This is a genomic window from Micromonospora sp. NPDC047738 (assembly GCF_040642675.1).
Lineage (GTDB): Bacteria > Actinomycetota > Actinomycetes > Mycobacteriales > Micromonosporaceae > Micromonospora.
Genome location: NZ_JBEYSO010000002.1, coordinates 56354 through 112723 on the forward strand (window position 1 = coordinate 56354; position 56370 = coordinate 112723).

The window sequence follows — 56370 nt, forward strand, 5'->3', positions numbered from 1 at the left end:
ACGCGACCTGGCCGCCGTGCTGCTCGCGGTGCTGGCCGCCCTGCTCGGGCCGTTGCAGATCGCGGTGCTTGCCGCCGTCCGCCGGGCCGACTGGGACCAGTTGACCGGGACGGCCCGGATCGTCGGTTGGACCCCGTTCGGGGCGCCGTGGACCGCCGGGATCGACGTGGCCGAGGGCCGGGCCTGGGCCGCCGGGCTGAAGCTGCTGATCACCGCGCTGGCCATCGGCGCGCTGCTGCTCTGGTGGTCGCGCTCGCTGGAGTCGGCGATGGTCGGCGCGGTGAGCGCCGGGCCGTCCCGGGACCGGCGCGGCACGGTCGGCGCGGCGGTCGCCCAACTCTTCCCGCGGGCGGCCGGCTGGGCCCGGCGGGACCGGTTCGGCGCCCTGGTCGCCCGGGAGGCCCGGTACTGGTGGCGGGACGCCCGGCGGCGGGCCAACCTGATCACCATCGCGGTGGTCGGCATCTTCGTGCCGGTGATGGTCAACGTGGGCGGCGCCCGGTTGGCCGTGGAGGGCGGGCAGGCGTTCGGCGAGGTGACCGCGGACTCGTCGCCGGTGCTGGTCAGCCTCTCGCTGGTCTTCGTCGGGGTTGTCGCGTCGCTCACCGTGGCAAACCAGTTCGGCTTCGACGGCAGCGCGTACGCGGCCAACGTGGTGGCCGGCGTGCCGGGGCGGCTGGAACTGCGCGCCCGGATGACCGCGTTCGCGATCTACGTGGTGCCGCTGCTCGTGGTGGTCGCGGTCATCCTCGCCGCGCTGCTGCGACACCCGGGTTGGCTGGGCGTGATGGCCGGCGCGCTGTTCGCCGCGTACGGCAGCGGGCTCGCGATCAACGCGTTCGTCTCGGTGCTCGGCGCGTACGCGCTGCCGGAGACGAGCAACCCGTTCGCCATGAACACCGGCGCCGGGGTGGCGAAGAGCTTCCTTGCCCTGCTGTCCATGATCGCCTCGACCGCCGCGGCGGTGCCGATGGTGGTGGCGGCGGCACTGTTCGGTGACCTCTGGCTCTGGCTGGCCCTGCCGATCGGCCTGGCGTACGGGTTGGGGGCCGCGCTGCTCGGCTCCTACCTGGCCGGGGACGTGCTGGACCGCCGCCTGCCGGAACTGCTCGCGGCGGTCACGCCCCGCCGCTGACCGTACTCGCCGCCCGAAGATCGCGCTCGAACCGGGAAGTAGTGGCCTCCCACGCCGTCCAAGGCCACTGTTTCCTGGTTCGGGCGCGATCTTCGGCCAGTCAGTTCGGGTGGCCGGTCCGGAGAGCGGCGACGAGGGAGCGCCAGGCGTCGGGGGAGAAGGAGAGAGTCGGGCCGGACGGGTCCTTGCTGTCCCGGACCAGCACCACCCCGGGCAGATTGTCCGCCACCTCGACACAGTTGCCGCCGGAGTCGGTCGAACGGGACGACTTGCGCCAGCAAGGCTCGGCGATGGTCATGGCGTCACCTTCAACTTCCGGATCAGATCCAGCGAGGCTCCCGTGGACAGCGCTTCGCCGAGGAGGCTATCCCACTTCCGCTCGATCAAGCCGATCGTCTCGGGGTCGTCGACGACGTGGCCCCGGGCAGCATTCTCCAGGTAGAGCACCTGGTCAGCGTCCGGCAACTCGGCCAGCACGAAGCCGCCACCGAGCCCCGCGTGCTCGCCCACGGCCAACGGAATGACGTGCAGGCGCACAGACGGAAGCTCGGCCACCTCCAGTAGCCGCCCCAGTTGAGCGTCGAGCACCGGCGGTCCGCCCACCGGCCGCCGCACGGCGGTCTCGTCCAGCAGGAAGACGAAATGCGGCGGCTGGTCACGGTGCAGCAACTGTTGACGCTCCATCCGGACAGCCACCAGTTCGTCCACCATGGCCGGTGGATGGAGGCCACCGGTGGAGATGACCGCCCTCGCGTAATTCTCGGTCTGGAGCAGACCGGGCACCACGCACGCCTCGAAGGCTCGCAACCGCGTCGCCTGCTGCTCGTAACCCCGCCAGGGCACAAACCACGACGGCCCACGCTCCTGGTCGGCGGCTTTGAGCAGTTCGGCGAGGAGGCCGCCGGTGCCGAGGGCCTGGTCGGCGGCGACAGCGAACTCCATGGTCGGCCGTCGACGGCCGGTCTCGATCGCGGCGATCGTGGACGGACTCCACTTGATCAGGGCGGCCAGCCCTTCCTGGGAGACGTCCGCACCGGCCCGGGCGGCCTTGAGCGCCCGGATCCACATCTCGATGTTCATCCTTACCTCTCCGGTAAGTACGTGACCGCGCTGCGTAGTAAGCCCTGGCATCCTCCCCTGCCGACGCTGCCGAGTCCAGGGTGGAGACACGCGGCCCGGCTGGTGGAGGCGACGACCCGGCGGCCGGTCCTGCGCCGGTCGCCCCGGCCATTCCCCCGGCCGGGGCGACCTCGTCCGACCAGAGGAGGCACCCGATGTTCGCCCTGTTCCGCCGCTGCCGGAACGCCGCCGCGCACGCGTACCGGAAAGTCCTGCCGCCACCCCCGGCCGCCACCCGGCCGTACCCAGCGGTCTCGCCACCCCCGGCGGCGGCCTCGGCCCGGCCGAACGCCGCGCCGGCCTGGGCGTCCCAGCCGACGGTGGCCTTCCCGCGACCGGGCCGGGCCGGCTGGCTCACCCCGGCGCAGACGTGGCGGGCGAACGGCGGCCGCTGGTGATCATCAAGCAGATCTTGGTAGGGAATGGCCCCTGGAGGGGCCGGTTTCGTCCAAGATCTGCCGGAGCACTCGGGCGTGGACTGCGCGAGGATCGCCGCGACCGGGAAGGTTGAGTGGCGGTGAGGCCGGGGCATTTGCCGATGCGGCCGCTGTGGCGGTGTCGGGCGTGTGGCGCGCACTGGCCGTGCCAGCCGGCCCGGCTCGCCCTGCTGGTCGAGTACCGGCACGACCGGACGGCGTTGCTGGTGTATCTGGGTGGGCTGATGGCCGAGGCCGGCGAGCAGCTCTCCCGGCTGAACGGTCACGACCACCCTGGCGACCTGCACGAGCGCTTCCTCGGTTGGGCGCGGGCCCGGGGCGGCACAATGTTTCACGTGAATCCTGAGCCGGGTGCCGAGATCCACCACACCGACCCGTTCGCCGTGCCGGCCGGGCAGCGTTCCCCGGCCCGCCGGCTGCGGGGTCGGCTGGCCGCCCCGGTCACGCTCTGGACGGCATCCGGGCCGGCAGGACTGACGGTCTCGTCCACCCTGGTCGCCGAGGGGGAGCCGGACCGGCTGCTCGGGCTGATCGACCCGGAGTCCGACCTGTGGGCGGCCGCGGAGGCGGCGGGGCGGTTCGCGGTCGCGCCGCTGGGTCCGCCGCACCGGCAGCTCGCCGACCGCTTCGCCGGCCTCTTCCCGTCCCCTGGCGGCCTCTTCGCCATCGGCTCCTGGATCGACACTCCGTACGGACCGGTCCCGGCCGACGCGGGCGCGTGGGCCGGCTGCCAGCTCGACAGCTCCCGAGAGTACGGCTGGGGGCTGCTGGTCGAGGCCACCATCGAAACGGTCGAGCTGGCCGAGGAGACAGCCCCCCTGCTTCATTACCGGGGCCGCTACCACGAGCTGGGCTGACCGGGACGCGCCTGCTCGCCGACGTGGCGGCGTCCAGGCACCCGCGATACCGCCAGATCCCCGACCCGACGATCTCCGGCCGCCAAGCGCACCAGGACGCCGACGTGGCGGTGTCCGGGCGCCCGGGATGCCGCCGGATCGGCGAGCCGGAGTCGATCAAGCGGCCTGCGGACCTGGAGTCGATCAAGGCGCCCGGGTCGGAGATCAGGCGACAGCCGGTGACCGGAGTGACCTGAGTCACTCGGCGCAGGGGGGCGACCGTTCGGCGCAGCGGGTGACCGGGGTCGGTCTGCGCCTTCCCCGGTTGGGAGCGCGCTCTCTACCGTGCGCGAAACTCCCCCACGCCTGCGAAGGTGGTGATCCACAGATGTCCACGGACACACCCGCGTCCGCACCGGCCGAGTCCCCGGCGGAGCGGTATCTCGCCGTACAGCGGTCGGACGAGTTCGCCGGGTTGCGGCGCGCGCTGCGCGGCTTCGTCTTCCCAATGACCGTCGCGTTCTTCCTGTGGTACGCGCTCTACGTCATCCTCTCCGCGTACGCGCGGGGCTTCATGGGCACGAAGCTCTTCGGGAACGTCAACGTCGCCCTGGTCTTCGGCCTGCTCCAGTTCGTCTCGACGTTCGTCATCGCGTGGCTCTACGCCCGGTTCGCCGACCTGCGGATCGACCCGGTCGCCGACCGGATCCGCGCCGAGATCGGGGAGGTGACCCGTGACGACTCTCCTCGCGGCTGAGGCGGGCAGCACCACCGCCCGCAACCTCACCATCACCCTCTTCCTGGTCTTCGTGGCGATCACGCTGGCGATCACCGTCTGGGCCAGCCGGCAGACGAAGACCGCCACCGACTTCTACGCCGGCGGCCGGTCCTTCTCCGGCTTCCAGAACGGCATGGCGATCGGCGGCGACTACATGTCGGCGGCGTCGTTCCTCGGCATCGCCGGCATCATCGCCCTGTACGGCTACGACGGCTTCCTCTACTCGATCGGCTTCCTGGTCGCCTGGCTGGTGGCGCTGCTGCTCGTCGCCGAACTGCTGCGCAACTCCGGCCGCTACACCATGGCCGACGTGCTGGCGTTCCGGATGCGCCAGCGCCCGGTGCGGACGGCGGCGGCGGTCTCCACGATCACCGTCTCGATCTTCTACCTGCTGGCCCAGATGGTCGGCGCGGGCGCGCTGGTCGCGCTGCTGCTCGGCATCAAGCCGGGCACCACCTTCCTCGGCATGGACGCCGACACCGCGAAGGTCGCCACCATCATCCTGGTCGGCGCCCTGATGATCATCTACGTCACCGTGGGCGGCATGAAGGGCACCACGTACGTGCAGATCGTCAAGGCGTTCCTGCTCATGAGCGGCGCCATCGTGATGACCCTGCTGGTGCTGGCGCACTACAAGTTCAACCTGTCGTCGCTGCTGGGCGACGCCGCCGCCGCCTCCGGCAAGGGAGACGCCTTCCTCGAACCGGGCCTGCGGTACGGCGTCGAGAAGGCCGGCGACGCGACGCAGACCTTCTACAACAAGATGGACCTGCTGTCGCTCGGCATCGCGCTGGTGCTCGGCACGGCCGGCCTGCCGCACATCCTGATCCGCTTCTACACGGTGCCGACGGCGAAGGCGGCCCGCAAGAGCGTGCTCTGGGCGATCGGCATCATCGGCACCTTCTACCTGCTCACCCTGGCCCTGGGCTTCGGCGCGGCGGCGATGGTGGGCGGCCAGGCGATCACCGCGCAGGACAAGGCCGGCAACACCGCGGCGCCACAGCTCGCCGAGGCGCTGGGGATCAAGTTCCTCGGCGGCGACCTGGGCGGCGCGACCCTGCTGGCGATCATCGCGGCGGTCGCGTTCGCCACCATCCTGGCCGTGGTCGCCGGGCTCACCCTGGCCTCGTCGTCCAGCCTGGCGCACGACTTCTACGCCAACGTGGTCAAGGACGGCCAGGCGTCCGAGCGGCAGGAGGTGAACGTCGCCCGGATCTCCGCCCTGGTGATCGGCGCGATCTCGATCGTCCTATCGATCTTCGCGCAGAGCCTGAACGTGGCCTTCCTGGTGGCGCTGGCCTTCGCGGTGGCCGCCTCGGGCAACCTGCCGGCAATCCTCTACAGCCTGTTCTGGAGGCGGTTCAACACCTCCGGCGCGGTCTGGGCGATCTACGGCGGCCTGCTCGCCGCCGTGGTACTGGTCTTCTTCTCCCCGGTGGTCTCCGGGGCGCCGACGGCCATGTTCCCGGACCACGACTGGCACTGGTTCCCGCTGTCCAACCCGGGCATCCTCTCGATCCCGTTCGGGTTCCTCTGCGGCTGGATCGGCACCCTGCTGTCGAAGGAGCACGACGAGGAGAAGTACGCGGAACTGGAGGTTCGTTCCCTCACCGGAGCGGGCGCGCACTGACGCCACAACCGCGGGTGGGCCGGAGCCGCCGTCGGCTCCGGCCCATTCGCTTGAGTAGGCTGGCCGGCATGAAGGTTGCTCCCCGTTTCGGCCCCGGACACCGCATCCTCGTCACCGGCGGCGCCGGCTTCGTGCCGTCGCACCTGGTCGATCGGCTCATCGAGCGCGGCTGCACGGTCGTGGTGCTGGACAACTTCGTCACCGGGTCCAAGGACAACATCTCCCACCTGCTGGAGAAGCCGACCTTCACACTGATCGAGGCGGACGTCTCCGAGGGGCTGCCGACCCACCACCCGGCCATGGCCGAGCGGTTCGACGCGATCCTGCACATGGCCTCCCCGGCCAGCCCCACCGACTTCGAGAAGCTGCCGGTGGAGATCCTGCGGGTCGGCTCGGTCGCCACCCTGGCGCTGCTGGAGCGGGCCACCGCCGACGGCGCCCGGTTCCTGATGGCCTCCACGTCCGAGGCGTACGGGGACCCGAAGGAGCACCCGCAGCGCGAGACCTACTGGGGCAACGTCAACCCGGTCGGCATCCGGAGCGTCTACGACGAGGCGAAGCGCTTCTCGGAGGCGGCCACCATGGCGTACCACCGCAGCCGGGGCACCGACACCGCGATCGTCCGGATCTTCAACACGTACGGCCCGCGGATGCGGCCGGACGACGGCCGGGCCATCCCGACCTTCATCTCCCAGGCGCTGCGCGGCGAGCCGATCACCGTGCACGGCACCGGCAACCAGACCCGGTCGATCTGCTACGTCGACGATCTGGTGCGGGGCATCCTGCTGCTGCTCGACTCGACCGAGACCGGACCGATCAACTGCGGCACCGAACACGAGATGTCGATGCGGCAGCTGGCGGAGACGATCGTGTCGCTGATCGGAAGCAGGTCCGAAGTGAGCTACATCACTCGCGCCGCCGACGACCCGGAGATGCGCCGCCCGGATCTCACCCTCGCCCGTGAGCTGTTGGGGTACGAACCGACCGTGGCGCCCGAAGACGGCCTCCGGCGCACCATCGACTACTTTCGCGGTCGGCTAGGGTACTGACCCCGGCTGGGAGGAGGCTGACACCCCGGTCGCCCTTGACGGCGGCACTGGCGCCACCGACCTACCCTCGGTACATGTCAGCGACCACGTCTGCCGACGATCCCTTCCCGTACGTCAGTCGGAGCGCGGGGCGCGCCCAGGTGCCCGGCCCCGGTCGGAGCACCACCGGGCGCGCCCGCCCGACCGACGCCAGCCGGCACCCGTCGTACGACGAGGAGCAGCCTCGCTCCGGCGGACCCGGCAGCCCCGGTGGACCCGCCGGGCCGGGCGGCCCGGGCGGTCCCGGCGCTCCGCGCCGGCCCGGCCCGCGCCCGCGCTGGGGGCGCATCGGCCTGGTGGCGGGCGTCGCGGTGCTGGTGCTGGCGCTGCTCGGCGGCGCGGGTGCCTGGCTCTACGCGCGCAACCTCGACAACGATCTGGCCCGCACCGACCCCTTCTCGGCGATCACCGGCGGACGACCCGCCAAGAAGGTCGACGGGGCCCTCAACATCCTGATGGCCGGCACCGACTCCCGGGATCCGGACGCGCCGATGGACAAGGCCGGCGAGTGGCGCGCGGACACCATGATCCTCATGCACATCCCGGCCGACCACAAGACGGCCTACCTGGTCTCCATCCCCCGCGACCTGTACGTGCCGATCCCACAGAACGCGGGCGCGTCCTGCGACTCCGGCCAGCGCAACAAGGTGAACGCCGCGTTCGCGTTCGGCGGCCTGCCGCTCGCGGTGAAGACCGTGGAGTGCTTCACCGACGTGCGGATCGACCACGTCATGGCGATCGACTTCGCCGGGTTCAAGGAGGTCACCGACGCCCTCGGCGGGGTCGACCTGAAGGTGGAGCGGACGATCACCTCGATCCACAAGCCGTACCGGAAGTTCACCAAGGGCATGAACCACATGAACGGCGCCGAGGCCCTCGACTGGGTGCGGCAGCGCAAGCAGTTCCCCGAGGGTGACTTCGCCCGGATGCGCCACCAGCAGGAGTTCCTCAAGGCGCTGATGGACAAGGCGGCCAGCACCGGCACCCTGACCAACCCGAAGAAGCTGAACGACTTCCTCAAGGCGGTGACTGCTGCAGTCACCGTCGACCAGGGTTTCTCGTTGACCGACATGGCGTTGGAGTTCCGGAACCTGCGAGGCGAGAACCTGACCTTCATCACCAGCCCGAACCTCGGCGGCCAGACCATCGACGGCCAGTCGGTGGTGGTCTCCGACCGGGAGAAGGCGCTGGCCATGTACCAGGCCATCGCGTCGGACACGATGACGGAGTGGGTGAAGGCCAACCAGCCGGGCGACACCACCGGCAACTGATCCCGCTCGGGCGCACCGCGCCGATCGGCGGCCGAGCTCACCACCGTGAGCCAACCGCCGATCGGCTGATCTCAATTGGCCGTTCGGGCAATCTGCCTGGTCGAGTGCCGGGATGTGTGGAGATAGCCCGGACACGAGGTCGCGGGAACGGGTACTGATACGTACAGTGGTCCCGCCCCCGATCATCGAGCTGGAGCACGCATGCCGGTTCAGACCAGCCGTCGCCCTCCGTCACTGGATCCCGGCGCACCCGGGCGGATGCCGCCAAATATCCCCACCCAGCCCGGTCCGAGCGGTCGGGGTCCCGGCAACCGGAAGAAGCGGACCAAGCGCAAGGACCCGCTCTGGGCCCGACTCACGCTGATCTTCGGCGCGGTGCTGATGATGACCAGCGGCGTCGCGATCGTCGGCAGCAAGGCGGTGATCGGTCAGGCCACCAGCAGCATCCAGCAGGGCAGCCTGCTCGGCGATGCGGGCAAGAGCGAGGCCGAGGGCGGCAAGAACCTGGACGGGCCGATCGACATGCTGCTGCTCGGCGTCGACGCCCGAGCGAGTTGGGCCGCCGACGACGTGCGGTCGGACAGCATCATCATCCTGCACATCCCGGCCAGCCACGACCAGGCGTACCTGATCTCCATCCCCCGGGACACCGAGGCGGAAATCCCGGGGCACGGCACCGAGAAGATCAACGCAGCCTTCCAATTCGGCGCGCAGAACGGTGGCGGCTGGGAGGGCGGCGCGCAGATGATGGCCAAGACCATCAAGCAGATGACCGGAATCAGCTTCGACGGCGCGGCGATCATCAACTTCGGCGGCTTCAAGAAGGTCATCGACTCTCTCGGCACCGTCCGGATCTGCGTCAGCCAGGAGGTCAAGTCGAAGCACATGTCGTACGTCGACGGCAAGCCGAGGTGGAACTCGGACGCCGAGAAGCTGGGCAAGCCGATGACGCCGGTGGTGCACAAGAAGGGCTGCAAGGAGATGGAGGGCTGGGAGGCCCTCGACTTCGCCCGCCAGCGCTACGGCGTGGAGGGCGGCGACTACGGCCGCCAGCAGAACCAGCAGCAACTGATCAAGGCGATGGCGAAAAAGGCCAGCGACAGCGGCATGCTGACCAACCCGATCAAGCTGAACCAGATCATCAAGGCGGCCGGCGAGTCGCTCATGCTGGACACCGGCGGCGTGAAGGTCGAAGACTTCGTCTTCACCCTCAAGGGCCTCAGCGGCAACGACCTGGTCACCCTGCGTACCAATGGCGGCACGTACGCCACCAACAGCAGCGGCCGGGAATCCCTCAACGACCTGAGCAGGCAGATGTTCAAGGCGGTCAAGGAGGACAAGCTCGCCGACTTCGTCGCCGCGAACCCGGAGGTCCTCTCCACCCGGAAGTGAGCCTGACCCGCGGTGGCTGCGGCGAAAGCGGCCACCGCCGGGGCTCCGGCCCCGTAGCCTGAGGTGAGCGGGTCTCACGTCAGGGCTGCGGGGGAGGGCTGTCACGTTCAGGCCGGGACGGACCAGGCGCGGGCGGGGTCGACCCGTCCGCTGGCCCCGGTTCCTCCTCGGCGCCGGCCTCGCCCTGGTGCTGCTCGCCACGCTCGGCGTGGCGGGGCTGCACTGGCTCACCAACCGGTACGACCACACGGTGGAAAAGCAGCAACTGCTCGCCCCGGCCGTCCGGCAGCCGCGTACCGACCTGTCCCGCGGGCTCAACTACCTGCTGATCGGCTCCGACCACCGGCCCGGTGCCAATCCCGAGGACCAGCGCTCGGACAGCATCCTGATCGTGCACGTCCCGGCCGGGATGCGGCAGGCGTACCTGATCTCCATCCCGCGCGACCTGCTGGTCGCCATCCCGGCGGCGCCCGGCTACGGCGGCGGCCAGGACAAGGTCAACGCGGCGTACGAGCACGGCGGCGGCGGTGAGGCCGGCGCCCGACTGCTCTCCGCCACCCTGGGCCAGCTCACCGGCCTGCGCTTCGACGGCGCCGCGCTGGTCGACTTCTCCGGTTTCAAGCAGGTCATCGACCTGCTCGGCGGGATCCGGATGTGCGTCGACACCGAGGTCCGCTCGATCCACACCAAGACCCTGTTCACCCCCGGCTGCCAGCAGATGGACGGCGCCCGGACCCTGGACTACGTCCGCCAGCGCTACGACCTGCCCGACGGCGACTACGACCGGCAGCGCCACCAGCAGCAGATGCTCCGCGCGGTGCTCGACAAGGCCGGCGAGACGCACCTGCGCAACGACCCGGTGCAGCTGGATCGGGTGATCCGGGCGGTCGGCGGCGCGCTGACCGTGGACACGAACGGCGTACCGCTGGAGGACCTGCTCTTCGCGCTCCGGTCGCTGCCCCCGGACGCGCTGCACGGCGTGCAGGTGCCCTCGTATCCGCAGACCATCGGCGAGGTCTCCTACGTGGTGCTGGACAACGGCGGCAACGGCCTCTTCGACGCGGTGCGGGACACCCGGATGCCGGAATGGGCCGGGGCGAATCCTCGTTGGGTCAACCGGCTCTGAGCGGAATCGCCGTCTAGGCTAGGTAGCCGTGTTCGGACCCCAGGTTCCCAGCGTGCCCGCGTCGGCCGTGCCCGACGACACCTACCTGCTCGACGTCCGGGAGGACGACGAGTGGGCCGCCGGCCACGCGCCCGCCGCCCACCACCTGCCGATGACCGAGCTGCCCGGCCGGCTGACCGAAGTGCCGGACGACCGCGAGGTGGCGGTGATCTGCCGCTCCGGCGGGAGGTCCGCGCAGGTCGTCGCGTACCTCCTGCGCAACGGTTGGGACCAGGTGCGCAACGTCGAGGGCGGGATGGGCGACTGGGCCGCCGCTGGCCGCCCGGTGGTCACCGACGACGGGCAGCCGGGCCGGGTCGCCTGAGGAGTCGGGAGGCATGACCACGCCCCTGGTGTTCGCGCACCGCGGGTCCTCGTACGACCTGCCCGAGCACACCCTCGCCGCGTACCTGCGCGCGCTCGACGAGGGCGCCGACGGGCTGGAGTGCGACGTCCGGCTGACCCGGGACGGCCATCTGGTCTGCGTGCACGATCGCCGGCTGGACCGGACCAGCAACGGTCACGGGCTGGTCAGCGCGCGTACGCTCGCCGAGCTGGAGCTGCTGGACTTCGGTTCCTGGCATCCCGGTGGGATGGCGGTCGAAGGGGACGAACCGCTCGACGAGTCGCACACCCGGCTGCTCACCCTGGAACGGCTGCTCGACGCCGTGCTGGCCGCCGGCCGGCCGGTCCGGCTGCTGATCGAGACCAAGCACCCCTCCCGGTACGGCGGGGACGTGGAACGCCGGCTGGTCGGCCTGCTGCGCCGGTACGGCCTGGCCGACCCGGGGCCGGACGATCGGGTCCGGGTCACCGTGATGTCCTTCTCGGCGCTCGCCGTACGCCGGATCCGCGACCTCGCGCCCGGCCTGCCCACCGTGCTGCTGCTGGAGGTGCTCCCGCGCTGGCTGCGGCTGGGTCGGCTGCCGTTCGGCACCCGGATCGCCGGCCCGGGGATCGGCCTGGTCCGAGCCCGGCCACAGCTCGTCCCCGCGCTGCGGGCCGCCGGCAACCAGGTCTACGTCTGGACGGTGAACGAGCCTGCGGACCTGGAACTCGTGCTGTCCGCCGGGGTGGACGGCGTGATCACCGACCGGCCCGCCCGGGCGCTGGCCCGGCTGGGCCGTTGAGCCGGGTCGCGCCGCCCCACCGCCGATCCCGCCCGCCCGGGCGAGGGGTGTTCCCGGACCGGTCGGCGCGGCACACTCGGGACATGCCGGAGCGAACCGACTACGCCGCCCTCATCGCCGGCCACGACAGCGTGCTCAAGATGATCAACTCGGGTCAGTCCGGCCTGCCGGTGCTCACCCGGCTGCTCGGGGTGGTCCAGCCCGCCGTCGGCGCGGCCAGCCTGGCCTTCGTGGAGTTCGCCCCCGCCGGCGGCCGGGTGATCGCGGCGACCGGCACCGCAGAGTCGCTCATCGGCCGCCCGCTGCCGGCCACCGACCCGGCCACCGTCTGCCTCCTCACCGGCCCCCCGGTACGCGAGGTCCGCGTCGACCGGATCCCGAGCGCGCTCGCCGACGAGGTGGCCGGGCGGGGCCTGCGCCGGATGATCGCGGCGCGGGCCGAGGTCGGCGGCCACACCGTGGGCAGCCTGCACGCCCTCTACCCGGCCGACGCCGCGCTCGACGACTCCCACCACGCCGTCCTCGGCTACATCGCCTCCTGCATCGCCCACATGTACGGAGACCAGACCGGCCTGCCGGTGCACGGCGACGGCCCGGTGGTGGCGGCGCTCGCCGACGGCCTGGCCGTGGTGGACCGGGAACACCACGTACGGCTCTGGAACCCGGCGGCCGCCCAGGTGACGGGCCACCCGCCCGCCGACGCGCTGAACCGTCCGCTCCCGTTCCCGCTCCCCCCGCCCGGGCAGGTGCTCGACCACCGGATGCCGGACGGCCGCTGGCTGCGGATCACCTCCGGGGAGCTGCCCGGCCCCGGCACGCTGCGGGTGGTCACCTTCCGCGACATCACCGACCAGCAACGCCGCGACCACGACCGGGACCTCTTCGTCGCGGTGACCAGCCACGAGCTGCGTACCCCGGTCACCGTGATCAAGGGGTACGCGGACACCCTCACCGACCACTGGGAGTCGCTCAGCGACGACGACCGGCGGCACGCCGCCCGGATCATCGGGCAGCGGGCCAACGAGCTGGCCCGGCTGGTCGACCGGTTGCTCACCGCCGCCACCGAGAGCCGGCCCGGCGGGGAGCCGGCCGCGCCGTTCGACCTCGCCGACGCGCTGCGGGCCGCGGTGTCGGACCTGCCGGCGGACGTCCGGCACCGGATCGTCCTCGCCCTGCCGGTCGACCTGCCCAAGGCGCTCGGTGACCGGCACAGCCTGGCCACCGTGCTCACCGAGCTGAGCACCAACGCCGGGAAGTACTCGCTGCCGGACACCCCGATCGAGGTGTCCGCCGAGGCGAGCGGCCGGATGGTCGCCTTCCGGGTCGCCGACCGGGGCATCGGCATCCGGCCGGAACACGTGGAACGGGCGTTCGACCGGTTCTGGCAGGGGGAGTCCGGTGACCGCCGGCGCTACCCGGGGGCCGGACTGGGGCTGTATCTCGTCCGCCAGATCGTTGAACAACAGAATGGATGGGTATCCCTCCGACCGAGGGCCGGTGGGGGTACGGTCGCAGAGGTGCGGCTGCCCCGGGGGTGACCCGGGCGCAGTGGGGGGTGGAAGGAACACGGTGTCGACGGGTTCGGCCGAACGGTCGTGGTGCGTGGTGGTGCCCCATCACGCCACCGGTGCACGCCTGGCCCGGCATCGGCTCGCCAGCGAGTTGGCCGACGTCGTCCCCCCGGTCCTGCTGGCCGACCTGGTCGCGGTCCTCGCCGAGCTGGTGGGCAACGCCGTCCGGCACGCCGACCCGCTGCCCGGCGGCGTGGTCCGGGTGGCCTGGCGGCTGCGGCCGACGGCCAACGGCCGTTGCGTGCAGCTTCGGGTCACCGACGGCGGCTCCGCCTCGGGCCCGCTGCTCCGGGCGGCCACCCCGGACGCGATCGACGGGCGCGGCCTGCACATCGTCGCCGGCCTGTCCAGTCGCTGGGGCGTCGAGCGGGACGGCCTCGGGCAGAGTGTCTGGGCCGAGTTCGACCCGGCCGTCGCTGCCCAGCCGGGCCTGGCCATCGCCGGCTGAGCGGGGCCCCCGGGAGGGGTGGGTCCTGCGCCCACCGGTCTTCTCCGGCATCTAGGCTGTGTCGCCATGAGCGAGCGCAGCGAGCGAATCATCAGGCGCAGTGCCGTCGAGGCTCATGCGGCCGCGGAGCGAAGCGAGGCGGGCGCGTGAGCAAGCGTCGAAAGAGCCAGCGGGCCGCCGAAGTCACCCCGAAGCGGGAGAAGGTGCGCGACGTCTTCGTGCCCCGACCGTTCGAGGGGCTGGCCGACGAGCCGGAGTGGATCGCCCTGCGTGAGCTGGTCCCGGCCGCCTCCGCGCCGCTGCGGCTGACCCCCGAGCTGGTCGAGGAGTACGGCGACCGACCGGTCACCCTGGCCACCGTGCTGCCGATGGCCGCCCCGGCGATGACCAAGCCGGACGGGCGGGTCTTCATCGGGCTCCAGCGGCACCAGCAGTCCGGCGACGTCTCCCGGGACCTGGCCGACGCGCTGCTCTGCGCGCTGCGTACCGAACCGGGCGGCCAGGTGGCGGTGCCGCCGCTGCCCGGTCCGGGCCCCCGCCTCCAGGACATCCTGGTCGACGGCCCGCTGGAGATCACCATGCACGACGGGTTCGAGTTCTGGCTCGACCCGGGGGCGGCCGACGACCCGACCGTGCAGGCGTCCCTGGAGCGGGCCAACGCGGCGGTCTACCCGACGGTGAAGCTGGCGGCGGCGCGGGCCGCGTACTGGTGCCAGGTGCCGGAGAAGGCGCACGTGCGCTGGGTCCTGCCGGACGACGAGGACACGGCGCTGGACGCGCTGTCCCGGCTGAGCGTTGCCGGCACGCTGGCCCTCGGCGAACGCACCCGGTTCGCCGGCATGTTCCGGGCGCACGGCCGCCTGGTGCCGGTCTGGGACCTGCCCGAGGAGGTCCCGGCCGCCGAGTGGGAGGAGCCGGTGACCGAGTTCGCCAAGCGGTACGCCGAGGCGCTGGAGGAGCAGGCGCCGCTGGACGCCGCCGGGCGCCGGGCCCGCCAGGGCCTCCTCGGCCGCCAGCTCACCCTGCGCTGACCCGATCCTTCGCTCGACGGGCCCCGGTGTCGACCGGGGCCCGTCGTCGTCAGCGGCGCAGCGGCTCGCGGACCAGCGGGCAGGACATGCAGCGCGGCCCACCCCGGCCGGAACCCAGCTCGGAGCCGGCGATGGCGATCACCTCGATGCCGGCCCGTTCCAGTTGGGCGTTGGTCTCCACGTTCCGCTCGTAGCCCACGCAGAGCCGGGGCGCGAGGGCGAGGGTGTTGTTGCCGTCGTCCCACTGTTCCCGCTCGGCGGTGACCGGGTCGAGGCCGGTGTCAATCACCCGGAGCTGGTCGAGGTCCATCGCGTCGGCGGCGGCGCGCAGGAACGGCGCCGGGCCGTCGACCCGCGGCTCGTCGCCGTCCACCCCGGCGATGACCGTGTACGCCGACAGCGAGCTGGCGATGTTCGGGTACATCAGCACGGCGTCCACGTCGACCATCGTGCAGACGGTGTCCAGGTGCATGGTCGCCCGCTCCTGGGCGATCGGGACGACCAGGATGGTGTGGGCCAGGCCGGCGGCGAAGACCTGCCGGGCCAGGCGTTCGGCCCCGGCCGGGGTGGTCCGCTCGCCCACTCCCACGGCGAGCACGCCGGGCGCGAGCAGCAGCACGTCGCCACCCTCCAGGTGCTCCAGCTCGGCGTGGTAGACGAACTGCGTACCGGCGAAGCGCGGATGGTGCCGGTAGATGGCGTCGGTCAGCCCGCTCTCCCGCCGGCGCGCGGGCATGGCCAGACTGGTCACCCCGACCCGGTCCCCGATCCAGACCGAGGAGTCCCGGGTGAAGAGCAGGTTGGGCAACGGGTCGATGACGAAGTCGTGCCGGTCCATCAGTGTCCAGACCAGACCGCCCGGCCGGTCCCGGCCGATCCGCAGCTCCTCGTGGGCGAGCCCGGCGATGAGCACGTCGGCCAGGGCGGCCGGGTCGAGGTATCCGAGGTGGTCGGCGACTCGCCGGCGCAGCGTGTCGCCCAGCCGGGGCGAGCGCAGCACCAGTTCGGTGAGTTCCGCCCGGGCGTCCGGCAGGGCGAGTGTCTCGGCCAGCAGCGTCGACAGGTAGAGCACCTCCACGCCCCGGGCGCGCAGCGCGGCCGCGAACGCGTCATGCTCCTCCTGCGCCCGGCCCACCCATGGGATAGCGTCGAAGAGCAACGAGTCGTTGTTGCGCGGCGTGAGCCGGGCGAGTTCCGGCCCGGGGCGGTGCAGCAGCACGGTGCCGAGCCGGGCGACCTCGCTGTCCACGTAGTGGGTCACCTTCGCAGCGTAGGGCAGGGCTTCCGCACCATCCGGAAAAGAAGTGTGAATGAATATGGCATTCATCCGCACTCATTCCGGTGCTCCAACTTGCCGACCACCGGGGTCCGCAACGTAGGGTAGTGAAGACGTAACTTCGAGGGACCTTTTGCCGGAGGTCGCGATGACTGTCTTTCCCGCTCGTCAAGCCGTACCCGCCCGGGCCCTGCCACCCGTGGCGGTGCCACCGCCCCGGGTCGAGGCCACCCCGGTGCTCGAGCCGGCCCGACCGACACCACTCGAGTGGGCCCGTCGCCGCCGGGCCGAGCGGGGCGCCCGCCGGCTGGAGGCGGCCGGGGCCCGTGCGCTCGGCCAGCTCAACCACCTCGGTCCGGCCTGGCACGTCATCGAGTGGCCCCGGACGGACGTCGCGGACGTGCTCCTCGATCGCGGTCAGGACGAGCGGGCCGGGTTCCTCGCCATCGGGCCGAGCGGTCTCTTCGCGGTCACCATCGCCGACCACGGCCGGGCCCGCGTGCTCGTCGCCGGCGACGTGGTGCAGATCAACGGCAAGCGTCCGCCCTATGTGGCCGAGGCCCGGCGGGACGCCAAGCGGGCCAGCAAGGCGCTCTCCGAGGCGGTCGGCCTGCCCATCCCGGTCACCCCGGTGCTGACCTTCGTCGGCTCCGGGGTGATCAGCGTCTACGGCCTGCCGAAGGACTGCCTCATGGCCACCCACCGGGAGCTGGACCGGCTGCTCGTGGCGGCCGGCAACCGGATCAGCCCGGCCACCGCCGAGAAGCTCTCCCGGGTCGCCCAGCACCCGTCGACGTGGCTCAACGGCACGTACCGTCCAGCAGCCGACTACCGGTGGTACGACGAGGGCCGAACGGCCGCTGACAAGCGGGCCGCCCGCCGGTAACGTCTCCGGCGACGCCACGCGGCCCACGGACCCGCCCCGGTGGTTCCGTCGGCCCGCGCCGTCGCCGGCCGCCCGACATTGGGCACTCTTCGCACCGACACCTGTCCCACGGCTCCGCCGCAGCCGAGCGGCACCGGCGGCCGGAGGATCCAGCGCGGTCGGGCGGTCGTCGTGACGACCGGCTAGCGTGGACAGACCGTCGGTGTACATAGGAGGCGCGGTGGCCCACGTCGAACTCTCGCTCTCGGAAGTGCTCGTGCCCGCGGCGGGGACACCGACCGAGCAGGAGTTCGACAACTTCGGCCAGTGGTCCGGCACGGTCTCCCGGGCCGCCGAGCCGTGCCTGTTGATCGACGCCGACACCACCGTGGTGGCGATCTCCTTGGCGGGCTGCGACCTGCTCTGTCTCGGTGCGCCGGAGGACGTGATCGGACGGCCGCTGCTGGAGGGCGGGCTGCGCCTGGTCGACTTCAGCGCCCAGCCGAGCGAGCTGACCGAGCAGGAGACCGACAAGATCCCGCCACTGCTCGCCCTGCACTCCGGCCGGCTGGCCCGGGGCCTGCTCCGGGTCCAGGGCCCCGGAGCCGACGCCGGCACCACGGTGGACGCCATCTCCACGCCGGTGCTCGCCGAGGGCGAGGTGGCCGGCTCGTTGACCTTCTTCTCGGCGGTCTGACCTGCGGCGATGTGGCCTTCGCCGCACCGGCCGACGCTGGGGCCGGCCCCCACCGAGGCCGTAAGGTGCCATCATGCTCGATGTCGCTCTGTTGCCCGGCGAGTACGCCGTGTGCCGCCTGCCGGCCGGCACCACGCTGCCGCCACAGGTCTGGAGCGACCTGGGTGCCGCCGACGTGGTGACGGTGAGCTGGACGGCCGACGGGATCTCGCTGATCTGCCCGACCGGCCGGGTGCCCGATCACGCGGACGTCGAGACCGACTGGCGCTGCCTGCGCCTGGTCGGCCCGCAGGACGCGCCGGTCACCGGCACCCTCGCCGCGCTGGTCGACCCGCTCGCGCGGGCCCGGGTCAACGTGGTGGCCTTCTCCACGTACGACACCGACCACGTGCTGGTGCCCACGGTGCGGCTGGCCGAGGCCACGAGCGCGCTGGAGCGGGCCGGGCACCGGTTCCACGCGTGACCTTCACCCGGTCGGAAGATCCTCCTACGATGGGCTCGGCCAGCCGGCCGCAATGACGTCCGTCGTGCCGAGGATCGGACCGTGCCCCCCACCGCACCCAGCACCTCCACCCGCCGCCCACTGACCGCCCCGGCGGCGCGGCTCACCCTGCCGACGATCCCGGCCGTCCTGGTCGCGCTGTTGCTCGGCGCCTGCGGCGCCCCGCCGGAGCTGCGGCAGTCGACCACCCCCACCGCCCCCGTCCCGACCGCCACCGGCGTACCCACCCCGACCTCGCCGACCGGGACGCCGAGCGCTCCGGCCACCCTCGCCCCCACCCCCACCGGCCAGGCCGCCACACCCTGCCGCTCCGGCCCCTCCGGCGACCGGGTGGTGTCGCTGCTGCGCGGGCCGGCCCGGGTGCTGTCCCGCGACGTCCGGGTCACGGTCCGGACCGGGCCGCTCTGCGCCGAGGAATGGCAGTACACGGTGCTGCAGGTGACCGGGCACGAGGAACTCCAGGTGGTGACCCGGGGCAAACCCACCGACCTGGAGCTGGTGACCGCCGGGACGGACGTCTGCGGCGTCGAGGTGCGCACGATCGCCCCATCCGGTATCCGCACCCTGGCCTGCGACGGCACGCCTGGTGCGTAGGCTGGTCGCCATGCCGGGAACACCGCCGACCCGCTTCGTCTACCTGGGTCCCGAGGGCACCTTCGCCGAGCAGGCGCTGCGTACTGTGCCCGCCGCCGAGCGCGGCAGCCGTACGCCGGCCCGCAGCGTCGGCGAGGCGCTGGACGCCGTACGGGCCGGGGAGGCGGACGCGGCACTGGTGCCGCTGGAGAACTCGATCGGCGGCGCGGTCGGGGTGACCCTTGACGAGCTGGCCGAGGGCGAGCCGCTGGTGATCACCCGCGAGGTGATCCTGCCGGTGGAGTTCGTGCTCGCGGCCCGGCCCGGGGCCTCGCTGGCCGAGGTGCGCAGCGTGGCGGCACACCCGCAGGCGTCCACCCAGTGCCGGGGCTGGCTGCGCGACCACCTGCCCGACGCGACCGTGATCGACGTGCTCTCCAACGGTGCCGCCGCGGCGGGCGCGGCCGCCGGCGAGTACGACGCGGCCATCAGTGCCCCGATCGGCGCGACCCGGCACCGGCTGGCCGTGCTCGCCGACAAGATCGCCGACCACCCGGACGCGGTGACCCGATTCGCGCTGGTGTCCCGCCCGGGCCCACCCCCGCCGCCCACCGGCGACGACGTCACGTCGCTGGCGGTCTACATCGCCCATGACCGGGTCGGCGCGCTGCTCTCGGTGCTCATGGAGCTGGCCGTACGCGGGGTGAACATGACCCGGATCGAGTCGCGCCCGACCGGCGAGGCGCTCGGCCGGTACGTCTTCTTCCTCGACTGCACCGGGCATGTCGCCGACGTGCGCCTCGGCGAGGCGTTGCAGGGGCTGCACCGCGTCTGTGCCGGCGTGCGCTTTCTCGGGTCGTACCCCCGGCACCGCTGGACCGCGGCGGTGAGCGACCGCCCGGTCCCCGCCCCGGCCGGCCTCTCCGACGCCGACTACGCCGACGCGGCGGCCTGGCTGTCCCGCCTGCGCGCGGGGGAGCTGAGCTGACGGTGCGCGGGACACCCGGACCGGCGTCCCGCGCACCCGACGGTCACTGCAGCAGCCCGCCGAGCAGACCGCCCTGCTCCTGCTGGGCACCGCTGCCCGGCACCGGCCGCTCCTCCGACGGCTGAACCACGACGAAGCCCTGACCGGCGAAGCTCATCGTGAACGCCTCACCGGTGCGGCGGCCGATCAGCGTGCCGAGGCCGAGCTGCTCAGCCCGGTGGTAGCCGGTCTGCAGGTTGGCCGACCAGCAGACCGCGGCCTGCGGGTCGACGTAGGTCGGGGCGTCCACGTTGAGCACCACCGGGGTGCCCTCGGTGGTGACGGCGATCCGGCCGTGGCCGGTGAAGACGCAGTTGAACAGGCCGGAGGCGGCGAAGCCCATGCCGCTGACCATCTTGATGTCGTAGCTCAGCGTGGAGTCGAAGGCGAGCACGCTGGAGCCGTTGATCGACAGGGCGTCGCCGGGCTCCAGGTCGATGATGTGTACGTCCTTGGCGAGGTCGGCGAGGAAGACGTCGCCCCGGCCGGTGAGCTTCATCAGCGGGACGCCCTCACCGGTGAGTCGCTGCTTGATGAACTTGCCGATGCCGCCGGAGCCGAGCGCCTGGAACTGCACCTGCCCCTGGTAGGCGACCATGGACCCGACCCGGGCCATCGCCTCGCCGTTCAGCTCGATCTTCAGCATCTTGGAGTTCTGCAGCCGCATGCCCGGCTGCTGCGACTCCTTCTCAAGGTTCTCCGCGGAGAACAGCGCGCTGCGCATGGGTTTCCTCCTGCATCGGGATGTGCCTGCCCGCAGATTAGGGGAACCGCGCAACACCGGGGATCGGCCGAGCGGAGCGGGCGGCGCGTCCGGTCAGGCCCAGCCGAGGGCGTGCAGCCGCTCGTCGTCGATGCCGAAGTGGTGGGCGATCTCGTGGACCACGGTCACGGCGACTTCGTCCACCACGTCCTCCTCGGTGTCACAGATGCCCAGGATCGGGTTCCGGTAGATGAGGATGCGGTCCGGCAGGACGCCGGAGTAGTCCCAGCCCCGTTCGGTCAGCGCGTGCCCCTCGTAGAGACCGAGCAGGTCCTCGCCGGGTGGTGGGTTGTCCTCGACCAGGATGACCACGTTGCTCATCAGCCCGAGCAACTCCTCGGGCACCTCGTCGAGGGCTTCACCGACCAGCTCCTCGAACCGCTCACGGCTCATCTCCACGGCCACCCGCCCATTCTCCCCCACCGCGCCGCCCGGACCCACGCCCCAAGATCCGCGGTCTCCGCCCGGCTCCGGGCGGCGCGACGGTGGGTCAGGATGCCAGGCGGGCGTTGAGGGTGATCTGCGCGCCCGGGGAGAGCAGCCGGGAGATCGGGCAGTTCTCCTTGGCCGCCTCGGCCAGCTTGCCGAACTGGGCCTCGTCCATGCCCGGGACCTGGCCGACGGTCTCCAGGTCGATCCGGGTGACGGTCATCCCCGCGTCGGTCTTGTCGAAGTGCACCTTGGCGGTGGTCTCCACCGAGGTGTCGGTCGCGCCCGCGTCGGCGAGCTGCTTGGAGAGGGCCATCGAGAAGCAGCCGGCGTGCGCTGCGCCGATCAGCTCCTCGGGGTTGGTCCCCTCGCCCTCCTCGAAACGCGACTTGAAGGAGTAGTTGCCGGTCAGGCCACCCTTGCCGGTGCGGACCGTGCCGGCCCCTTCGGTGAGGTTGCCCTGCCAGCGTGCGGAAGCGGTACGGATAGGCATGCCACCGACGCTAACCGAAACCGGACGGCGCCGCACCGGCCAGTGACGAGCCGGACGCCGACTCGCGGTCCCCGTCGCCGCGCGTCGGCTGTGTCATGATTCGACGCAGGCCCGCGCACGCGGAAGGGTGCCCATGTCCCAGGATCTCCCCATCCCCAGGCAGGACCACCGGTCCGACGGCACGACCATCGTGGAGTGGGGTGCCGACGAGAGTGTGCCGCCCGCCGGCCGGCTCGGCTGGTCCCTGGCCGGACTGGCTCGCGACCACCGCCTGCCGCCGGTGCTCGCCGGGCTCGGCGCGGTGGCCGCCGTCGCCTCGCTGATCGGTGAGTGGTTGGTGATGACCATCCCGAACGGTGGCCCGGAGGGGAACACCATGATCCGGGTGCCGGGCGGGGTGGGGGACGTGGGCGGCTTCGGGGTGGGCTACCTGGTGGGGCTGCTCGGTCTGGCCGGCGCGGCGGCGCTCGCGCTGCGCGGCACCGGTGCGGCGCGGCAGAACGCCCGGGTGGCCGGCCTCGGCCTCGCGGCGGCCGTGTTCGCCCTGTTGACCGCCGCCGCCGTCACCCTGAACGACTCGGGTCAGCGCACCCTCTTCTACTCGCCCGAGGACGGCTTCCGGGTCGACTACGGGCGCGGCCTGGTCACCGCCTTCGTGGCCACCGTGCTGTTCGCCGCCGCGCTGCACCTGTCCGGCCGGGCCGTGGCCGCGACGCCGGAGCGGGAGGACCTGCCCGGTGCCGGGTCACCGCCGGCAGATCGCGGCCGGCGCCGGTCGGCCGACGATGAACTGCCCGCGCCGGCCGACCTGACGGTCCAGCCCACCACCCCGTTCGCCCGCCCCGAACTGCCGCACTGAACCGTCCGGAACCGGTGCGGTCGTCCCGAACCGCCGGTCCGGGTCGCCGGGATCGGCACGCCGGGCGTGCCCGGAGGTCGGACACCTGACGTCCGTCGTGGGTTGGTGCCCGATTCGCCGAAAAGCCATGGTTGGGCCCCGTTCCGCGAGATACGGTTGCTGCCCGCCGTCCAGCGGCCGCGGCATCGAGGACCAGGACGGCCGGCGTGACGGCGGCGGGCGAAGGAGGAACGATGACCCGCCCGGGACTGCCCAAGCTGATCGCCACCGACCTCGACGGCACGCTCGTCCGGAGCGACGACACCGTCTCGGCGTACACCCACGGGGTGCTCGACCGGGTGCGGGCCGCGGGGATCCCGGTGGTCGGCGCGACCGGCCGCGGACCGCGGCTGACCGAGCTGACCCGCAACGACATCCGCGCCGCCGACTTCCTGGTGATGGCCGGCGGCGGCCGCGTGGTCGACCAGAGCGACCCGGCGGGCCCGCTGGTGCTGCGGGACGAGCGGCTCTCCGGTGCCGTGCTCGCCCGGATCGTCGCCGACCTGGAGGCCGCGGTCGGGCCGCTGACCGTCATGGTGGAGGCCTCCGACGAGCACGATGCGCCGCTCTGGGGCGACTACCACGCAAGCTGGCCGTACCAGGACCGGTTCGAGGCGCGCAGCCGTGCGGAGTGCCTCTCCTGCGACGTGATCAAGGCGTTCGCCCGGACCGCCGACCACCACGTGGACGAGTTGCTGGCGATGGCCCGCCGGATCGTCCCGCCGGAGCTGGCCACGCTCACCCAGGCCGGCCTCGGCTTCATCGAGATCTGCCCGCCCGGCGTGGACAAGTCGACCGGGCTGAGCGTGATCGCCGAGCGGCTCGGCGTCGACCCGGCCGAGGTGCTGGTCTTCGGGGACCAGCCGAACGACCTGCCGATGTTCGCGTGGGCCGGCTGGGGGCGGGTGGCGGTCGCCAACGCCCACCCGGAGGTCCGCGCGGCGGCCGACGAGATCACCCTGCGCAACGACGACGACGGCGTCGCGGTCTACCTGGACCGGCTACTCTCCCGGTGATGGGAGAGGTACCTCGGCTGATCGCCACCGACATCGACGGCACGCTGCTGCGCGACGACCGGACGCTCAGCCCACGCACCGCCGACGTGCTGGCCCGGATCGCCGCGGCGGGCACGCCGGTCGTACTGGTCACCGGCCGCCCGATCCGCTGGCTCCAACTCGTGTACGACCAGCTCGCCGAGCCACTGCCGGCAATCTGCGCGAACGGCGCGGTGGTCTACGACCCGGCCACCGACGAGGTGCTCCGGGCCGACCCGCTCGCGCCCGAGTTGCTCGCCGAGGTGGCCCGCCGGCTGCGCGCCGCGGTACCCGAGGTGAGCCTCGCGGTGGAGATCGTGAACAGCCGGCAGATGCGGCACGAGATGCACTATCCGCTGCGCTGGGACGCCGACGTCGAGGCGATCCGGGCGGTGGAGTCGCCGGAGGAACTGCTGGCGGCTCCCGCGGTGAAGCTGCTCGCCCGGGCCGGCGAGCAGGACCCGGACGTCTTCGTACGGGTGGTGGCCGCCGCCCTGGAAGGGCTGGCCGAGGCGACCCACTCCTCGTACAGCGGCTTGGTGGAGATCTCCGCCGCCGGGGTGACCAAGGCGGCCGGCCTGGCCTGGTACGCCGCCCGGCTCGGCGTCGACGAGCGGGACGTGCTCGCCTTCGGGGACATGCCGAACGACGTACCGATGCTGACCTGGGCCGGCCGGGCGGTGGCGGTCGCCAACGCGCACCCCGCCGTGCTGGAGATCGCCGACGAGGTGACCGGCCCGAACTCGGCCGACGGGGTGGCTGCGTACCTGGAGCAGGTCTTCGGGGTGGGCTGAGCGGGCCGGGGCGCGGACGCGCCCCGGCCGGTCAGAGGTACTGGCCGGGGGCATGCCCCTCGTTGGTCGGCGGCATGCCCGGCATCCCCGGGGCCACCCCGCCGGGGCCGCTGGGCAGCGCGGCCCGCCCGGAGCGCATCTGCTCCAGCTGCACCCGGGCGGCCATCTGCTGGGCGACCAGGGCGGCCTGGATGCCGTGGAACAGCCCCTCCAGCCAGCCGACCAGCTGGGCGTGGGCGATTCGCAGCTCACTCTCGCTGGGTGCCTTGTCCTCGGTGAAGGGCAGCGAGATCCGCTCGAGTTCCTCGCGCAGCTCGGGGGCGAGGCCCTCCTTCAGCTCGACGATCGACCGCTCGTGGATCTCGCGCATCCGGTGCCGGCTGGCGTCGTCGAGGGGGGCCGCCTTGACCTCCTCCAGCAGCTGCTTGATCATGCTGCCGATCCGCATCACCTTGGCCGGTTGCTCGACCAGGCGGGTCGGGTCCTCGCCCTGCCCCTCGTCGGTCTGCACCGTGCCGACCGGTCGGCCGTCCGGCCCGACCACCACCACGGTGCCGGGGATGCCGTCGTTGTCCTGTTCGTCGTTCTGTCCGGCGGAACGCGCTTCGGTCATGGGACCCATCTTTACCCAGCCGCGGTCGTCGGCGCGCGCCGGGATCGGCTACCGGACCGGAGCCACCCGACCGGGGCGCGCTACCGTCGCCGTCATGCCCGCAGACCCGCGCGCCGTGCTGACCCGGCCGGCTCCGCCGCCGGACGTCACGGTCGCCTACGGCGACCACCCGGACCAGCTCGCCGACCTGCGCCGACCGGCCGGCGACGGCCCGGCCCGGCGGCTGGTCGTGGTGGTGCACGGCGGCTTCTGGCGGGCCGAGTACGACCGCACCCACACCGGCCCGATGGCCGCCGCGCTGGCGGCGCTGGGCCACCCGGTCGCCCAGCTCGAGTACCGGCGCACCGGTCAGCCGGACGGAGGCTGGCCGCACACCCTCACCGATGTGCTGTCCGGGGTGGCCGCGCTGCCCGGGCTGGCCGCCGCGGCGCTGCCCGGCCTGGTGGCGCCCGTCCCACCGATCCTGGTCGGCCACTCGGCAGGCGGCCACCTGGCGCTGTACGTGGCCGCGCACGCCCCGGGCACGGTCGGCGGCGTGCTCGCGCTGGCCCCGGTGGCCGACCTCGCCGAGGCGTACCGGCTGGACCTGGACGGTGGTGCGGTGGCCGCGCTGCTCGGCGGCGGCCCGGCCGACGTGCCCGACCGGTACGCGGCAGCGGATCCATCGACATTGGTACCGATCCGAGCACGGACCGTAGTGATGCACGGCACACTGGACCGCCAGGTCCCGGTCGGGATCAGCCGCTCCTGGGTTGCTGCGGCCCGCGCCGCCAACACCCCCGCCACCCTGGTTGAGCTGGCAGAATGCGAACACTTCGGGCTCATCGACCCGGAGTCGACGGCATGGCCGCAGGTAATCGACAGGTTGCGGTCGTTACACGATGATCTTCCTGCCATTGACGCAGCGTCGCCGAGCAGGTAGAACGCCCGAGGGGGCGTGCGTCCTGGCAGCCCTTTCGGGAAGGAATCGGTGTCGTAGATGAACCGCAGGCGGGCCCTTCAACTGCTGGCCGCGCTGGGTACCACCGGGCTGGCGGCGGCCTGCGGCTCCGACACCGAAGGTACGAGCACTCCGGGCAGCCCGATCAAGATCGGGCTCATCGTGCCGGGAAGCGGCCCGAACAAGGCCATCGGTGACGAGATCGTCAACGGTTTCCAGCTCTTCCTGAGCCTCAACGACCAGGAGCTCGGCGGGCACCCGGTCACGGTGGTGCAGGCCGAGGAGGGTGAGAACGCCAAGAGTGGCCAGGCCGCCGTCGACCGGCTGCTGAAGGAGGGGGTGATCGCGCTCACCGGCGTGGTCAGCTCCGCCGTCATGTCCGGCATCCGGGACACCGTCGAGCAGGCCCGGGTCCCGCTGGTCGGCTCCAACGCGTCCCCGGCCAGCCTGCAGAGCGTCGTCTACATCTGGCGTACGTCGTACGTGCTCGACGAGCCGGGCGAGGCGCTCGGCCGGTACCTGCGGGAGTCGCTGGACAAGTCCAGCCGGATCGCGGTCTTCGCCCCGTCGAACTCGAGCAGCAAGGACGTCATCGACGGCTTCCGGCGCGGCTACTACGAAGAGGGCCGCCGGCCGATCGACGGCGAAATTCTCACCCCGGACAAGGCCGAGCTGGGCAAGACGGTCTTCTCCGGTGCGATCCACAAGGCGCTGAAGAACAACAAGTGGCCCGACGCGATCCTCTGCCACTACGCGGGTACGCAGGCGGTGCAGTTCATCAAGCAGCTCTACGCCGAGGGCTACCGGGGCCCGATCTACGCCCCCGGCTTCCTCACCGAGGGCGCCGTGCTCAGCCAGTTGGACGACGGGGAACTCGGCGCGCAGCGGGCGCTGATCGTGAAGCACGGCATCGAGACCGTGCTCAACTACTCGGCCGATCTGAACAACACCGCCAACCGGGTGTTCTCCTCGGCCTACCGGAAGGCGCACAACACCTCGCCGACCACCTACGCGATGGCCTCGTACGACGCCGCGCAGGTGCTGGACAAGGCGATCCGGCTGGCCGGCGGGGACCCGACTCCGCAGCAGGTCAACCTGGCGCTCGGCAAGATCGGCCAGATCGACAGCCCGCGCGGGCCCTGGCAGTTCAACCAGCCGCGTACCCCGCAGCAGAAGTGGTACCTGCGGAAGGTGCAGCTCGACGGCCGGATGCTGTCGAACGTCGTGATCACCGAGCTGGCCACACTCGGCTGACCCCTTGTACGCCGAACGGGCGGCCTCCCCGCGGGGAGGCCGCCCGTTTCCGTGCTCGGTGTCCGGTGCGCGTCAGTGGCGCAGCTCGGCGATGCAGCACTTCACGCTGCCGCCGCCCTTCTTCAGCTCGGCCAGCTCGACCGGCACCGGGTGGTAGCCGGCCGCCTTGAGCTTGCCGGCCAGCCGGGTCGCCTCGCTGTTCAGCACGACGTTCAGCCCGTCGCTGACCAGGTTGAGGCCGAAGGCCAGGGCATCGGAGTCGTCAGCGAGCACCGCGTCCGGGAAGAGCTGGGCGAGCACCTTCTGGCTGGCCGCGGAGAAGGCGCCCGGGTAGTAGACGATGTTCTCGTCGTCGATCGAAGCGAGCGCCACGTCCAGGTGGTAGAAGCGCGGGTCGACCAGGCGCAGCGAGACCACCGGCCGGTCGAGTGCCTCCTGCGCCTCGGCGTGCGCCGCCAGCTCGGTGCGGAAGCCGTGGCCGGCGAGGATCAGCCCGCCGTGCGCGTCCGGCAGGTACGCGAAGTCGCCCTCGCCCTCGTTGGTCTCACTAGGCGCGATGAACCGCCAGCCGTTCGCCTCGTAGAACGCCCGGTGCGCGGCGGCCTCGGCGGCCCGCTGCTCGTGCTTGAACTGGGCGCCGTAGACGGTCCCGTCCACCACGAAGGCACCATTGGCCGCGAAGACCATGTCCGGCAGCCCGCGCTCGGGGCTGAGCTGGTGCACCTCGTGGCCGAGGCCGACGAGCGTCTCCCGCAGGCGGTCCCACTGCTTGACCGCCAGCTCCGCGTCGACGGGCGCGGTCACGTCCATCCACGGGTTGATCGCGTACTCGACCGCGAAGTGCTCGGGCGAGCACATGAGGTATGTCCGCTTTCGCGGGACTCGCTGCTGGTTCACGGTCACCAAGAGTAGGTACGGTACAACTTTGGTAACAGCCACAACCATTGCTTCCCAGAGGCGGAACGTTGCAGATAGACGCGGTTGACCAGCGAATCATTGCGTTGCTCGTGGCGGATGCTCGCGCCTCGTACGCGGACATCGGCACGCGGGTGTCACTCTCCGCCCCCGCGGTCAAGCGTCGGGTTGACCGGCTCCGATCCGCGGGCGTCATCCGCGGCTTCACGGCCGTCGTCGACCCCGCCGCCGTCGGCTGGACCACCGAGGCGTTCGTGGAACTCTTCTGCGCCGGCCGGACCACCCCGGCGCAGATCGGTGCCGCAGCACGGCGGCACCCGGAGGTGGTCGGGGCCTACACCGTCTCGGGGGAGGCGGACGCCCTGGTGCACCTGCGGGCCGCCGACATCGCCCACCTCGAGGAGGCGCTGGAACGGCTGCGGGCCGAGTCCTTCGTCACCTCGTCGCGCAGCACCATCGTGCTCTCCCGGCTGGTCGAGTCCCCCGGGGTCGGCCCGTCCGCGGGCTGACGCCGGCCGTCACCGCCTCCCGCAGCGCGGCCTCGCCCACCTCGGGAACCCGTGGCGGCGTGCCGTCGTCCAACCGGCGCTCGACCTTCCTCCTCCCTCCCCCGGCGGGTGGGTCCGGATACCGTCGGTCCGGCCCCACCCGCCGCCCTTGACCTCATCCCCGGTTGAGGTTGTCCACTGGACGCCGGTGGAACGAACGCCGGGGGCACCCGTCCCCGGCCGGGAGGAGGCGGCGTGCGGGCGGTGTGGCTACGGGAGTTCGGCGGCCCGGAGGCGCTGGTGCCGGGGCCGGCACCGGACCCGGCACCCGGACCGGATCAGGTGCTGATCGAGGTCGCCCACGCCAACCTCACCTTCGTGGAGACCATGTTCCGATCGACCGGGTTCGGACCGTTCACCGGGTCGCTGCCGCTGATCCCCGGCAACGGGGTGGGCGGAGTGATCATTCAGGTGGGCCCCGGCGTGGACCCGGCGCTGGTGGGGCGGCGGGTGGTGAGCAGCACCGGCGGCTCCGGCGGGTACGCCGAGCGCGTGGTGGTCGACCGGGACGCGCCGTTCGCGGTGCCAGACGGGCTGCCGCTGGACCAGGCGGTGGCGCTGCTCGCCGACGGTCGTACGGCCGCCATGCTGGTGCACGCGGCCGGGCTGCGCGGCGGCGAGCGGGTGCTGGTCGAGGCGGCGGCGGGCGGGGTGGGCAACCTGCTGACGCAGCTCGCCACGGCCGCCGGAGCCCGGGTCGTGGCCGCCGCCGGGGGTGCCCGGAAGGTGGCCCTGCTCCGTGAACGCGGCCTCGACGCGGTGGTGGACTACCGGCAGCCGGACTGGACCGCCCGGGTACGCGCCGCCACCGGCGGGATCGACGTGGTCTTCGACGGGGTGGGCGGCCGGCTCGCCCGCGAGGCGTTCGACCTGCTCGGCCCGGGCGGGCGGATGCTCAGCTTCGGGCTGGCCAGCGGCGCCTGGGCGGACCTGCCCGCCGACCTCGCGGCCGCCCGCGGGGTGAACCTGCTCCGGCCGTCCGCCGCGCCGGCCGAGCTGCGTGCGTTCACCGAGCAGGTGCTCGCCGAGGCGGCGGCCGGGCGGCTGCGCCCGCTGATCGGGCAGCGCTTCCCGCTGGACCGGGCCGCCGACGCGCACGCCGCCATCGAGTCCCGCGCCACCGTCGGCAAAACCCTCCTCGACCTCTGACGGCTTCTGCTCTCCGCGCGGGCGCCCGAATGTCAGAGGTACATGCCGGTGCGGTGTTCGGGCTGGGCGCGGGAGGGCTTGTCGGCCTCGCCGAAGAAGCGCCGGCCGCCGAACTCGCCGTGCAGCCGGTCGTCCAGCTCGTCGGCCAGGCCGGTCATCACCTGGACGGCGAGCATCAGGTGGGTGGGCTGGAAGTTGCGGCCGAAGACCGGGATCGAGGCCCACACCGTGTCGTCGGCGCAGTAGAGGCGGCCGATCGGCATCCGGTTGGTCAGCTCGGAGAGCTTCACATAGAGGCGCTCGGTCGGCTCGACCTCGGTGAGCACCGGGGAGAAGACGTCGACCAGGGGCGGGTTGTCGCGTACCCGGACGAAGACCATGGCCGAGCCGGCCCGGATGTTGATGTCGCCGTCCGAGTCGATCTGCAACTGGTCGGCATTCGACTTGAGCATCGTGGAGACGACCGTACGGACCCGCTCCTCCAGCGCGAGCACGTCGTTCCCGCCGGCCTGCGCGGTCGCCGCCGCGGCCAGCGCCTCGTCGAGGTCCGCCTCCACGTCCCGGGCCGGGCCGAACTCGCTCCGCGCGGTGCCCAGCGGCTCCACCGGCAGCGGCTCGCCCTCGGCGTCATGCATCAGATAGACCAGGAAGGCGGGGTGCGGCGCCCCGTAGACGTCGCGGAGGGTGCGGGACAGCACGGCCGCCAGCCGGGCGGCCTCGTCGACCGCGCAGTCCAGCCCGAACTGCTCGCCGGAGCCCTCCACCACCCCGGGCGGGGACCAGCCGAGCGCGATCATGTCGGCCACGGCGGCCCGGTCCAGGCGGTATCCCTGCGGCAGGGTGGCGTTGCCCACGGCCCGCGCCGACAGCCGGCCCTCCTCGCCGACGTCCACGCTGATCGAGTAGACGGCGTCCCCGGTCCCGGAGGCGGTGGGGTCGAGGGTCAGCTCCAGGTGCGTACCGGCCGGCAGGTCGCGTAGCCGGTCGGCCAGCGCGCGGGCGAACTCCCGCCAGGCCTCGGTCACCTTGGCCCGGAGGTCCGCCGTGGTCGGCTCGTCCAGCAGGATCGACTCGTACTGCTCCGGCACACCGCCGGCGGGCTCACCGGTCGGCACCGAGGGGTGGTCAGCCGTCATGATCGCCTCCGTCCGTCACGGCCACCCTACCCACGGGCGGTGGGGGTCGAATCACGGCGGACCAGGATCGGACAGCCACCCCAAAACGCCCCGCCGCGGGCCCGTCTCTCCCGGGACCCGGGCGTGGGTCGGCACGGCCGGGGACTACTCGGCCGGCGTGGTGCCGTCCAGGTCGAGCGGCCAGGAGTTGGCCAGCTCACCGAGCCGCGCAGCCGTCGCGGCCAGGTCGCCGCCGCGCCCCACGGCCACCCCCAGCAGGTACGCGGTGACCGGCGCGCCCGGGCGCAGCACCTGGTGGGCCACGTCCTTGGCCAGGTCCAGCACGACCGGCACCGACACGTCGCCCGGGTCGAGCCCCAACTCGGCGCAGGCTGCCGTGACCCAGTCGTCCATCACCGTCATCTCGTCCACTCCTCGGCCCGGCGTACGTCCTCGTCAGTGTCGCAGTCGAACCAGGGCGGCGGCCCGGAGCCGGACCAGGCCACCTCCCGGACCGTCGTGCCGGCCAGCAGCCCGCGTACCGGAGCCCCGTCGACCGTGCCGCCCCGCCCGGCGGCGAGCCGGTCCAGCGCCGCCCGCAGCGCGGCGACCCGCCACACCCCGCAGAGCTGCTGCCGGCGGCCGTCGCCGTCCACGTAGCAGGCCCCGTCGGCGGTCGACCCGTCGAGCGCGCGCCGCAGATCCGCCACGGCCTCGGGGGTGAGCAGGGGAAGGTCGGCGGCGAGCAGGGCGACCGTGGCCGTACCGGGGGCGAGCAGGGCCAGCCCGGCAGCCGTGGCGGCCACCGGGCCACCGCCGGGCGGCCGCTCGCGGGTCAGCCGTACGTCGTCGGGGAGCGGGCCGGCCGGACCGACCACGATCCGCGGCGCGGCGTCGGCGACCGCGGCCAGCACCCGGTGCAGCATGGGCCGGCCGCCGACCGGCCGCGCCGGCTTGTCCACCCCGCCCATCCGGCGGGCCGCGCCGCCCGACAGCACCACCGCCGCGTACGCCGTCACCCGCCCACGGTAAACCGCAGGGAGCTCCGTCCGCCCTCCGGCAGGACCCCACGCGGCGCCGGGGCGGCATCGCCGTGCGGGTGACGGACCGCGCGCGGCAGGATGGCGGGATGGGACGGGCGACTGACCGGCGCGGCGTGCTCCGGATCGATCTCGACGCGGCGGCCGACGGGCGCGCCCGGGTACGGCGACCGGACACCCTGGCGGTGGAGGAGCCGCTGGAGATCCGAGTCGGCCCGGCGGGCCCCGGCCGGCGGAAGCCGCTCGCGGTGACCATGCGTACCCCCGGGGACGACCTGGACCTGGCGATCGGCTTTCTGCTCACCGAGGGCCTGATCCGGTCCGCCGACGACGTGCACACCGCCCAGCTCTGCGCCGGGGCGGAGACACCGAACACGTACAACGTGGTCGACGTGGTGCTGGCGCCCGGCGTGCCCGAGCCCACCACCGACCCGTCCCGCAACTTCTACACGACCAGCTCGTGCGGGGTGTGCGGCAAGGCGAGCATCGACGCCGTCCGCACCCGGTCGCTGTTCGCGGTGCGGGACGACCCGCTCCGCGTGCCCGCCGAGTTGCTGGCCGCCCTGCCGGACCGGCTCCGCGCGGCACAGCGCGCCTTCAACCAAACCGGTGGGCTGCACGCGGCCGGTCTCTTCACCGCCGCCGGCGAGCTGGTGGTGCTGCGCGAGGACGTCGGCCGGCACAACGCGGTGGACAAGGTGGTCGGCTGGGCGGTCCGGGAACACCGGCTGCCGCTGGCCGGGCACGTGCTGCTGGTCTCCGGCCGGGCCAGCTTCGAGCTGACGCAGAAGGCGTGGATGGCCGGAGTGCCCGTCCTGGCGGCGGTCTCCGCGCCCAGCACCCTCGCCGTCGAGTTGGCCGAGGAGGCCGGCATGACGGTGGTCGGCTTCCTGCGCGGCCGGACGATGAACGTCTACGCGGGCGCAGCGCGGATCAGCGAATAGTGGGAAACGCCAGGGGAGCCTGCGTGAGTTGACGCGACCTCCCTGAGCGCCAACGTCAGATGCGCCGGCGCGGAATGCGGCGGCGGGGCCGGCGGCGCACCACCCCCGGGAAACCGACCGCCGGCCAGCCGTCCAGCTCCGACGGCGGCATCCCGCGGCGGAGCATGTCGTCTAGGAGCAGGGCGAGGGAGTAGTCGGGGCGGGTGGCGAGCACGCGTTCCAGGGCCACCGCCGCCAGGGCACCGTGCCCCGCCCGCCAGGCCGCGAAGGCGAGCAGGCTGCCGGGGGCGGCGATCAGCTCCGGCTCGGCCCGGCGCAGCACGTCGGTCCAGAGGCTGATGTCGGCGTCCCGGCCGTCGGTCCGTTCCCAGGCGTGGTCGCGTACCGGGAGTTGGGTGAGGAGCACGGCCAGCCAGGCCACCTGGTCGTCGCCCAGCCGCTCGCCGCGCCGGTGCACGCGGAACGCGTCGCGCACCGCCGCGACGCCCGCGGAGCGTACGGAGCGGCCACCGGCCAGCGCGGTCTCGGCCGCCTCCTCGGTCAGCTCAGCCAGGCGTCGGCGCGCCCGGACGGTGGCCCGGCGCATGGCCACCCGGACCGGCCCGTCGAGCGCGGCCACCTGTGCGGTCAGCGCGGCCCGGTCGGGCAGGGCCACCTGACCGGCGAAGACGGCCGCCGCGCTGACCTCGCTGGCCCCCGGGTCGTACGGGGTGCCGTCGGGCGGGCAGCACTCGGGCTCGGTGCACAGGTAGGACCACCAGCGCCCGTCGGTCACCCGCAGGGCGTCGAGGACGAGCAGACCGGCGTCGTCCAGCGCCTCGCCCACCGCGTCGACCGCGCCGGTCACCCGGGTGGCCGGGCCGTACCCGATCACGGTGGCGGCCTCGCTGCCCTGCCGGGCGATGACCTGGGCGAGATGGCGGGCGGCCGGCCCCGGGTCGGATCCCGGTTCGGGCAGGTCGCCCCGGGCGGCGAAGACCACCCGCCGGCCGCGTAGCGCCACCACCACCAGGCTGTCGGCGGGGTGGAAGCCGAGCAGGTACGGCACGGCGGCGATCAGGTCGGCGGGCGAGCGGACGGCGAGCCGGGGGCGCGGGGTGGGAGTCATGCCGGGAGCGTGCGGCGGTTGGATGCCGGCGCGACAGGCCCTGTGGACGACACGCGGGTTATCCACAGATACGGAGAGTATCGATGCAGGTGAGCGCCGAACGACAGGCGTCCGAACCGCTCACCGCCCCACGAGGACCGTCCGGACCGGCTACCTTGCGCTCATGGACCTGGCGTACCTGCGGGCACACCCGGAGCACCTGCCGACCTTCCTGACCCACCAGCGGATCCGGGAGACGCCGGTCTCCGGCGGGGACATCTGCGCCGCGTCCCGGCTCACCCTCGACGACGGGCACTCGATCTTCGCCAAGACCTGGCCGGAGCAGGCGGCCCGCCCGGTGCCGGAGGGCTTCTTCGCCACCGAAGCGGCCGGCCTCCGCTGGCTGCGCGCTTCGGGCACGGTGGCCGTACCCGAGGTGGTGGTGGCGCTGCCGGAGCTGCTGGCGCTCGACTGGGTCGAGCCCGCCGAGCCGACGCCGGAGGCGGCCGAGCGGTTCGGCCGCGAGCTGGCCGGGCTGCACCGGGCCGGAGCGCCCGCCTTCGGCGCCGAGTGGCCCGGATTCATCGGCGCGCTGCCGCAGGACAACACCCCCGACCCCGGCCCCTGGTCGGCGTGGTTCGCCCGCCGCCGGTTGATGCCGTACCTGAAGATGTCGGTCGACGACGGCGCGCTCAGCGGCGCGGACGCCAGCCTGGTCGAGGAGCTGATCGGCCGGATCGGCGAGTTCGGCGGGGACGAGCCGCCGGCCCGGATCCACGGCGACCTCTGGCCCGGCAACCTGCTCTGGGGGGCGGACGACCGGGTCTGGCTGGTCGACCCGGCGGCGCACGGCGGCCACCGGGAGACCGACCTGGCGCAGCTGGCGCTCTTCGGCGGCCCGTCGCACCTCGACCGGATGATGGCGGCCTACCGGGAGGCATGGCCGCTGGCCGACGGCTGGCGGGAGCGGGTGCCGTTGCACCAGCTCCACCTGCTGCTCGTGCACACCGCCCTGTTCGGCGCGGCGTACCGGGATGCTGTGGTCTCCGCCGCCCACAGTGCGCTGGGGGGCGCCGGACGCGCTACGGTCGACAGGTGACCGCCGCCCCGACGACCGACGGAGTCCTCGTCGACCGGTACGGTCGGGTCGCCCGGGACCTGCGGGTATCGCTGACCGACAAGTGCAACCTGCGCTGCACCTACTGCATGCCGGCCGAGGGCCTGCCCTGGCTCTCCGGGCCGCAGCTGCTCACCGACGACGAGATCATCCGGCTGATCCGCGTCGCGGTGCACCGGCTCGGGGTCACCGAGGTGCGTTTCACCGGCGGCGAGCCGCTGATCCGGCCCGGCCTGGTCGGCATCGTGTCAGCGGTGGCCGCGCTGCGGCCCCGGCCCCGGATCTCCCTGACCACCAACGGCATCGGCCTGGCCCGCCTCGCGCCCGCCCTGCGCGCCGCGGGTCTCGACCGGGTGAATGTCTCGCTCGACACGGTGGACCGGACCCGGTTCGCCGAGCTGACCCGGCGGGACCGGCTCGGTGACGTGCTGGCCGGGCTGGCCGGCGCGGCGGCCGCCGGGCTGACCCCGGTGAAGGTCAATGCGGTGCTGATGCGCGGGGTCAACGACGACGAGGCCCCCGCGCTGCTCCGGTTCGCCCTGGCACACGGCTACGAGCTGCGGTTCATCGAGCAGATGCCGCTGGACGCGCAGCACGGCTGGGACCGCAGCCGAATGGTCACCGCCGACCAGATCCTGGCCGACCTGCGCGCCGAGTTCGACCTGAGCACCGATCCGGCCGACCGGGGCGCATCCCCGGCCGAGACCTGGCTGGTGGACGGCGGACCGGCCCGGGTCGGGGTGATCGCCAGTGTGACCCGACCCTTCTGCGGCGACTGCGACCGGACCCGGCTCACCGCCGACGGCCAGGTCCGCGCCTGCCTCTTCGCCACCGAGGAGTCCGACCTGCGCGGCGCGCTGCGCGCCGGGGTGGACGACGCCGAGCTGGCCCGCCGCTGGCGGACCGCGATGTGGGGCAAGCGGGCCGGGCACGGCATCGACGATCCGACCTTCCTGCAACCCGCCCGTCCCATGTCGGCGATCGGAGGCTGACCGGTGGAGCTGACCGTCCGCTACTTCGCCGGCGCGCGTGCCGCCGCCGGCCGCGCCGAGGAGACCGTCTCCGCCGGCCGGTCCCTCGACGAGCTGGTGGACGAGCTGGCCGAGCGACACGGCGAAGGGCTGAGCACCGTGCTGAAAGCGGCCAGCTTCCTGGTCGACGGCTTGGCCTGCCATGATCGTCGGGCACCGCTGCCGGCCGGGGCGACGGTCGACGTACTGCCCCCGTTCGCGGGCGGCTGAGGAGGCTCGCGTGTTGGCGATGGCAACGTTCCTCGGCTTCGCCGTGCTCGTCACCGCCCTGATCCACCTCTACCTGTGGAAGCGGCTGATCCGCGACACCACTCGGCCCGGGCGCTGGCGGCGCGTCGGCGGGATATCGCTGCTGCTGCTGGCGCTGCTGGTGCCGGCCACCATGATCGCGACCCGCGGCGGGGTGCACTGGCTGGCCTGGCCGGGCTACCTCTGGCTGGCCCTGATGTTCTACCTGCTGGTCCTGCTGCTGGTGCTGGAAGTGCCGCTCGCGGTGGCGAAGCTGGCGCTGCGGCACCGGGCGCGGGTCGGCCTGCCGGCGTCCGAGCCCGCGCTGGTCGGGGCCGGTGGACCGGGCGCCGGACCGCTCGACATCGCGGCCGCCCAGGCGGACATGCCCTCGACCAGCCTCGCCCGGGCCTCGTCCGTCGGCCTCGCCGAGCCGCCAACCGTCCAGCCGCCAACCGTCCAGCCGCCGGCCGACCAGCCCGCCGAGTCGGCGGCCGGTTCCGCGAATCCGCCCCCGGCCGGCACCGCCGCGGCGCCGGCCCCCGACCATGACCCGTCCCGCCGGTTGCTGCTCACCCGGGGCGCCGCGATCTTCGCGGGGCTCACCGCCGCCGGTCTCACCGGGTACGGCGTCCGCACGGCGATGGGACCGCCGCAGCTGGACCGGGTGCGGATCCCGCTGGCCAAGCTCCCCCGCAGCATGGACGGGCTGCGGATCGCCACCGTCTCCGACATCCACCTGGGGCCGCTGCGCGGACGGTCGCACACCGAGCGGATCGTCGCGATGATCAACCGGCTCGACGCCGATCTGGTGGCGGTGGTCGGTGACCTCGTTGACGGCTCGGTCGCCGAGCTGGGCGCGGCGGCGGAACCGTTGCGTGACCTGCGGTCCCGATACGGCAGCTTCTTCGTCACCGGCAACCACGAGTACTACTCCGGCGTCGAGGAATGGATCCAGGAGGTGGACCGGCTCGGCCTGCGGGTCCTCCAGAACGCGCGCCAGGAGATCCGGGCCCGAGGTGGCGTACTCGACCTGGCCGGGGTGAACGACGTCACCGCCGCCGGCACCGGGCTGGCCGCCCCCGCCGACTACGCCGCCGCCCTCGGCGACCGGGACCCGAGCCGCCCGGTGGTGCTGCTGGCCCACCAGCCGGTGGCCGCGTACGAGGCGGCGAAGTACGGCGTGGACCTCCAGCTCTCCGGGCACACCCACGGCGGGCAGATGGTTCCGTTCAACCTGCTGGTGGGGCTTCAGCAGCCGGTGGTCTCCGGCCTCGGCGAGGTGGACGGGACCAAGGTCTATGTGACCAATGGCGCCGGTTTCTGGGGCCCGCCGGTGCGGGTCGGCGCACCGCCACAGGTGACCCTCGTCGAACTCCGCACTCAATAGCCCGAATCGGCTGCCGGGTCCAGCACCGGATTGCTCACGTCACGCGTACGCGTGGCGGCGGGCGGGCCGGGGACGGCTCGTGGCAGGATGCGGCGTGCCTCCGTTCAGCGCCGTACCCCCCGGTGGCCTCCCGCCGTTCGTCGCGGATCTGCACATCCACTCGAAGTACTCGCGCGCGTGCAGCCGGGACCTGACCCTGCCGAACCTCGGATGGTGGGCCCGGCGCAAGGGCATCGGCGTCCTCGGCACCGGTGACTTCACCCATCCCGCCTGGTACGACCACCTCCGCGAGACGCTGCACCCGGCCGAGCCCGGCCTGTTCCGGCTCAGCCCGGATGCGGAGCGGGACATCGCCCGGCGGCTGCCACCCCGGCTGGCCAGCACGGCGGAGGCGGACCCGGTCCGGTTCCTGCTCAGCGTGGAGATCTCCACGATCTACAAGCGGGACGACCGGACCCGGAAGGTGCACCACCTTATCTACCTGCCGGACCTGGACGCGGTGGCCCGGTTCAACGCCGCGCTGGGGCGGATCGGCAACCTGGGGTCGGACGGCCGGCCGATCCTCGGCCTGGACTCCCGGGACCTGCTGGAGATCACGCTGGAGGCCAGCCCGGACGGCTACCTGGTGCCGGCGCACATCTGGACGCCGTGGTTCTCCGCGCTCGGCTCGAAGTCCGGCTTCGACGCGATCGCCGACTGCTACGCCGACCTGGCCGAGCACGTCTTCGCCGTGGAGACCGGCCTCTCCTCCGACCCGGAGATGAACTGGCGGGTCGGCAGCCTGGACCGCTACCAGCTCGTGTCCAACTCGGACGCGCACTCGCCGCCCGCGCTGGCCCGCGAGGCCACCGTCTTCAGCTCGGCCCGCGACTACTTCGCGATCCGCGAGGCGTTGCGCACCGGGGACGGGCTCGCCGGCACCATCGAGTTCTTCCCGGAGGAGGGCAAGTACCACGCCGACGGGCACCGACTCTGCGGGGTGAACTGGGCGCCCGAGCGGACCCGGGAGGCCGACGGCCGGTGCCCGGAGTGCGGCAAGCCGCTGACGGTGGGCGTACTCAGCCGGGTCGAGGAGCTGGCCGACCGGCCCGAGGGGCACCGGCCGGCACACGCCCGCGAGGTGACCCACCTGGTGCCGCTGGGCGAGATCCTCGGCGAGATCAACAAGGTGGGTGCCCGGTCGAAGAAGGTCGAGGGGAAGCTCAACGAGCTGATCGCCGCGCTCGGCCCGGAGCTGGAGATCCTGACCGGCACCCCGCTGGACGAGATCGGCCGGGTCGGCGGCGAACTGCTCGCCGAGGGCATCGCCCGGCTCCGCCGCGGCGAGGTACGCCGGGTCCCGGGCTACGACGGCGAGTACGGGGTGATCACCTTGTTCGACCCGGCCGAGCTGGGTGTCGGTGCCGCGCCGAACGCGCAGGACGCCCTCTTCGACGTACCCGTGCCCGCGCCGCGGAAGCCCGCGGAGCCGGCACCGAAGCCGAAGGCGAAGCGCCCGGCGACGGCCAAGCCGGAGCCGAAGCGGAAGCCCGTCGCGCCACCGCCGCCACCGATCGCGCCGGTGCCCTCTCCGCACGAGCCGTTCGAGCCGATGCTCGCCGGCATGGAGGAGGTCGGCACCGGCCTGCTGGACCGGCTCGACGCGATGCAGCGGGTGGCGGCCTCCGCACCGGGTGGCCCGCTGCTCATCGTGGCCGGTCCGGGCACCGGCAAGACCCGGACGCTGACCCACCGGATCGCGTACCTCTGCGCGGAGCTGAACGTCTTCCCGGAGCAGTGCCTGGCGATCACCTTCACCCGCCGGGCGGCCGAGGAGCTGCGGCACCGCCTGGACGGGCTGCTCGGCCCGGTCGCCGAGGACATCACGGTCGGCACCTTCCACTCGCTGGGGCTGACCATCCTGCGGGAGAACGCCGCAGCCGCCGGGCTGCCGGCGGATTTCCGCATCGCCGACGACGCGGACCGCGCGGCGGTCCGGACCGAGGCCGGTGACGACGACGACCGGTACACCTCGCTGCTGCGCAAGCGGGACCTGGTCGACCTGGACGAGCTGCTCACCCTGCCGGTGGCGCTGCTGACGGCGGACCGGAAGCTGGTCCGCGAGTACCGCGAGCGCTGGAAGTGGATCTTCGTCGACGAGTACCAGGACGTCGACGCCGTCCAGTACGAACTGCTGCGGCTGCTCAGCCCCGCCGACGGCAACCTCTGCGCGATCGGCGACCCCGACCAGGCGATCTACTCGTTCCGGGGCGCGGACGTCGGCTACTTCCTGCGCTTCTCCCAGGACTTCACCGACGCCCGGCTGGTCCGGCTGAACCGCAACTACCGCTCCTCTGCGCCGATCCTGGCCGCCGCGGTGCAGGCCATCGCGCCGTCGTCGCTGGTCCGTGGCCGCCGGCTCGACCCGGCCCGGCTCGACCCGGAAGCCCCGCTGGTCGGTCGCTACGCCGCGGCCTCCGTCGCGGACGAGGCCGATTTCGTGGTACGCACCGTCGACGAGCTGGTCGGCGGCCTGTCCCACCGCTCGCTCGACTCGGGCCGGATCGACGGCCGGTCCACCTCGCTGTCGTTTTCCGACATCGCCGTGCTCTACCGCACCGACTCGCAGGCCGCACCGATCGTGGACGCCCTGGCCCGGGCCAACATCCCGGTGCAGAAGCGCTCGCACGACCGGCTCCGCGACCGGCCCGGGGTGACGGCGATCGCCCGCGAGCTGCGGCACGCCGGGCTGGACGGCTCGTTGGCCGCCCGCGTCCGGCTGGCCGGGCAGATCCTGGCGGAACGCTTCGCCGTGCCGACGCTCGACGGCGCCGGCTCGGTACGCCCCGAGGACGTCCGCACCGCGGTGGACCTGCTCACCCCGCTGGCCCGGCGCTGCGGCGACGACCTCGGGGTCTTCCTCTCCCAGCTCGCCACCGGGGCCGAGGTGGACGCCCTGGACCCGCGCGCCGAGGCGGTCACCCTGCTCACCCTGCACGCGGCCAAGGGCCTGGAGTTTCCGGTGGTCTTCCTGGTCGGCGCGGAGGACGGGCTGCTGCCGCTGCGCTGGCCGGGGTCGGAGCCGGGCGACGACGCGATCGCCGAGGAGCGCCGGCTCTTCTTCGTCGGGCTCACCCGGGCGCAGGACCGGCTGTACGTGAGTCACGCCGCCCGGCGGATCCGGCACGGGTCGGAGCGCGAGTGCCGCCCGTCACCGTTCCTCGACGTGATCGACCCGGGGCTCTTCGAACGGTTCGGCGAGGCCGAGCCCCGCCGCCCCAAGGACCGCCAGCTCCGCCTGATCTGAAGTGAGCGGGGCCCTGCTCAACGGCGGACGGCCTCCCGGGCTGCCCGGTCGACCGACCGGCTGGGACGCTCGGTGCTCACCACCACGGCCACCCCGGCGACGATCACCGCCCCACCGAGCAGCACCTGGGTGGTGACCGGTTCGGCGGCGAACAGCGCGCCGAGCGCCACCGCGACCACCGGGTTCACGTACGCGTAGGTGGCGACGAGGGAGATCGGGGCGTGGTGCAGCAGCCAGACGTACGCGGTGAAGGCGACCAACGAGCCGGCCACCATCAGGTACAACAGCGCCGCCCAGGAGCGGCCGGTCACCTGGGCCGGGGAGAAATCGCGCAGCTCGCCCCGGACGGTGGCGAGCACGGTGAGCGCCGCCGCGCCGGCGACCATCTCGTAGACGGTGGCCACGAACGGGTCGGCGGGCATCCGGATGCGTCCGGAGAGATAGGAGCCGACGGACCAGCAGGTGGCCCCGACGACCACGGTGAGCGCGCCGACCACGGGTACGCTGCCCGGCCCACCGGTGGGAAGCACGAGCAGGACGAGCCCGACGAAGCCGAGGGCCACCCCGGCGAAGGTCCACAGCCGGGGCCGGTCGCCGCCGAGCGTACGCAGCAGCACGACCAGCAGCGGGACGGTGGCCACCAGCAGCGCGGCGATGCCGGAGGGCAGCGCCACGCCGGCCGGGCCGGACTCGGCGAGGACCACGAGCCCGTTGCCGCCGGCGAGCAGGAGCACGCCGACCAGGGCGGCGGACCCGAGCTGCCGACGATCGACGCGGAGCGCCCCCCGCCCGCGGCGGAGCCGGAGCACCAGGGCGAGCACTCCGGCGGCGGCGGCGAACCGCATCGCCGCGGAGGCGAGCGGCGGCAGCGACTCGACCGCGACCCGGATGCCCAGGTAGGTCGAGCCCCAGAGCACGTAGACGAGGACCAGTGCGGTCCAGACGAACGCGGGACGGGCGGTGGTGGGGGCGTGGTCGACGGTCGACGTCGCAGCTGTGGGGCGTGAGCTCATCGGTGGACCAGGCTACGGTGACCAGGGCACGGTGTCCCCGGTTGGTGGCCGGCCTCTCACCCACTGGCGTACCCAGGAGGACGTCCCATGTCGAACTTCGGACCACCGGGCGACGGCTCCCCTGGCCCCTGGGACGGACGGCGACCCGAGGACGAGTACGGCCCGCCGGCCGACCCTCGCTACGACCCGGGGTACGCCCGGCAGCCGCGCGGGTGGGGCGAGCCGCCCGCCCAGCGGCACGAGCCGACCGTCGGCTGGGACACCGGGCAGCCGGCCCACCAGGGGTACCCGCCGGCCGCGCCCGGCTACGCCGAGCCGCCGTACGCCGAGCAACCGCCCTACGCCGGCCAGCCGCCCCACGCCGGCCAGCCACCCTACGCCGAGCCGGCGCGGTACGCCGAGTCGACGCCGCCGAAGCGCGGCCGGGGCCGGCTGGTCGCGGGGCTGGCCGGGCTGGCGGTGCTGCTGCTCGGCGGCGCGGGGGCGTACTGGGTCCTCGGCCGGGACGAGCCGGCCCGGGTGAGCGGCTCCGGCGCGCCGGCCTCCGCGGTGGCCGACCCGACCGCGGGGGCGAGCACGCCCCCCGATCCGGCGACCACCACCCCGGCTCCGGCGACCTCGACCGACTCGCGCTTCGTCAAGGCGGGTCAGTGCGTCCGCAACGAGGGCTCGGACGGGCAGCAGCCGAAGCTGGCGATCAGCGAATGCGGCGCGAAGACCTACCAGGTGTTGCGCCGCTTCGACGGTCCGACCAGCGGCCAGAAGGACGCCGAGGCGAAGTGCGCCAAGGTCGAGGGCTACACCGACTGGTACTTTTTCGACAGCGAGTTGGACACCCTCGACTTCGTGCTCTGCCTCAAGCGCCGCTGACCTGCGCCGCTGACCTGCGCCGCTGACCTGCGCCGCTGACCTGCGCCGCTGACCTGCGCCGCTGACCCTGCGCTGCTGACCTGCGACGCGCCGGCACGGCCGACGGTAACCAAAACTAGGGCTGTCTAGCGTGGATGCTAGACAGCCCTAGTTTTCTGTCGAGGAGCCCGACACGCCGGTAGCCCCATCTACGGATATCTAGCCTCCCAGCTAGACGGCCCGATACTCTGCGATTCGTGGATCCGGTCCGCAACCCGTACGCCCCCGGTGCCGGCCAGCGCCCGCCCGAACTCGCCGGCCGGGGACGCGAGCTGGACGTCTTCGACGTGGTGCTGGAACGGATCGCCCGGGGCCGCCCGGAACGCAGCCTGATGCTCACCGGACTGCGCGGGGTGGGCAAGACCGTCCTGCTGAACACCCTCCGCTCGCAGGCGATCAGCCACCTCTGGGGCACTGGCAAGATCGAGGCCCGGCCCGACCAGTCGCTGCGCCGGCCGATCGCCGCCGCGCTGCACATGGCGGTCCGCGAGCTGGCACCCCGGCACCGCGCCCCGGACCGGATCGACGCCTTCCTCGGCGTGCTCAAGGCGTTCGCCCAGCGCACCGCGCCCACCGGACGCGGCGGGGCCGCGCCGAAGCTGCGCGACCGCTGGCAACCGGGCATCGACGTGCCGGCCAGCAGCGGCCGGGCCGACTCCGGGGACATCGAGATCGACCTGGTCGAGCTGCTCACCGACGCCGCGGCGGTCGCCACCGACGTGGGCACCGGCGTCGCGATCTTCATCGACGAGATGCAGGACCTCGGCGCGGAGGACGTCTCCGCGCTCTGCGCCGCCTGCCACGAGCTGTCCCAGCTCGGCGCGCCGCTGATCGTCGTCGGCGCCGGGCTGCCGCACCTACCGGCCGTGCTCAGCGCCGCGAAGTCGTACTCCGAGCGGCTCTTCCGCTACCAGCGGATCGACCGGCTGGACCGGATCGCCGCCGATCAGGCGCTCTGCGCGCCGGCCGAGCGGGAGGAGGTCGAGTACGAGCCGAAGGCCCTCGACCTGCTCTACGAGAAGTCCGGCGGATACCCCTACTTCGTCCAGGCGTACGGGAAGGCCACCTGGGACCACGCGCCCCGCTCGCCGATCACCGCCGCCGACGTCCGGGTCGCCGCACCCGAGGCGGAGGCCGAGCTGGCCGTCGGCTTCTTCGGATCCCGGTTCGAGCGGGCCACCCCGGCCGAACGCGAGTACATGCGGGCGATGGCGACGCTCTCCCTGGTGGCAGGGGAGGAGAACGGCCGGGACGACATGGACGCGGCGGTACCCACCGCGGAGATCGCCCGGGCGCTGGGCCGCAAGCCGGCCAGCCTCTCACCCGCCCGGGACGCCCTGATCAAGAAGGGGCTGATCTACTCCGGCGAGCGCGGCACGGTCGCCTTCACCGTCCCGCACTTCGGCCGGTACCTGCGCACCCAGCCGGCCTGACCGCCCGGCTCACACCTTGGCCCAGGGCGGCGGGAAGAGCACCTCACCACCCGGCGGTGGGGCCTCGTCCGTGGTGGACGGGGGCAGCACCAACGCCTGCCACGGCTCCCCGAGCCCCGACCAGGGGCTGGTCAGTCCCTGCCGGTCCGCCCGGCTGAACCCGAAGCGACGGTAGAACGCCGGGTCGCCGAGCACCACCACCAGCCGCTCACCCAGCTCGGTCGCGGCGTCCAGGGCCGCCTGCACCACCGCCGTGCCGTGCCCGATCCGCTGCCGGTACGGCGCGACCGCCACCGGCCCGAGCGCCAGGGCCGGGTACGCCGCATCGTCGCTGCACACCCGCACCCGGGTCAGCAGCGCGTAACCGACGACCTCACCGCCGTGCTCGGCGACCATGGCCAGCTCCGGGATCCAGGCGTCGCTGTGCCGGAGGTCGTCGACCAGCCCCACCTCGGGCGGGGTGGCCACGTCGGGGCGGGCGAAGGCGGTCGCCAGCACCCGGGCGACCGGTGCCTCGTCCGCCGGATCCTCGGGTCGGAGTCGCAGGGTCGTCACCCGCGCGACCTTACCGTCCGAACCCGGTCCATCAGCGACGGTCGCTGAAATCAGCCCGGCGACCGGCCGGCCGGACGTCCATGTCGGCCGATCTCGTTCGAGTGTTGCCGGGGTGGTGACCGGCCCGACGGGGTATGACTGGTTTATGAAGCCCGTGCGCTCCCTCGCCCGAGTCATGTTGAGCGGCATCTTCGTGGTCAGCGGCGCCCGTAACCTGCAGAACCCGGGACGGCTGGTCACGGCCGCCAAGCCGGTCACCGACCGGGTCGCCCCGCTGATCCAGAACCTGCACCCACGGATCCCGACCGACACCGAGACACTGGTCCGCGCGAACGCGGCCACCCAGCTCGTCGGCGGGCTGATGCTGGCGACCGGCAAGTTCACCCGGCCGGCCGCGCTCGTCCTCGCCGGGACCCTGGTGCCGACCACCTTCGCCGGCCATCCCTTCTGGAGCAACGACGACCCGATGGCGCGGAACAACAACCAGGTCCACTTCCTGAAGAACCTCGGTCTCTTCGGCGGCCTGCTCCTCGCCGCCGCAGACACCGGGGGCAAGCCCGGACTGCGCTGGCGGGCCGGTCACCGGATCGACCACTCGCGCCGCTCGGTGCAGCGCGCGGTCCGGACCGCCCGCCGAGAGGCGAAGATCGCCGTACGCTCGGCCGCCTCCGCCCGCCGAATACCTGGTTGACCTGCATCGATACGGCCTCCACCCCCCGCAAGGCCACTAATCACCTGAACCATCCGAGACCCGTTAACGCGATGGAAATGTCAAAAACACGTGTGGGATCGGACACGGTCGCATAACGCGGGAGGCAGCAACGTGAGGCGCCGTTCTAGGCTCCGTGCGGGACCTGGACGGGAAGTAGGATTTTGGTACGGGGGTGGCACCGCCATGCCGACGACCGTCGGTAGACGGATGGACCGCCTCGCTCCAGTCCAGCGCGGCACCCGTCGGATCGATCGCAGGACAGTCGTACGCAGCAGCGTCGTGGCCGCCGTGGCCTACGCGGCGTGGCTCGCCATCGGCGCGTTCGGGCGGCCGTACAACTTCTTCGACATGCGGATCTACCACGGTGCCGTGGTGTGGTGGGCCAGCGGCAACGGGCTCTACGACTTCATCGCCCCCTCGACGACCCTCGGGTTCACCTACCCGCCCTTCGCCGGCCTGGTCATGCTGCCGATGTCCTGGCTGCCGGTCGCGGCGGCCGGCTCGCTCAACGCGCTGGCCAGCATCGCCGCGCTCGCCGTCGTACTGGCCGCGCTGCTACGCCCGATCGTCGACCGACTGGGCTGGTCGCTCTGGTTCACCGTCGGCATCGCCACGCCGCTGGCCGTCGCCATCGAGCCGTCCCGGGAGACCCTCGGATACGGCCAGGTCAACCTGCTGCTGTTCGCGCTGGTCATGGCGGACCTGGTCGGCCTGCGCTGGCGGGCGAAGCGGGGCACCCACCACGACACCGCCGACTCTGCACTGGCCCGGTACGTCTACAGCGGGGCCTGGGCCGGCGTCGGCATCGGACTGGCCACCGCGGTCAAGCTGACCCCGGCGCTGTTCATCGCGTACTTGATGATCACGCGGCAGTGGCGCGCGGCGATGACCGCGATCGGCACCGCCATCGGCGTGACCCTCGCGACGTTCGCCGTGGTCGGGCCGGAGTCGCGGACCTACTTCGGCACCGTGCTCTGGCAGACCGAGCGGGTCGGCGCGGCGGACATGACCGCCAACCAGTCGCTGGCCGGGCTGCTGGCCCGGCTCTACGACTCGATCGAGACACCCGGACTGCTCTGGCTGGCGTTCTCGGTGCTGATGCTGGCGCTGGGGCTGTCCCGGGCGGCCAGCGCCCGCGCCGACGGCGACGAGTTGACCGCGTTCACCCTGGTCGGGCTGACCGCCAACGTCATCAGCCCGATCTCCTGGTCGCACCATCTGGTCTGGGTGATCCCGGCGATCATCGTGCTGGCCGACGCCGCGGTACGCCGCCACGAGGCGAGCCGCGGTCTGTCGGTACGGATCAGCGGGATGCCACCCACCGGCGGGGTGCCCGCGCTGCGCCCACCGATCTGGTATCCGGCGCTCACCGGGCTGCGGCACGGGCTCGGCGCGCTCGCCCTCTACCTGCTCTTCCTGGTCTCGCCCATCTGGCCGTACGAGCACCAACTCCCCGAGGTGTCCCACTACCAGGACGGACTGTTCGGCGCGCTGATGGAGAACTCGCTGGCGATCGCCCTGATCGTGCTCGTCGCGGCACTGCCCTGGCGGCCCGGCGCGGAGCCCGCGTTCTACCACGACCGGCTGGCCCGCGCCGCCCAGCTCGCCGGCCGGCGCTGACCGTCCCACCCGGCCGCGTTCCCCGCCCCCGTGCGCCGGTCAGGGGCAGTTCACCCACTCCTCGGTGCCGTCGGCGAACACCTGCCGCTTCCAGATCGGCAGCCGCGCCTTCACCTCGTCCACCAGCCGGGCGCAGGCCGCGAAGGCCGCCGCCCGGTGGGCCGTGCTGACCGCCGCGACCAGGGCCGCGTCGCCGATCTCCAGCCGGCCGATCCGGTGCGACACGGCCACCGCGTACACGTCCGGATCGGCGGCGATCTCGGCGGCCACCTCGCGCAGCACCGCCTCGGCGGTGGGGTGCCCCTCGTACTCGAGCAGGGTGACCGGCCGGCCGTGGTCGTGGTCGCGGACCACGCCCTGGAACGACACCACCGCGCCGGCCCGCCGGTCGGCCACCGCCGCCTCGTGCGCGGCCAGGTCGAGCGGCTGGTCGGTCACCACGCCGGTGGTGAGACCCACGACCGGGCTCACTGTTCCTCCCTCGTTCGCGACTGCGGGGCTCGCAACCCCGGCTCAAACGCGCATTCCGGCTCGGCCGCGTCCCACGCGAGCCGCCCCGGAACGCGCATCCTCGCGCTCACCATGACCGCTCCCCGGGGGTCAACGGCAGCGGTACGAGCGGCACCCGGTCGCCGGCCTCGCCGCTGGTGCCCGGGCGGATCACCGCGAAGCCGTCCGCCCCGGCCAGCCCGCGCAGCATCGCCGAGCCGACGTGGCGCAGCGGGCGGGCGGTGCCGGCCGCCCGGTCCCAGCGAACCAGGGCCAGGTGGGTGTAGTCGCCCCGGCCGTGGATCGGCTCGGCGAGGGTGACCTGCGGCAGCACCGGCATCGGCCGACCCTGCAGGCCGGCGAGCAGCGGGGCGACCAGCGAGACCAGCGCGACCACGGCCGACTGCGGGTTGCCCGGCAAGCCCGCCACGAACCGGACCCGCCCGTCGTCGCCCACCAACCGGGCCAGCAGCATCGGGAACCCCGGGCGCACCGCCACCGTGTTGACCACGTAGTCCGCGCCGAGCTCCGCCAGCGCCGGGTGCAGGTGGTCGACCGGACCGTGCATGGTCCCGCCGGTGGTACAGACCAGGTCGGCGTCGGCCAGCGCGCCGCGCAGCGCCGCCACGTGGGCGGGGAGGGTGTCGGCCACCGGGCCGACCACGTCGGCCGCCCGCACCTGGCAGCCGTACCGGCGCAGCCAGGCGGGCACCGCCGGGCCGAGGGCGTCGCGGACCCGGCCGGCGCCCGGCGGGCCGGTGGTCAGCAGTTCGTCGCCGAACACCAGCAGCGCCGCCCCCGGCGGGCGGCGGACCCGCAGCGTGTCGTGACCGCAGGAGGCGGCAAGCCCGATCAGCGCCGGGTCGACCGGGGTGCCGGCGGGCAGCAGCTCCTCCCCGGCGTACGCCTCCTCGCCCGGCTCCCGCCACTCGGGGGCCGGACGCGGCGTGCCGGCCACCCGACCGTCCGCCGTCCGGGTCGACTCCTCGATCCGCAGAATCGCGGCGGCCCCCGCCGGGACCATCGCGCCGGTGGCGATCTCGACGGTGGTGCCGTCGGTGGCCAGCGGGGGCGGGGTGTGCCCGGCGAGCACCCGGCCGACCACATGCCACGGCCCGTCCCCCCGCACCGCCCAGCCATCCACGCTGGAGGTGGGGAACGCCGGCAGGTCGGTACGGGTGGTCAGCGGCTCGGCGAGGGTGTGGCCGTCGGCGTCGGCGAGTGGCCGGTCGACCGCGGGGAGCGCGGCGGCGAGGCCCACCTCGTACACCCGGGAGCGGGCCTCCTCCCACCCGGCTGGCGGCGGCGCAGCGACCTGGGCCGCCGTAGCTGCGGTTTCCGTGCTCATTCGGCGAGCCTATCGCCGGCCGGGTGCCTCGTCAGTGGTCGCCGTTGCTCAGTTGGTCGACGGCGTGCCGGAGAATCGGGCCGAGCACGGCCAGCCCGTCCTTCGCCCCACCCCGGGAGCCGGGCAGGTTGATCACCAGCATCCGGCCCGCCACGCCGGCCAGCCCCCGGGAGAGGGCCGCGGTGGGCACGGTGTCGCGGCTGTAGGCCCGGATGGCCTCGGCGATCCCGGGAACCTCGTAGTCGAGCAGGGCCCGGGTCACCTCGGGAGTCCGGTCGGTCGAGGTGATGCCGGTGCCGCCACTGGTCAACACCACGTCGATGCCCTCGTCGCGGGCGGCCCGCAGCGCGGTCCCCACCGGCTCGCCGTCCGGCACCACCACCGGCTCGTCGACCTCGCAGCCCAGCTCGCGCAGGCCGGCGACGAGCAGCGGGCCGCTGGTGTCCGCATATACCCCGGCGGCGGCCCGGTTGGAGGCGACGATCACCCGGGCCCGGATCACGGCCGGTCCTCCGGTCGGACCCACTCGCCGGTCTTGCCGCCCTCCTTGCGCAGGACGCGTACCGCGTCCACGGAGGCCGCCGGGTCGACGGCCTTGACCATGTCGACCAGGGCGAGCCCGGCGACCGCCACCGCGGTGAGCGCCTCCATCTCCACGCCCGTCCGGTCGGCGGTCTTCGCGGTCGCGATGATCTCGACGGTGTCGGTGGTGAGCCGCAGGTCGACGGTGACGCTGTGCAGGGCGATCGGATGACAGAGCGGGATCAGGTCGGGGGTCCGCTTCGCCCCCATGATCCCGGCCAGCCGGCCCACCGCCAGCGCGTCGCCCTTGGGCAGGCCGTCCCGGCGCAGCAGCTCCACCACCTCGGACGTGGTGCGGAGCCGGCCGGCGGCGACCGCGAGCCGGCCGGAGACCGGCTTGGCGGAGACGTCGACCATCCGGGCCGCGCCGGCCGGATCGACGTGGGTGAGCTGCGCGGGATCGGTCACGGCCGCGAGCCTATCCTCCGAGTACGACCAGCTGGCGGAACCGTCGGTGGGGAGGAGCGCCGTGCCGAGCGTGCCGATCGCGCCGCACCGCGCTCCTCCCTCAGCCACCCACCGTCCAGTCGCTGGGGGGAACCTGACGGCGGGCGTCCCGTCGACCGGGTCCGCCGCTGGCTGGACCACCCCCGTTCGGTCGACACGCGGAGGACGGTAGCGGGCGCCGCGATAAGAAATCGATAAGCCGTCAACCGGTCCCCGCCGAACGCGATCCGGCCCGGTCGGCGGTGTCGTCCCCGGCGAGGCGCCGGGCCAGGTCCCGCCGCTCGGGCGCACCGATACGCCCGAAGATCGCCAAGGCACGCCGGCGGTACCGAAGGGCCTCGTCCGGCTCGTCGTCGTCGAGGTGGTCAGCCAGCGCGACAAGGGCACGCCCCTGCTCGTACGGATGCGCGATGCGGGTCGCGAGTTCGAGGGCACGGCGATGGGCGGCCATCGCCCCATCGGTGCTCCCGATGACCGCCAGCGTCGTGCCGAGGTCGTTCAGCACGGCTGCCTGCACATGCCGTTCCCCAGAGTCGCCCGCGATCTGCAGAGCCAACTCGTGCTGCTCTCGCGCCGCATCGAGCCGGCCCAGGTGGCGATACGCGATCCCCAGGTCGTTGCGGGCCTCCGCCTCCCCGAACCGGTGCCCGGTCCGGTCCCGCAGCCGAAGAGACGCAGTGATGAGCCGAACCGCCTTGGTGAAGTGACCTAGCCGGTTCTCGACGGACGCGATATGACCAAGAGCGTTTGAAATGTCGTACTGGTTCCCCCGGCACCGCCCGAGGAACAGGTGCTGCCGGTGCGCCTGAATCGCCTCTGCGTAACGCCCCAGCGTGGCAAAGGCGAACCCGAGGTTCGGCAGGGACAGGATCGGATCGACCGCCTCGCCCCCCAGGCGCTCTCGCAGAAGTTGCCGCCCGAGCTTGACCGACCGTGACGGGCTGCCGGTCAGCCAGTGGACGACGACGAGATTCGCCCGGTACCGGTGTTCATTGGCGCGGTCGCCGAGCTCCCTGGAGATGGACACTGCCGTTTCGAGGTGCCGCAGCGAGTCCAGGTAGCTACCGGTACGGGTGTACGCGGAGGCCAGGTAGTTGTTCATGACCGCCTGTGCCGCCCGGTCGCCGCACTTTTCCGCCGCAGCCAGCCCCCGACGATGGGTGACAAGGATGTCTTCGAAGTAGCCGCGGATGTAGCAGAACCGCCACATGGCGCGGGCGAGCCGCCAGGCGTACCGGTGAAGAGCCTCCCGCTCCGCGAACTCGATCAGAGCGACGAGGTTCGAACGCTCCCGCTCCAGCCACTCGACGTCGGGCGGGTCGGAACGGCCGAGTAGATCGGGTCGTCGCGGCGGGGCCAGACGGACGTGGGCGCGCAGTGCCGAGGGCTCAAGAAGCTGCGCTCGACCGACCGATTCGTGGAGCACGTGATCGAGAAGCCGGTGGGCAGCCTCCTCCCGGTCCCGTGCCTCGTCCGGCGCTTGGGACAGTTCGGCCGAGTACTGCCGCATCAAATCGTGCAAACGATAGCGGCCCGGCTCGATCTCCTCGATCAGGTGCTGGTCGAGGAGGTCGTCGAGCATCGCCTCCACACGATCGAACGGCAGGTCCGCCAGCGCCGCCGCCATCGCCACATCGAAATGGGCACCAGGATGCACGCTGACGAGTCGGAACAACCGCTTGACCGGTTCGGCCAGTGGTTCGTAGGAGGCGCTGAAGGCACCCGCCACCGTCTGCTGCTCGACGGCGAGCTGGCGCAGTACGGTGCCACCGACGCTCAGACGGTGGGCCAGGTCGGCAACCCGCCAGGAGGGTCGATGGGCGAGATGCCCTCCCGCCAGCCGGATGGCGAGTGGCAGATGACCGCAATGGCGCGCCACCGCCATGGCCGCTTCCCGCTCACGCTCAATTCGGTCCGCGCCGGCGGTACGGGCGAGCAGTTGCACCGCCTCGTCCGGGGTCAGCGCCGGGAGCGGCACGGGCGGGCCGGTGTCCCCGCCCAGCAGTCGACGGCGGCTCGTTACGAGCACGACCGAGCCAGGGGCAGCGGGCAGGAGGGGTATGACCTGATCACTGCCGGCCGCGTTGTCCAGCACGATGACAGCTCGGCGCTCTCGCAGCTCGCGCTGCCACAACTCGCCCCTCAGGACGTGGTCGGTCGGTATCCGGCCGGCGGGAACCGCCAGTTGCCGGAGCAGCGCGGTCTGTGCCTCCGCCGGGTCGATGGGCAAGCCGTCGGCATGTCCCCGTAGGTCGATGAAGAGCTGTGCATCGGGGTGGCTGTCGGCAAGTTGATACGCCAGATGTACGGCGAAGGCTGTCTTGCCGCCTCCCGCCATGCCGTGGATGACACGGACAGGTGACGTGCGTTGGCCCGCCACTGCGATCTCGGTCAAGAGGCGCTCCGTGAGCTCCCGCCGCCCGACGAAGTCGGCGACCACGCGGGGCAGATGGTTGACGGCCAGCCGGCCCTCACTCCCGAACGCGGCCTTTGCCGAGTGCCTGCGCGGCGCGACCTGACCATGAGGGCGGCCATCCGGCGCAGGCGGCTCGGAGAAGTCGAAAAGGGGTTCCCGATTGACGATCCGCTCGCGCAACTCCTGCAACTCCGCGCCGGGCTTGATGCCGAGCTGCTCCCTGAGTACGGACTCCGCGTGGCGGATCGCGGCCAGTGCACCGGCCGGATCGCCGTCCATGTAGAGCGCGCGAACGAGTAACGCATGAGCCTGTTCCCGGTAGGGATGCGCGACTACGTGATCGGTGAGGAAGGCGATGGCGGGCCTGCTACGACCGAGCCGAAGATCCAGCCACGCCCGGAGTTCGATCGCGGACAGACGCTGCCCGTCCAGGGCTGCCCGACGGGCGGCGAGGACCGGCCCCAGCGACAGACCGGCCAGCAGGGGGCCGCGCCAGAGCTCGCCACTACGCGCCAGCAGCGTGCTGGCCTCGCCGACCTCGCCGCGTGCCCACGCGCTTTCGGCCGCATCGACGAGGTATTCGAATCTGGGTACGTCCACCGACTCGTCGGTCAGCTCCAGCCGGTAGCCGCCCGGCGAACGGGAGAGGACGGGATCCTGGTGCTTCTCGAAGGTTCGCCGCAGATTGCCGGCGTACGTCCGCACGTTCGCGACGGCTGAGCGGGGCGGCTCATCCGGCCACAACTCGTCGACGAGCGACTCGATCGTGACGACTCGCCCGCCGTGCACGGCGAGCATCGCCAGCACGAGTTGCTGCTTCGGCGTACCCAGGGGAAGCCGGGTCGACCCCTGCCACACCTCCGGTGCCCCCAGGAGACGGACCTCCGTCAATCCTTCCTCCGCAGCGTGGTAAACGAAATTCAAATAACCACTGCATTTCACGTCAGAATATGCGTAAGCCGCCCTAAAGCCGGATAGCGCGCGATCCGACCCCCCGACTTTCAGAAGATATCAGAGAGCGACGACATTTTTTCGGTGCGTGGAACGGCAGGTTGGACGACTGCCGGGACAACCGCGCGGCCCGGCTCTGGAACCAAACTGCTAGAGACATCCCGTCGACGCCGCCTCGATAATCAGCATTGGCAGGCCACCCGGAATATGCGTTCAGTCTCCAGACAAAGACAGCGAGTGACAAGAGGAGACAGCATTAGCGCATTATGCGCATATGGACATCTAATGTAACCAAGTCTGCCGAAACGCCATAAGATAGCCCGCGTCGGTGGGGGTCGAAACCGAACGGCTCCGCAGGATCGAGTGAAGGGCGAAGCAGATGCGCGGCAACGACTGGCTGTGATCAACCTTCCCGGGCGCCTGAGCGGGCCGTACAGTACGGGTACACGCACCGCAACGCTTGAGCGCGGTGGAGGCAGGAAACGTGACTCGCGCCAACGCACGCGACAATGGGACCGATCGGCGGCTGCTGCTGCTTGTCGGTCTCGTCGTGTTTGCCGCCGCGATCACGCTGCTGGCAAGTCTCCGGCTCATCCAGGTTCAGGGCCTGACGACCTCGGCCGATCTCACGCGGGCCGCCACTCTGACATTCCTCGTCGCGGTTGCCGCCACCGTCAATGTCCGGATCCGTATCCGGGCCACCACCCACGGCGTCTCCTGGACAGATGCGGCCTCGGTGATCGGCCTGGCCGTCGCCCCGGTCCCATGGGTGATCGTCGCCACCGGGCTGGGGGTCGCGATCGCCCGGATGATCGGTCGGCTCCCTCCCATCAAGCTGGCCTTCGGCGTCGCCAAGGAAATGACGCTGGCGGCGGTGGGCGGGATGGTGCTGGTGGCGTCCGGATGGACATGGCCCTGGTCGGGGCCGGTTCCCCACTCGCTCCCCGCCCTAGTGCTGGCTTATCTGACGGTCGTCGTGCTGGATGAGCTGCTCATGTTCCCCGTTCTCGCCTTCGCGACGCGGACCCCGATCCTCAATCGCTTCCGCCAGCAGCTCGACCTCCGGTTGGCGAGCGTCGTCGCTCGCTTCTCGGTGATCCTGTCGACCCTGCTGATCCTCCGGATCAACCCGACGTTCCTGGTGGTCGTCCCACCACTCGTCCTGAGCCTGCACCTCGCTTACTCAAGCCGGCTACGCAGCCGGGCGGAACGGGACGCCTGGCAACGTCTCGCCCGCACCACGGACGCTCTCAACGTGGTCGACCTGGACGAGGTGCTCACCACTGCGGTCACCCAGGCCACCGAACTCTTCTCGGCCGACGAGGTCGACATCGAGCTTCGCGAGGAGTCGCGACTCGTCCGAGGTGCCGGAGGTGCCATCACCTACCGCGGGCCGGCCGGTAACCCCAGCGTGATCAAGGGCTCGGTGCTCGCGACCCGCCTGGAAGGCCATGACCAGAACGCTGATGTCGGTGTGCTGCGACTCCGGTTCGCCGGGCCCGTCGAGCTTTCCGAGCGGGAGCAGTACACCCTGCGTACCTTCGCCTCCGCGCTCTGCACCGCAGTCCGCAACGCCCAGGCGTACGCCGAGTTGGCCCGGATCGCCGAGGAGCACGCGTACGCCGCCACCCACGACGCCCTGACCGGGCTCTCCAACCGGCGTCACCTGCTCGATGAGGGCACCGATCAGCTCACCGCCCGGCACGCTGAGGGCGTCACCGCGCTGGTCCTGATCGACCTCAACCACTTCAAGGAGGTCAACGACACCCTCGGGCACGGCGCCGGTGACCGGGTGCTGATGCAGGTCGCCGACCGGCTGCGCGGCGCGGCCCGCCCGGGCGACCTGGTGGCCCGGCTCGGCGGCGACGAGTTCGCCGTGCTGCTGCGCGGGCTGCCCGCTCCGGCGGTGGCCGCGCACCGGGCCGAGGCGCTGCTGGCCGCCCTGCACGAGCCGCTCGACCTGGACGGCATGCGGATCAGCGTGGAGGCCAGCGGCGGCATCGCGGTCGCCCCGGCCAATGGCGGGATGCCCGAGCTGCTGCGTCGCGCCGACGTGGCGATGTACCAGGCGAAGCGGGCCGGCCAGCGGATCTCCACGTACGCCCCGACCCGGGACACCGCGGACCTTGGCCGGCTCACCCTCGGCGGCGAACTCTCCCGCGCGGTGGCCGACCACGAGTTCACCGTCAACTTCCAGCCGATCGTAGACCTGGGCAGCGGCGAGGTGATCGGTGCGGAGGCACTGGCCCGCTGGCACCACCCGACGCACGGCATGATCGACCCGCTACGCTTCATCGAGGCGGTGGAACGCTCCGGGCTGCTGCCCGCGTTCGCCGAGGCGATCCTCGACCAGGCGCTGATCGCGGCCGGCAGCTGGCGGGCCGCCGGCTTCGACCTGCCCGTCTCGGTGAACGTGTCACCCCGCAGCCTCCTCGACGCCCGCTTCCCGGGGGCGGTCCTGGCCCGGCTGCGGGCGCACGACCTGCCCCCGGACCGGCTGGTGCTGGAGCTGACCGAGACCCTTACGCTCAGCCAGCTCGACGTGGTGGACCGGGTGCTCAGCCGGCTGCGCGACTCCGGCGTACGGCTGGCCCTCGACGACTTCGGCACCGGCTACTCCTCGCTGTCGCTGCTGTCCCGCATCCCGGTGCACGAGTTGAAGATCGACCGCAGCTTCGTCACCGCCATGGAGAGTTCGGCCGAGGCCGCGGCCGTGATCCGCTCCACCCTCGACCTGGGCCGCAGCCTCGACCTGACCGTGGTGGCCGAGGGCGTGGAGAGCGAGCCGCAGCGGCGGGCGCTCTGGGAGTTGGGGTGCGCCGCCGGCCAGGGCCATCTTTTCGCCCGGCCGCTGCC

57 protein-coding genes (2 of these 57 only partly in view) are annotated in these 56370 nt (G+C 72.7%); 38 read left to right on the forward strand and 19 right to left on the reverse strand.

The features are described 5' to 3' along the window. Positions 1–1135: the 3' portion of an ABC transporter permease gene (locus ABZ783_RS03560; protein WP_357434348.1), read on the forward strand. The gene continues 560 nt to the left of window position 1, outside the view; 1135 of the gene's 1695 nt are visible here — the last part of the coding sequence; the start codon falls outside the window, past its left edge; its stop codon occupies positions 1133–1135. A 100-nt stretch (positions 1136–1235) separates the two neighbouring features. Here ABZ783_RS03560 and ABZ783_RS03565 read toward each other — a convergent pair whose 3' ends face one another. Together ABZ783_RS03565 and ABZ783_RS03570 are read right to left on the reverse strand one after the other, a co-directional pair. After that, positions 1236–1433, reverse strand: a complete 198-nt coding sequence (locus tag ABZ783_RS03565) for a DUF397 domain-containing protein (RefSeq protein ID WP_357434349.1) — start codon at positions 1431–1433, stop codon at positions 1236–1238. After that, positions 1430–2215 (reverse strand): helix-turn-helix transcriptional regulator, encoded by a 786-nt coding sequence (locus tag ABZ783_RS03570; RefSeq protein ID WP_357434350.1) that lies wholly within the window; start codon positions 2213–2215, stop codon positions 1430–1432. Before ABZ783_RS03570 ends, ABZ783_RS03565 begins: the two co-directional genes overlap by 4 nt. Positions 2216–2409: 194 nt before the next feature. Between ABZ783_RS03570 and ABZ783_RS03575 the strand changes: the two genes are divergently transcribed. The 14 genes from ABZ783_RS03575 (at position 2410) to ABZ783_RS03640 (ending at position 15031) form a co-directional block, all read left to right on the forward strand. After that, positions 2410–2652 carry a hypothetical protein gene (locus ABZ783_RS03575; RefSeq protein ID WP_357434351.1) on the forward strand — a complete coding sequence of 81 codons (243 nt, stop codon included), beginning with the start codon at positions 2410–2412 and terminating at the stop codon, positions 2650–2652. 140 nt (positions 2653–2792) lie between these two features. Further along, entirely contained in the window at positions 2793–3548 is a 756-nt protein-coding gene (locus ABZ783_RS03580; RefSeq protein ID WP_357434758.1) for a flavin reductase family protein, read from the forward strand. A gap of 23 nt (positions 3549–3571) precedes the next feature. Beyond that, complete coding sequence (locus ABZ783_RS03585) at positions 3572–3784, forward strand: hypothetical protein (RefSeq protein WP_357434352.1); 213 nt, start codon at positions 3572–3574, stop codon at positions 3782–3784. Positions 3785–3915: 131 nt separating this feature from the next. Continuing rightward, positions 3916–4284: a DUF485 domain-containing protein gene (locus ABZ783_RS03590; protein WP_357434353.1), complete on the forward strand. Its 369-nt coding sequence runs from the start codon at positions 3916–3918 to the stop codon at positions 4282–4284. Beyond that, positions 4262–5935 carry a cation acetate symporter gene (locus ABZ783_RS03595; RefSeq protein ID WP_357434354.1) on the forward strand — a complete coding sequence of 558 codons (1674 nt, stop codon included), beginning with the start codon at positions 4262–4264 and terminating at the stop codon, positions 5933–5935. The genes ABZ783_RS03590 and ABZ783_RS03595 overlap by 23 nt, the downstream gene beginning before the upstream one ends. Before the next feature lie 68 nt (positions 5936–6003). Then, positions 6004–6984, forward strand: a complete 981-nt coding sequence (locus tag ABZ783_RS03600) for an NAD-dependent epimerase/dehydratase family protein (RefSeq protein WP_357434355.1) — start codon at positions 6004–6006, stop codon at positions 6982–6984. Between the two features lie 74 nt (positions 6985–7058). After that, positions 7059–8294, forward strand: coding sequence for an LCP family protein (locus tag ABZ783_RS03605; RefSeq protein ID WP_357434356.1), 1236 nt, complete (start codon positions 7059–7061; stop codon positions 8292–8294). A 201-nt stretch (positions 8295–8495) separates the two neighbouring features. Beyond that, the gene (locus ABZ783_RS03610; RefSeq protein ID WP_357434357.1) at positions 8496–9686 is read left to right on the forward strand and encodes an LCP family protein; all 1191 of its coding nucleotides are present in this window, start codon (positions 8496–8498) and stop codon (positions 9684–9686) included. A 187-nt stretch (positions 9687–9873) separates the two neighbouring features. Continuing rightward, entirely contained in the window at positions 9874–10812 is a 939-nt protein-coding gene (locus ABZ783_RS03615; RefSeq protein WP_357434358.1) for an LCP family protein, read from the forward strand. A 28-nt stretch (positions 10813–10840) separates the two neighbouring features. Then, on the forward strand, positions 10841–11176 hold the full coding sequence (locus ABZ783_RS03620) for a rhodanese-like domain-containing protein (RefSeq protein WP_357434359.1): 336 nt from the start codon (positions 10841–10843) through the stop codon (positions 11174–11176). A 13-nt stretch (positions 11177–11189) separates the two neighbouring features. Then, complete coding sequence (locus ABZ783_RS03625) at positions 11190–11981, forward strand: glycerophosphodiester phosphodiesterase family protein (protein WP_357434360.1); 792 nt, start codon at positions 11190–11192, stop codon at positions 11979–11981. An 83-nt stretch (positions 11982–12064) separates the two neighbouring features. Further along, positions 12065–13519 (forward strand): ATP-binding protein, encoded by a 1455-nt coding sequence (locus ABZ783_RS03630; protein WP_357434361.1) that lies wholly within the window; start codon positions 12065–12067, stop codon positions 13517–13519. Positions 13520–13583: 64 nt separating this feature from the next. Further along, a complete protein-coding gene (locus tag ABZ783_RS03635) occupies positions 13584–14000 on the forward strand; it encodes an ATP-binding protein (protein ID WP_357434759.1) in 417 nt (138 codons plus the stop codon). Between the two features lie 146 nt (positions 14001–14146). Beyond that, positions 14147–15031, forward strand: a complete 885-nt coding sequence (locus tag ABZ783_RS03640) for a DUF5926 family protein (protein WP_357434362.1) — start codon at positions 14147–14149, stop codon at positions 15029–15031. Between the two features lie 49 nt (positions 15032–15080). Here the strand turns inward: ABZ783_RS03640 and ABZ783_RS03645 are convergent, their stop codons facing one another. Next, complete coding sequence (locus tag ABZ783_RS03645; RefSeq protein WP_357434363.1) at positions 15081–16292, reverse strand: arginine deiminase; 1212 nt, start codon at positions 16290–16292, stop codon at positions 15081–15083. Positions 16293–16455: 163 nt separating this feature from the next. Between ABZ783_RS03645 and ABZ783_RS03650 the strand changes: the two genes are divergently transcribed. The 5 genes from ABZ783_RS03650 to pheA all read left to right on the forward strand — a co-directional run bounded on the left by ABZ783_RS03650 (position 16456) and on the right by pheA (position 19932). Continuing rightward, on the forward strand, positions 16456–17193 hold the full coding sequence (locus ABZ783_RS03650; protein WP_357434364.1) for a hypothetical protein: 738 nt from the start codon (positions 16456–16458) through the stop codon (positions 17191–17193). A 220-nt stretch (positions 17194–17413) separates the two neighbouring features. Further along, positions 17414–17869 (forward strand): hypothetical protein, encoded by a 456-nt coding sequence (locus tag ABZ783_RS03655; RefSeq protein ID WP_073837027.1) that lies wholly within the window; start codon positions 17414–17416, stop codon positions 17867–17869. A gap of 73 nt (positions 17870–17942) precedes the next feature. After that, on the forward strand, positions 17943–18332 hold the full coding sequence (locus ABZ783_RS03660) for an ACT domain-containing protein (RefSeq protein WP_357434365.1): 390 nt from the start codon (positions 17943–17945) through the stop codon (positions 18330–18332). Between the two features lie 147 nt (positions 18333–18479). Then, positions 18480–18965: a hypothetical protein gene (locus ABZ783_RS03665; RefSeq protein WP_357434760.1), complete on the forward strand. Its 486-nt coding sequence runs from the start codon at positions 18480–18482 to the stop codon at positions 18963–18965. A 10-nt stretch (positions 18966–18975) separates the two neighbouring features. Continuing rightward, a complete protein-coding gene (pheA, locus tag ABZ783_RS03670) occupies positions 18976–19932 on the forward strand; it encodes a prephenate dehydratase (RefSeq protein ID WP_357434366.1) in 957 nt (318 codons plus the stop codon). 43 nt (positions 19933–19975) lie between these two features. Here the strand turns inward: pheA and ABZ783_RS03675 are convergent, their stop codons facing one another. The 3 genes from ABZ783_RS03675 to ABZ783_RS03685 all read right to left on the reverse strand — a co-directional run bounded on the left by ABZ783_RS03675 (position 19976) and on the right by ABZ783_RS03685 (position 21656). Then, entirely contained in the window at positions 19976–20695 is a 720-nt protein-coding gene (locus tag ABZ783_RS03675; protein ID WP_357434367.1) for an AIM24 family protein, read from the reverse strand. Positions 20696–20788: 93 nt separating this feature from the next. Then, a complete protein-coding gene (locus ABZ783_RS03680; protein ID WP_198940440.1) occupies positions 20789–21133 on the reverse strand; it encodes a metallopeptidase family protein in 345 nt (114 codons plus the stop codon). A 91-nt stretch (positions 21134–21224) separates the two neighbouring features. Further along, complete coding sequence (locus ABZ783_RS03685) at positions 21225–21656, reverse strand: OsmC family protein (protein ID WP_350932250.1); 432 nt, start codon at positions 21654–21656, stop codon at positions 21225–21227. Between the two features lie 133 nt (positions 21657–21789). On the opposite strand from ABZ783_RS03685, the gene ABZ783_RS03690 reads away from it, so the two are divergent. The 3 genes from ABZ783_RS03690 to ABZ783_RS03700 all read left to right on the forward strand — a co-directional run bounded on the left by ABZ783_RS03690 (position 21790) and on the right by ABZ783_RS03700 (position 24382). Further along, positions 21790–22515 (forward strand): hypothetical protein, encoded by a 726-nt coding sequence (locus ABZ783_RS03690; RefSeq protein ID WP_357434368.1) that lies wholly within the window; start codon positions 21790–21792, stop codon positions 22513–22515. A gap of 233 nt (positions 22516–22748) precedes the next feature. After that, positions 22749–23570 (forward strand): HAD family hydrolase, encoded by an 822-nt coding sequence (locus ABZ783_RS03695; RefSeq protein WP_357434369.1) that lies wholly within the window; start codon positions 22749–22751, stop codon positions 23568–23570. Further along, the gene (locus tag ABZ783_RS03700) at positions 23570–24382 is read left to right on the forward strand and encodes an HAD family hydrolase (RefSeq protein ID WP_357434370.1); all 813 of its coding nucleotides are present in this window, start codon (positions 23570–23572) and stop codon (positions 24380–24382) included. The genes ABZ783_RS03695 and ABZ783_RS03700 overlap by 1 nt, the downstream gene beginning before the upstream one ends. Positions 24383–24413: 31 nt before the next feature. Here ABZ783_RS03700 and ABZ783_RS03705 read toward each other — a convergent pair whose 3' ends face one another. After that, a complete protein-coding gene (locus ABZ783_RS03705) occupies positions 24414–25004 on the reverse strand; it encodes a bacterial proteasome activator family protein (RefSeq protein WP_357434371.1) in 591 nt (196 codons plus the stop codon). Between the two features lie 85 nt (positions 25005–25089). On the opposite strand from ABZ783_RS03705, the gene ABZ783_RS03710 reads away from it, so the two are divergent. Together ABZ783_RS03710 and ABZ783_RS03715 are read left to right on the forward strand one after the other, a co-directional pair. Continuing rightward, complete coding sequence (locus ABZ783_RS03710) at positions 25090–25917, forward strand: alpha/beta hydrolase (protein WP_357434372.1); 828 nt, start codon at positions 25090–25092, stop codon at positions 25915–25917. 57 nt (positions 25918–25974) lie between these two features. Then, positions 25975–27189, forward strand: a complete 1215-nt coding sequence (locus tag ABZ783_RS03715; protein WP_357434373.1) for an ABC transporter substrate-binding protein — start codon at positions 25975–25977, stop codon at positions 27187–27189. Positions 27190–27261: 72 nt separating this feature from the next. Here ABZ783_RS03715 and ddaH read toward each other — a convergent pair whose 3' ends face one another. After that, positions 27262–28095, reverse strand: coding sequence for a dimethylargininase (gene ddaH / locus ABZ783_RS03720; protein ID WP_357434374.1), 834 nt, complete (start codon positions 28093–28095; stop codon positions 27262–27264). Positions 28096–28154: 59 nt separating this feature from the next. On the opposite strand from ddaH, the gene ABZ783_RS03725 reads away from it, so the two are divergent. Together ABZ783_RS03725 and ABZ783_RS03730 are read left to right on the forward strand one after the other, a co-directional pair. Next, positions 28155–28613: an Lrp/AsnC family transcriptional regulator gene (locus ABZ783_RS03725; protein ID WP_148797972.1), complete on the forward strand. Its 459-nt coding sequence runs from the start codon at positions 28155–28157 to the stop codon at positions 28611–28613. A 234-nt stretch (positions 28614–28847) separates the two neighbouring features. Next, positions 28848–29801 carry a zinc-binding dehydrogenase gene (locus ABZ783_RS03730; RefSeq protein WP_357434375.1) on the forward strand — a complete coding sequence of 318 codons (954 nt, stop codon included), beginning with the start codon at positions 28848–28850 and terminating at the stop codon, positions 29799–29801. Positions 29802–29833: 32 nt separating this feature from the next. Here ABZ783_RS03730 and ABZ783_RS03735 read toward each other — a convergent pair whose 3' ends face one another. The 3 genes from ABZ783_RS03735 to ABZ783_RS03745 all read right to left on the reverse strand — a co-directional run bounded on the left by ABZ783_RS03735 (position 29834) and on the right by ABZ783_RS03745 (position 31935). Beyond that, positions 29834–30937, reverse strand: a complete 1104-nt coding sequence (locus ABZ783_RS03735; RefSeq protein ID WP_357434376.1) for a hypothetical protein — start codon at positions 30935–30937, stop codon at positions 29834–29836. A gap of 144 nt (positions 30938–31081) precedes the next feature. Next, positions 31082–31339, reverse strand: coding sequence for a DUF6457 domain-containing protein (locus tag ABZ783_RS03740; protein ID WP_357434377.1), 258 nt, complete (start codon positions 31337–31339; stop codon positions 31082–31084). After that, entirely contained in the window at positions 31336–31935 is a 600-nt protein-coding gene (locus tag ABZ783_RS03745; RefSeq protein WP_357434378.1) for an NTP transferase domain-containing protein, read from the reverse strand. Before ABZ783_RS03745 ends, ABZ783_RS03740 begins: the two co-directional genes overlap by 4 nt. A 110-nt stretch (positions 31936–32045) precedes the next feature. Between ABZ783_RS03745 and fdhD the strand changes: the two genes are divergently transcribed. Continuing rightward, positions 32046–32900: a formate dehydrogenase accessory sulfurtransferase FdhD gene (fdhD, locus tag ABZ783_RS03750; RefSeq protein ID WP_357434379.1), complete on the forward strand. Its 855-nt coding sequence runs from the start codon at positions 32046–32048 to the stop codon at positions 32898–32900. A gap of 55 nt (positions 32901–32955) precedes the next feature. Here the strand turns inward: fdhD and ABZ783_RS03755 are convergent, their stop codons facing one another. Then, on the reverse strand, positions 32956–34008 hold the full coding sequence (locus ABZ783_RS03755; protein WP_357434380.1) for a DUF4192 domain-containing protein: 1053 nt from the start codon (positions 34006–34008) through the stop codon (positions 32956–32958). 163 nt (positions 34009–34171) lie between these two features. On the opposite strand from ABZ783_RS03755, the gene ABZ783_RS03760 reads away from it, so the two are divergent. The 5 genes from ABZ783_RS03760 to ABZ783_RS03780 all read left to right on the forward strand — a co-directional run bounded on the left by ABZ783_RS03760 (position 34172) and on the right by ABZ783_RS03780 (position 41039). Next, positions 34172–35086, forward strand: coding sequence for a fructosamine kinase family protein (locus tag ABZ783_RS03760; protein ID WP_357434381.1), 915 nt, complete (start codon positions 34172–34174; stop codon positions 35084–35086). Then, complete coding sequence (moaA, locus tag ABZ783_RS03765; protein WP_357434382.1) at positions 35083–36096, forward strand: GTP 3',8-cyclase MoaA; 1014 nt, start codon at positions 35083–35085, stop codon at positions 36094–36096. Before ABZ783_RS03760 ends, moaA begins: the two co-directional genes overlap by 4 nt. A 3-nt stretch (positions 36097–36099) precedes the next feature. Continuing rightward, entirely contained in the window at positions 36100–36345 is a 246-nt protein-coding gene (locus ABZ783_RS03770; protein ID WP_357434383.1) for a MoaD/ThiS family protein, read from the forward strand. A 19-nt stretch (positions 36346–36364) separates the two neighbouring features. Further along, positions 36365–37753: a metallophosphoesterase gene (locus ABZ783_RS03775; RefSeq protein ID WP_357434761.1), complete on the forward strand. Its 1389-nt coding sequence runs from the start codon at positions 36365–36367 to the stop codon at positions 37751–37753. Between the two features lie 94 nt (positions 37754–37847). Continuing rightward, complete coding sequence (locus tag ABZ783_RS03780; protein ID WP_357434384.1) at positions 37848–41039, forward strand: UvrD-helicase domain-containing protein; 3192 nt, start codon at positions 37848–37850, stop codon at positions 41037–41039. A 17-nt stretch (positions 41040–41056) separates the two neighbouring features. Here ABZ783_RS03780 and ABZ783_RS03785 read toward each other — a convergent pair whose 3' ends face one another. After that, entirely contained in the window at positions 41057–42052 is a 996-nt protein-coding gene (locus ABZ783_RS03785; RefSeq protein ID WP_357434385.1) for an EamA family transporter, read from the reverse strand. An 87-nt stretch (positions 42053–42139) separates the two neighbouring features. On the opposite strand from ABZ783_RS03785, the gene ABZ783_RS03790 reads away from it, so the two are divergent. After that, complete coding sequence (locus ABZ783_RS03790; RefSeq protein WP_357434386.1) at positions 42140–42922, forward strand: flagellar basal body protein FliL; 783 nt, start codon at positions 42140–42142, stop codon at positions 42920–42922. A 236-nt stretch (positions 42923–43158) separates the two neighbouring features. Then, positions 43159–44394, forward strand: coding sequence for an ATP-binding protein (locus ABZ783_RS03795; RefSeq protein WP_357434387.1), 1236 nt, complete (start codon positions 43159–43161; stop codon positions 44392–44394). 9 nt (positions 44395–44403) lie between these two features. On the opposite strand, the gene ABZ783_RS03800 is transcribed toward ABZ783_RS03795, so the two are convergent. Further along, positions 44404–44949, reverse strand: a complete 546-nt coding sequence (locus ABZ783_RS03800; protein ID WP_357434388.1) for an N-acetyltransferase — start codon at positions 44947–44949, stop codon at positions 44404–44406. Between the two features lie 145 nt (positions 44950–45094). On the opposite strand from ABZ783_RS03800, the gene ABZ783_RS03805 reads away from it, so the two are divergent. Further along, positions 45095–45640: a DoxX family protein gene (locus ABZ783_RS03805; RefSeq protein WP_357434389.1), complete on the forward strand. Its 546-nt coding sequence runs from the start codon at positions 45095–45097 to the stop codon at positions 45638–45640. A gap of 204 nt (positions 45641–45844) precedes the next feature. Continuing rightward, entirely contained in the window at positions 45845–47281 is a 1437-nt protein-coding gene (locus tag ABZ783_RS03810) for a glycosyltransferase 87 family protein (protein ID WP_357434390.1), read from the forward strand. 39 nt (positions 47282–47320) lie between these two features. On the opposite strand, the gene ABZ783_RS03815 is transcribed toward ABZ783_RS03810, so the two are convergent. The 5 genes from ABZ783_RS03815 to ABZ783_RS03835 form a co-directional block, all read right to left on the reverse strand. Continuing rightward, entirely contained in the window at positions 47321–47752 is a 432-nt protein-coding gene (locus ABZ783_RS03815) for a molybdenum cofactor biosynthesis protein MoaE (RefSeq protein WP_357434391.1), read from the reverse strand. A 106-nt stretch (positions 47753–47858) separates the two neighbouring features. Continuing rightward, a complete protein-coding gene (locus ABZ783_RS03820) occupies positions 47859–49118 on the reverse strand; it encodes a molybdopterin molybdotransferase MoeA (RefSeq protein WP_357434392.1) in 1260 nt (419 codons plus the stop codon). Between the two features lie 31 nt (positions 49119–49149). Further along, positions 49150–49620, reverse strand: a complete 471-nt coding sequence (locus tag ABZ783_RS03825) for a MogA/MoaB family molybdenum cofactor biosynthesis protein (protein ID WP_357434393.1) — start codon at positions 49618–49620, stop codon at positions 49150–49152. Then, entirely contained in the window at positions 49617–50108 is a 492-nt protein-coding gene (gene moaC / locus ABZ783_RS03830) for a cyclic pyranopterin monophosphate synthase MoaC (protein WP_357434394.1), read from the reverse strand. The genes ABZ783_RS03825 and moaC overlap by 4 nt, the downstream gene beginning before the upstream one ends. A gap of 241 nt (positions 50109–50349) precedes the next feature. Next, on the reverse strand, positions 50350–53505 hold the full coding sequence (locus ABZ783_RS03835) for a BTAD domain-containing putative transcriptional regulator (protein ID WP_357434395.1): 3156 nt from the start codon (positions 53503–53505) through the stop codon (positions 50350–50352). 493 nt (positions 53506–53998) lie between these two features. On the opposite strand from ABZ783_RS03835, the gene ABZ783_RS03840 reads away from it, so the two are divergent. Then, positions 53999–56370: the 5' portion of a bifunctional diguanylate cyclase/phosphodiesterase gene (locus tag ABZ783_RS03840; RefSeq protein ID WP_357434396.1), read on the forward strand. 181 nt of this gene lie beyond the right edge of the window; only the first 2372 of its 2553 coding nucleotides appear in the window; it begins with the start codon at positions 53999–54001; its stop codon lies off the right edge, out of view.

Coding starts and splice junctions, on each gene's coding strand:
- ABZ783_RS03565 (WP_357434349.1), bottom strand. CDS start 1,433: ATGACCATCGCCGAGCCTTGCTGGCGCAAGTCGTCCCGTTCGACCGAC.
- ABZ783_RS03570 (WP_357434350.1), bottom strand. CDS start 2,215: ATGAACATCGAGATGTGGATCCGGGCGCTCAAGGCCGCCCGGGCCGGT.
- ABZ783_RS03575 (WP_357434351.1), top strand. CDS start 2,410: ATGTTCGCCCTGTTCCGCCGCTGCCGGAACGCCGCCGCGCACGCGTAC.
- ABZ783_RS03580 (WP_357434758.1), top strand. CDS start 2,793: ATGCGGCCGCTGTGGCGGTGTCGGGCGTGTGGCGCGCACTGGCCGTGC.
- ABZ783_RS03590 (WP_357434353.1), top strand. CDS start 3,916: ATGTCCACGGACACACCCGCGTCCGCACCGGCCGAGTCCCCGGCGGAG.
- ABZ783_RS03600 (WP_357434355.1), top strand. CDS start 6,004: ATGAAGGTTGCTCCCCGTTTCGGCCCCGGACACCGCATCCTCGTCACC.
- ABZ783_RS03605 (WP_357434356.1), top strand. CDS start 7,059: ATGTCAGCGACCACGTCTGCCGACGATCCCTTCCCGTACGTCAGTCGG.
- ABZ783_RS03610 (WP_357434357.1), top strand. CDS start 8,496: ATGCCGGTTCAGACCAGCCGTCGCCCTCCGTCACTGGATCCCGGCGCA.
- ABZ783_RS03625 (WP_357434360.1), top strand. CDS start 11,190: ATGACCACGCCCCTGGTGTTCGCGCACCGCGGGTCCTCGTACGACCTG.
- ABZ783_RS03630 (WP_357434361.1), top strand. CDS start 12,065: ATGCCGGAGCGAACCGACTACGCCGCCCTCATCGCCGGCCACGACAGC.
- ABZ783_RS03650 (WP_357434364.1), top strand. CDS start 16,456: ATGACTGTCTTTCCCGCTCGTCAAGCCGTACCCGCCCGGGCCCTGCCA.
- ABZ783_RS03660 (WP_357434365.1), top strand. CDS start 17,943: ATGCTCGATGTCGCTCTGTTGCCCGGCGAGTACGCCGTGTGCCGCCTG.
- pheA (WP_357434366.1), top strand. CDS start 18,976: ATGCCGGGAACACCGCCGACCCGCTTCGTCTACCTGGGTCCCGAGGGC.
- ABZ783_RS03675 (WP_357434367.1), bottom strand. CDS start 20,695: ATGCGCAGCGCGCTGTTCTCCGCGGAGAACCTTGAGAAGGAGTCGCAG.
- ABZ783_RS03685 (WP_350932250.1), bottom strand. CDS start 21,656: ATGCCTATCCGTACCGCTTCCGCACGCTGGCAGGGCAACCTCACCGAA.
- ABZ783_RS03690 (WP_357434368.1), top strand. CDS start 21,790: ATGTCCCAGGATCTCCCCATCCCCAGGCAGGACCACCGGTCCGACGGC.
- ABZ783_RS03695 (WP_357434369.1), top strand. CDS start 22,749: ATGACCCGCCCGGGACTGCCCAAGCTGATCGCCACCGACCTCGACGGC.
- ABZ783_RS03700 (WP_357434370.1), top strand. CDS start 23,570: ATGGGAGAGGTACCTCGGCTGATCGCCACCGACATCGACGGCACGCTG.
- ABZ783_RS03705 (WP_357434371.1), bottom strand. CDS start 25,004: ATGGGTCCCATGACCGAAGCGCGTTCCGCCGGACAGAACGACGAACAG.
- ABZ783_RS03710 (WP_357434372.1), top strand. CDS start 25,090: ATGCCCGCAGACCCGCGCGCCGTGCTGACCCGGCCGGCTCCGCCGCCG.
- ABZ783_RS03715 (WP_357434373.1), top strand. CDS start 25,975: ATGAACCGCAGGCGGGCCCTTCAACTGCTGGCCGCGCTGGGTACCACC.
- ABZ783_RS03735 (WP_357434376.1), bottom strand. CDS start 30,937: ATGACGGCTGACCACCCCTCGGTGCCGACCGGTGAGCCCGCCGGCGGT.
- ABZ783_RS03740 (WP_357434377.1), bottom strand. CDS start 31,339: ATGACGGTGATGGACGACTGGGTCACGGCAGCCTGCGCCGAGTTGGGG.
- fdhD (WP_357434379.1), top strand. CDS start 32,046: ATGGGACGGGCGACTGACCGGCGCGGCGTGCTCCGGATCGATCTCGAC.
- ABZ783_RS03755 (WP_357434380.1), bottom strand. CDS start 34,008: ATGACTCCCACCCCGCGCCCCCGGCTCGCCGTCCGCTCGCCCGCCGAC.
- ABZ783_RS03760 (WP_357434381.1), top strand. CDS start 34,172: ATGGACCTGGCGTACCTGCGGGCACACCCGGAGCACCTGCCGACCTTC.
- ABZ783_RS03775 (WP_357434761.1), top strand. CDS start 36,365: ATGGCAACGTTCCTCGGCTTCGCCGTGCTCGTCACCGCCCTGATCCAC.
- ABZ783_RS03785 (WP_357434385.1), bottom strand. CDS start 42,052: ATGAGCTCACGCCCCACAGCTGCGACGTCGACCGTCGACCACGCCCCC.
- ABZ783_RS03790 (WP_357434386.1), top strand. CDS start 42,140: ATGTCGAACTTCGGACCACCGGGCGACGGCTCCCCTGGCCCCTGGGAC.
- ABZ783_RS03805 (WP_357434389.1), top strand. CDS start 45,095: ATGAAGCCCGTGCGCTCCCTCGCCCGAGTCATGTTGAGCGGCATCTTC.
- ABZ783_RS03810 (WP_357434390.1), top strand. CDS start 45,845: ATGCCGACGACCGTCGGTAGACGGATGGACCGCCTCGCTCCAGTCCAG.
- ABZ783_RS03820 (WP_357434392.1), bottom strand. CDS start 49,118: ATGAGCACGGAAACCGCAGCTACGGCGGCCCAGGTCGCTGCGCCGCCG.